Annotated in this window: 50 protein-coding genes and 1 pseudogene (2 of these 51 only partly in view); 31 read left to right on the top strand and 20 right to left on the bottom strand. The window is 72.5% G+C overall.

The features are described from left to right. Both ACZ5Y0_RS13085 and ACZ5Y0_RS13090 read left to right on the top strand, forming a co-directional pair. On the top strand, nt 1-1021 hold the 3' portion of the coding sequence (locus ACZ5Y0_RS13085) for a sensor histidine kinase (protein ID WP_469128717.1). It extends 221 nt beyond the left edge of the window; 1021 of the gene's 1242 nt are visible here — the last part of the coding sequence; its start codon lies beyond the left edge, outside the window; it ends in the stop codon at nt 1019-1021. Beyond that, on the top strand, nt 1006-1653 hold the full coding sequence (locus ACZ5Y0_RS13090) for a LuxR C-terminal-related transcriptional regulator (protein WP_469128718.1): 648 nt from the start codon (nt 1006-1008) through the stop codon (nt 1651-1653). Before ACZ5Y0_RS13085 ends, ACZ5Y0_RS13090 begins: the two co-directional genes overlap by 16 nt. Here the strand turns inward: ACZ5Y0_RS13090 and ACZ5Y0_RS13095 are convergent. Further along, a complete protein-coding gene (locus ACZ5Y0_RS13095; RefSeq protein ID WP_469128719.1) occupies nt 1646-4039 on the bottom strand; it encodes an FtsX-like permease family protein in 2394 nt (797 codons plus the stop codon). The genes ACZ5Y0_RS13090 and ACZ5Y0_RS13095 overlap by 8 nt on opposite strands. After that, nucleotides 4033-4836: an ABC transporter ATP-binding protein gene (locus ACZ5Y0_RS13100; RefSeq protein ID WP_469128720.1), complete on the bottom strand. Its 804-nt coding sequence runs from the start codon at nt 4834-4836 to the stop codon at nt 4033-4035. The genes ACZ5Y0_RS13095 and ACZ5Y0_RS13100 overlap by 7 nt, the downstream gene beginning before the upstream one ends. 166 nt (nt 4837-5002) lie before the next feature. Here ACZ5Y0_RS13100 and ACZ5Y0_RS13105 point away from each other — a divergent pair, with 166 nt between their 5' ends. After that, on the top strand, nt 5003-6451 hold the full coding sequence (locus tag ACZ5Y0_RS13105) for a sensor histidine kinase (RefSeq protein WP_469128721.1): 1449 nt from the start codon (nt 5003-5005) through the stop codon (nt 6449-6451). Continuing rightward, a complete protein-coding gene (locus ACZ5Y0_RS13110; RefSeq protein ID WP_469128883.1) occupies nt 6448-7083 on the top strand; it encodes a response regulator in 636 nt (211 codons plus the stop codon). The genes ACZ5Y0_RS13105 and ACZ5Y0_RS13110 overlap by 4 nt, the downstream gene beginning before the upstream one ends. Before the next feature lie 35 nt (nt 7084-7118). Here the strand turns inward: ACZ5Y0_RS13110 and ACZ5Y0_RS13115 are convergent, their stop codons facing one another. Continuing rightward, on the bottom strand, nt 7119-7601 hold the full coding sequence (locus ACZ5Y0_RS13115; RefSeq protein ID WP_469128722.1) for a GNAT family N-acetyltransferase: 483 nt from the start codon (nt 7599-7601) through the stop codon (nt 7119-7121). A gap of 59 nt (nt 7602-7660) precedes the next feature. On the opposite strand from ACZ5Y0_RS13115, the gene ACZ5Y0_RS13120 reads away from it, so the two are divergent. Further along, complete coding sequence (locus ACZ5Y0_RS13120) at nt 7661-8485, top strand: exodeoxyribonuclease III (protein WP_469128723.1); 825 nt, start codon at nt 7661-7663, stop codon at nt 8483-8485. Between the two features lie 22 nt (nt 8486-8507). On the opposite strand, the gene ACZ5Y0_RS13125 is transcribed toward ACZ5Y0_RS13120, so the two are convergent. Then, complete coding sequence (locus tag ACZ5Y0_RS13125) at nt 8508-9158, bottom strand: MerR family transcriptional regulator (protein ID WP_469128724.1); 651 nt, start codon at nt 9156-9158, stop codon at nt 8508-8510. Nucleotides 9159-9330: 172 nt separating this feature from the next. Between ACZ5Y0_RS13125 and ACZ5Y0_RS13130 the strand changes: the two genes are divergently transcribed. From ACZ5Y0_RS13130 to ACZ5Y0_RS13145, 4 genes are all read left to right on the top strand, one after another. After that, the gene (locus ACZ5Y0_RS13130) at nt 9331-10854 is read left to right on the top strand and encodes a flavin-containing monooxygenase (RefSeq protein ID WP_469128725.1); all 1524 of its coding nucleotides are present in this window, start codon (nt 9331-9333) and stop codon (nt 10852-10854) included. After that, nucleotides 10851-11762, top strand: a complete 912-nt coding sequence (locus ACZ5Y0_RS13135; protein ID WP_469128726.1) for an alpha/beta fold hydrolase — start codon at nt 10851-10853, stop codon at nt 11760-11762. The genes ACZ5Y0_RS13130 and ACZ5Y0_RS13135 overlap by 4 nt, the downstream gene beginning before the upstream one ends. Continuing rightward, the gene (locus tag ACZ5Y0_RS13140; RefSeq protein WP_469128727.1) at nt 11759-12643 is read left to right on the top strand and encodes an SDR family oxidoreductase; all 885 of its coding nucleotides are present in this window, start codon (nt 11759-11761) and stop codon (nt 12641-12643) included. Before ACZ5Y0_RS13135 ends, ACZ5Y0_RS13140 begins: the two co-directional genes overlap by 4 nt. 89 nt (nt 12644-12732) lie before the next feature. Further along, a complete protein-coding gene (locus ACZ5Y0_RS13145; RefSeq protein WP_469128728.1) occupies nt 12733-12957 on the top strand; it encodes a hypothetical protein in 225 nt (74 codons plus the stop codon). Nucleotides 12958-13226: 269 nt separating this feature from the next. Here ACZ5Y0_RS13145 and ACZ5Y0_RS13150 read toward each other — a convergent pair whose 3' ends face one another. Then, the gene (locus tag ACZ5Y0_RS13150) at nt 13227-16571 is read right to left on the bottom strand and encodes a S41 family peptidase (RefSeq protein ID WP_469128729.1); all 3345 of its coding nucleotides are present in this window, start codon (nt 16569-16571) and stop codon (nt 13227-13229) included. A 154-nt stretch (nt 16572-16725) separates the two neighbouring features. Here ACZ5Y0_RS13150 and ACZ5Y0_RS13155 point away from each other — a divergent pair, with 154 nt between their 5' ends. The 4 genes from ACZ5Y0_RS13155 (at nt 16726) to ACZ5Y0_RS13170 (ending at nt 21259) form a co-directional block, all read left to right on the top strand. Continuing rightward, nucleotides 16726-17328 (top strand): TetR/AcrR family transcriptional regulator, encoded by a 603-nt coding sequence (locus tag ACZ5Y0_RS13155; protein ID WP_469128730.1) that lies wholly within the window; start codon nt 16726-16728, stop codon nt 17326-17328. 149 nt (nt 17329-17477) lie between these two features. Continuing rightward, nucleotides 17478-19733 carry an MMPL family transporter gene (locus tag ACZ5Y0_RS13160; RefSeq protein WP_469128731.1) on the top strand — a complete coding sequence of 752 codons (2256 nt, stop codon included), beginning with the start codon at nt 17478-17480 and terminating at the stop codon, nt 19731-19733. Nucleotides 19734-19865: 132 nt separating this feature from the next. Beyond that, complete coding sequence (locus tag ACZ5Y0_RS13165) at nt 19866-20417, top strand: YbaK/EbsC family protein (RefSeq protein WP_469128732.1); 552 nt, start codon at nt 19866-19868, stop codon at nt 20415-20417. Continuing rightward, nucleotides 20414-21259 (top strand): EamA family transporter, encoded by an 846-nt coding sequence (locus ACZ5Y0_RS13170; protein WP_469128733.1) that lies wholly within the window; start codon nt 20414-20416, stop codon nt 21257-21259. The genes ACZ5Y0_RS13165 and ACZ5Y0_RS13170 overlap by 4 nt, the downstream gene beginning before the upstream one ends. Nucleotides 21260-21479: 220 nt before the next feature. Here the strand turns inward: ACZ5Y0_RS13170 and ACZ5Y0_RS13175 are convergent, their stop codons facing one another. Next, a complete protein-coding gene (locus ACZ5Y0_RS13175) occupies nt 21480-21878 on the bottom strand; it encodes a VOC family protein (RefSeq protein WP_469128734.1) in 399 nt (132 codons plus the stop codon). 404 nt (nt 21879-22282) lie between these two features. Between ACZ5Y0_RS13175 and ACZ5Y0_RS13180 the strand changes: the two genes are divergently transcribed. After that, nucleotides 22283-22558, top strand: coding sequence for a DUF1876 domain-containing protein (locus ACZ5Y0_RS13180; protein ID WP_469128735.1), 276 nt, complete (start codon nt 22283-22285; stop codon nt 22556-22558). A gap of 42 nt (nt 22559-22600) precedes the next feature. Here the strand turns inward: ACZ5Y0_RS13180 and ACZ5Y0_RS13185 are convergent, their stop codons facing one another. From ACZ5Y0_RS13185 to ACZ5Y0_RS13200, 4 genes are all read right to left on the bottom strand, one after another. Then, nucleotides 22601-23767: a serine hydrolase domain-containing protein gene (locus tag ACZ5Y0_RS13185; protein WP_469128736.1), complete on the bottom strand. Its 1167-nt coding sequence runs from the start codon at nt 23765-23767 to the stop codon at nt 22601-22603. Between the two features lie 154 nt (nt 23768-23921). Beyond that, entirely contained in the window at nt 23922-24680 is a 759-nt protein-coding gene (locus ACZ5Y0_RS13190) for an energy-coupling factor ABC transporter ATP-binding protein (protein ID WP_469128737.1), read from the bottom strand. Further along, complete coding sequence (gene cbiQ / locus ACZ5Y0_RS13195) at nt 24668-25429, bottom strand: cobalt ECF transporter T component CbiQ (protein WP_469128738.1); 762 nt, start codon at nt 25427-25429, stop codon at nt 24668-24670. Before cbiQ ends, ACZ5Y0_RS13190 begins: the two co-directional genes overlap by 13 nt. A 1-nt stretch (nt 25430) precedes the next feature. Further along, nucleotides 25431-26495, bottom strand: coding sequence for an energy-coupling factor ABC transporter permease (locus ACZ5Y0_RS13200; RefSeq protein WP_469128739.1), 1065 nt, complete (start codon nt 26493-26495; stop codon nt 25431-25433). Nucleotides 26496-26702: 207 nt separating this feature from the next. Here ACZ5Y0_RS13200 and ACZ5Y0_RS13205 point away from each other — a divergent pair, with 207 nt between their 5' ends. Continuing rightward, nucleotides 26703-27059, top strand: coding sequence for an SsgA family sporulation/cell division regulator (locus tag ACZ5Y0_RS13205; protein WP_469128740.1), 357 nt, complete (start codon nt 26703-26705; stop codon nt 27057-27059). A gap of 186 nt (nt 27060-27245) precedes the next feature. Here the strand turns inward: ACZ5Y0_RS13205 and ACZ5Y0_RS13210 are convergent, their stop codons facing one another. The 3 genes from ACZ5Y0_RS13210 to ACZ5Y0_RS13220 form a co-directional block, all read right to left on the bottom strand. Continuing rightward, nucleotides 27246-28919, bottom strand: a complete 1674-nt coding sequence (locus ACZ5Y0_RS13210; protein WP_469128741.1) for a penicillin-binding transpeptidase domain-containing protein — start codon at nt 28917-28919, stop codon at nt 27246-27248. Nucleotides 28920-29132: 213 nt separating this feature from the next. Further along, entirely contained in the window at nt 29133-30767 is a 1635-nt protein-coding gene (locus tag ACZ5Y0_RS13215) for a penicillin-binding transpeptidase domain-containing protein (protein ID WP_469128742.1), read from the bottom strand. Between the two features lie 109 nt (nt 30768-30876). After that, the gene (locus ACZ5Y0_RS13220; protein WP_469128743.1) at nt 30877-32628 is read right to left on the bottom strand and encodes a dolichyl-phosphate-mannose--protein mannosyltransferase; all 1752 of its coding nucleotides are present in this window, start codon (nt 32626-32628) and stop codon (nt 30877-30879) included. A gap of 62 nt (nt 32629-32690) precedes the next feature. Here ACZ5Y0_RS13220 and rsmI point away from each other — a divergent pair, with 62 nt between their 5' ends. The 10 genes from rsmI (at nt 32691) to ACZ5Y0_RS13270 (ending at nt 46570) form a co-directional block, all read left to right on the top strand. Then, nucleotides 32691-33548, top strand: coding sequence for a 16S rRNA (cytidine(1402)-2'-O)-methyltransferase (gene rsmI / locus ACZ5Y0_RS13225; RefSeq protein ID WP_469128744.1), 858 nt, complete (start codon nt 32691-32693; stop codon nt 33546-33548). A gap of 323 nt (nt 33549-33871) precedes the next feature. Then, entirely contained in the window at nt 33872-34291 is a 420-nt protein-coding gene (locus ACZ5Y0_RS13230) for a hypothetical protein (RefSeq protein WP_469128884.1), read from the top strand. Between the two features lie 58 nt (nt 34292-34349). Further along, nucleotides 34350-35228, top strand: a complete 879-nt coding sequence (locus ACZ5Y0_RS13235; protein ID WP_469128745.1) for a TatD family hydrolase — start codon at nt 34350-34352, stop codon at nt 35226-35228. A gap of 161 nt (nt 35229-35389) precedes the next feature. Beyond that, nucleotides 35390-36823, top strand: coding sequence for a ubiquitin-like domain-containing protein (locus tag ACZ5Y0_RS13240; protein ID WP_469128746.1), 1434 nt, complete (start codon nt 35390-35392; stop codon nt 36821-36823). 494 nt (nt 36824-37317) lie between these two features. After that, complete coding sequence (rsmA, locus tag ACZ5Y0_RS13245) at nt 37318-38226, top strand: 16S rRNA (adenine(1518)-N(6)/adenine(1519)-N(6))-dimethyltransferase RsmA (RefSeq protein WP_469128747.1); 909 nt, start codon at nt 37318-37320, stop codon at nt 38224-38226. Next, nucleotides 38223-39125, top strand: coding sequence for a 4-(cytidine 5'-diphospho)-2-C-methyl-D-erythritol kinase (locus ACZ5Y0_RS13250; RefSeq protein WP_469128748.1), 903 nt, complete (start codon nt 38223-38225; stop codon nt 39123-39125). Before rsmA ends, ACZ5Y0_RS13250 begins: the two co-directional genes overlap by 4 nt. Nucleotides 39126-39317: 192 nt before the next feature. Beyond that, the gene (locus tag ACZ5Y0_RS13255) at nt 39318-41120 is read left to right on the top strand and encodes an ABC-F family ATP-binding cassette domain-containing protein (RefSeq protein ID WP_469128749.1); all 1803 of its coding nucleotides are present in this window, start codon (nt 39318-39320) and stop codon (nt 41118-41120) included. A gap of 301 nt (nt 41121-41421) precedes the next feature. Next, nucleotides 41422-43197, top strand: coding sequence for an outer membrane protein assembly factor BamB family protein (locus ACZ5Y0_RS13260; RefSeq protein WP_469128750.1), 1776 nt, complete (start codon nt 41422-41424; stop codon nt 43195-43197). A gap of 118 nt (nt 43198-43315) precedes the next feature. Then, on the top strand, nt 43316-45595 hold the full coding sequence (locus ACZ5Y0_RS13265; RefSeq protein WP_469128751.1) for an outer membrane protein assembly factor BamB family protein: 2280 nt from the start codon (nt 43316-43318) through the stop codon (nt 45593-45595). Nucleotides 45596-45862: 267 nt separating this feature from the next. Continuing rightward, nucleotides 45863-46570, top strand: a complete 708-nt coding sequence (locus ACZ5Y0_RS13270; RefSeq protein ID WP_469128752.1) for a helix-turn-helix transcriptional regulator — start codon at nt 45863-45865, stop codon at nt 46568-46570. Nucleotides 46571-46613: 43 nt separating this feature from the next. On the opposite strand, the pseudogene ACZ5Y0_RS13275 reads toward ACZ5Y0_RS13270, so the two are convergent. The 3 genes and pseudogenes from ACZ5Y0_RS13275 to ACZ5Y0_RS13285 form a co-directional block, all read right to left on the bottom strand. Beyond that, a pseudogene (locus ACZ5Y0_RS13275) lies at nt 46614-46883 on the bottom strand (sigma factor); the annotation flags it as partial. A 338-nt stretch (nt 46884-47221) separates the two neighbouring features. Then, a complete protein-coding gene (locus ACZ5Y0_RS13280; protein ID WP_469128753.1) occupies nt 47222-47413 on the bottom strand; it encodes a DUF397 domain-containing protein in 192 nt (63 codons plus the stop codon). A gap of 9 nt (nt 47414-47422) precedes the next feature. Then, nucleotides 47423-48274, bottom strand: coding sequence for a helix-turn-helix domain-containing protein (locus ACZ5Y0_RS13285; RefSeq protein ID WP_469128754.1), 852 nt, complete (start codon nt 48272-48274; stop codon nt 47423-47425). Nucleotides 48275-48469: 195 nt separating this feature from the next. On the opposite strand from ACZ5Y0_RS13285, the gene ACZ5Y0_RS13290 reads away from it, so the two are divergent. After that, complete coding sequence (locus ACZ5Y0_RS13290) at nt 48470-48883, top strand: ATP-binding protein (protein WP_469128755.1); 414 nt, start codon at nt 48470-48472, stop codon at nt 48881-48883. A gap of 125 nt (nt 48884-49008) precedes the next feature. Continuing rightward, on the top strand, nt 49009-49353 hold the full coding sequence (locus ACZ5Y0_RS13295) for a hypothetical protein (protein WP_469128756.1): 345 nt from the start codon (nt 49009-49011) through the stop codon (nt 49351-49353). Nucleotides 49354-49448: 95 nt separating this feature from the next. Here the strand turns inward: ACZ5Y0_RS13295 and ACZ5Y0_RS13300 are convergent, their stop codons facing one another. After that, on the bottom strand, nt 49449-49814 hold the full coding sequence (locus ACZ5Y0_RS13300) for a hypothetical protein (protein WP_469128757.1): 366 nt from the start codon (nt 49812-49814) through the stop codon (nt 49449-49451). 27 nt (nt 49815-49841) lie between these two features. Then, on the bottom strand, nt 49842-51521 hold the full coding sequence (locus ACZ5Y0_RS13305) for a sodium:solute symporter family protein (RefSeq protein WP_469128758.1): 1680 nt from the start codon (nt 51519-51521) through the stop codon (nt 49842-49844). A 171-nt stretch (nt 51522-51692) separates the two neighbouring features. On the opposite strand from ACZ5Y0_RS13305, the gene galT reads away from it, so the two are divergent. The 3 genes from galT to galK are packed head-to-tail and all read left to right on the top strand — an operon-like array spanning nt 51693 to nt 54877. After that, nucleotides 51693-52751, top strand: a complete 1059-nt coding sequence (gene galT, locus ACZ5Y0_RS13310) for a galactose-1-phosphate uridylyltransferase (RefSeq protein ID WP_469128759.1) — start codon at nt 51693-51695, stop codon at nt 52749-52751. Then, the gene (galE, locus tag ACZ5Y0_RS13315; protein WP_469128760.1) at nt 52751-53719 is read left to right on the top strand and encodes a UDP-glucose 4-epimerase GalE; all 969 of its coding nucleotides are present in this window, start codon (nt 52751-52753) and stop codon (nt 53717-53719) included. The genes galT and galE overlap by 1 nt, the downstream gene beginning before the upstream one ends. Beyond that, on the top strand, nt 53720-54877 hold the full coding sequence (gene galK / locus ACZ5Y0_RS13320; RefSeq protein ID WP_469128761.1) for a galactokinase: 1158 nt from the start codon (nt 53720-53722) through the stop codon (nt 54875-54877). A gap of 262 nt (nt 54878-55139) precedes the next feature. Here the strand turns inward: galK and ACZ5Y0_RS13325 are convergent, their stop codons facing one another. Next, nucleotides 55140-55595 carry a GNAT family N-acetyltransferase gene (locus tag ACZ5Y0_RS13325; protein WP_469128762.1) on the bottom strand — a complete coding sequence of 152 codons (456 nt, stop codon included), beginning with the start codon at nt 55593-55595 and terminating at the stop codon, nt 55140-55142. Between the two features lie 261 nt (nt 55596-55856). Between ACZ5Y0_RS13325 and ACZ5Y0_RS13330 the strand changes: the two genes are divergently transcribed. Then, on the top strand, nt 55857-56624 hold the full coding sequence (locus ACZ5Y0_RS13330; RefSeq protein ID WP_469128763.1) for a LuxR C-terminal-related transcriptional regulator: 768 nt from the start codon (nt 55857-55859) through the stop codon (nt 56622-56624). Here the strand turns inward: ACZ5Y0_RS13330 and tamR are convergent. After that, nucleotides 56583-57000: the 3' portion of a MarR family transcriptional regulator TamR gene (tamR, locus tag ACZ5Y0_RS13335; protein WP_469128764.1), read on the bottom strand. The gene runs 80 nt beyond the window's last position; the window shows 418 of its 498 coding nt (coding positions 81-498); its start codon lies off the right edge, out of view; the stop codon is at nt 56583-56585. The genes ACZ5Y0_RS13330 and tamR overlap by 42 nt on opposite strands.

Below are 57000 nucleotides of genomic sequence, written 5' to 3' on the forward strand. Positions count from 1 at the left end.
GCCGTACCTGCCGGAGCCGCCCCGCGAGGGCGGTGTCAAGAGCTGGTGGGCCCGCACCCAGTGGATCCTCACCGACCCGGCGACCTGGCGGGACCTCGCCTGGATGCTGGTCAACCCGGTCGTCGGAATCGCCCTGGTCCTGCTGCCGCTGGCCCTGGTCGCCTTCGGGCTCTTCGGTCTGCTGATGCCCATGCTGTGGGAGGACATCAGCGGCAACGGCGGCAACAACTGGTACTGGTTCGTCAAGGTCACCGACAGTCAGAGCGCCCTCTACGCACTCGGGTTGGGAATTCCGACCCTGCTGATCGGCCTTGTCTCCGCCCCCGCCCTGATGCGCGCCCACGCCCAGCTCGCCCGCACCCTCCTCGCCCCCACCGAGACCTCCCGCAAGGTCCTGCACCTCACCCGCACCCGCTCCGAGGTCGTCAGCAGCTCCGCCGCCGAACTGCGCCGCATCGAGCGTGACCTGCACGACGGCGCCCAGGCCCGCCTCGTCGCCCTCGGCATGAACCTCGGCGTCGCCGAGCAGCTCCTCGCCAAGGACCCGGAGGCGGTCCGCGCGATCCTCGCCGACACCCGCAAGGCCTCCGCCAGCGCCCTGACCGAGCTGCGTGACCTGATCCGCGGCATCCACCCGCCGGTCCTCGCCGACCGCGGCCTCGCCGACGCCGTCCGCGCCCTCGCCCTGGACAGCCCGCTCGACGTGTCCGTCACCGCCGACCTGCCCGGCCGCGCCGACGCCCCCGTCGAGTCCGCCCTCTACTTCGCCGTCTCCGAGACCCTCACCAACGCCGCCAAGCACGCCTCCCCCACCCACGTCGCCGTCGACCTCTGGTACGCCGACGGCCGGATCCGCGCCCAGATCAGCGACGACGGCCACGGCGGCGCCGACCCCTCGCGCGGTACCGGCCTGCGCGGCATCGAGCGCCGCCTCGCCGCCTTCGACGGGGTGCTCGCGGTCCACAGCCCGGTGGGCGGACCCACCACCCTCACCCTGGAGATCCCTTGCGCGTTGTCCTAGCCGAAGACCTGTTCCTCCTGCGGGACGGCCTGGTGAGGCTGCTGGAGGCGTACGACTTCGAGATCGTGGCCGCCGTCGACAACGGGCCCGGCCTGCTGAGGGCCCTCGTCGACGAGCGGCCCGACGTCGCGGTCGTCGACGTACGTCTCCCGCCCAGCTTCACCGACGAGGGCCTCCAGGCCGCCCTCCAGGCGCGCAGACAGGTCCCGGGCCTGCCGGTGCTGGTCCTCTCCCAGTACGTCGAACAGCTCTACGCGCGTGAGCTGCTCGCCGACGGCAGCGGAGGCATCGGCTACCTGCTCAAGGACCGCGTCTTCGACCCCGACCAGTTCGTGGAGTCCGTGCGCAGGGTCGCCGCCGGCGGCACCGCGATGGACCCCGACGTCGTCGCCAAGCTGTTCGCCAAGGACAGCAACGGCCCCACCGGCTCCCTCGCCCGCCTCACCCCGCGCGAGCGGGAGGTGCTGGCCCTGATGGCCGAGGGCCGCTCCAACGCCTCGATCGCCCAGGCCCTGGTCATCACCGAACGGTCCGTCATCAAACACACCTCGAACATCTTCGCCAAACTGGACCTGCCGGTCTCCGACGACGCCAACCGGCGGGTCCTGGCCGTTCTGGCGTTCCTCAAGTGACCTTCGCACGGGGCGACCCGCGCAGCGCCAGCCCCGTCGGCAGCACCGTCGCCGCCACCGCGATCAGCGCGCACGCCATCGTCGTCCACCCGAGCGCCGACCACGGCACGACCACCGTCACCGGCGCCGACAGCAGGCCCAGCGCGCCCGCCATGCCGGCCAGGTTGACGACCGTCACCGCCAGCCCCAGCGCCGCGCCCACCGCGACCACGGTCAGCGCCTCCGCGGCGGCCCAGCGCAGGACCTGCCCGCCGGTCGCCCCGGCCACCCGCAGGGCCGCCACGTCCCGGCCGCGCTCGGCGGCGCCCATGACGAGGGTGTTCGCGAGGGAGATGCCGGTGTAGAGGAGCGCGATGCCCAGGACGAGCAGCAGGCCGAGCCGGGTCGTGCGGCCGGCGGCGGGGTGACTCGCGCGCACCCACTCCTGTTCGGACCACACCCGCACCCCGTCGATCGCCGACAGCCCGGCCACGACCGCCGCCGGGTCGGCCCCGGCGCGCACCCGCACGTCCACCCGGTCGACGCCCGCCCCGCCCGCGTTCGCGGCGGTGACGTAGGCCCCGTTGTCGCCGGTTCCGGTCGCCAGCACGGCGGCGATCCGCAGCGTCCTCGGTGTGCCGTCCCCGAGCCACACCCGTACCCGCTGCCCCACCCGGTGCTCGGCCCACTCCTCGTTCACGACGATCGACCCGTCGTCCAGATCCGCCGCCCGCCCGGCCACCACCGGCAGCCGTACGGCCCCGGCGAGCGCCCGCGGGTCGACCGCCCGCGTCGGCGAACGCACCAGCGCCACCCCGTCCTCCAGGGTGTGCAGGACCGTGGCGGACGAGGGGAACACCGCCGCGCCGGGCACCCGCCGCAGCTCTTCCAGCGCGCCCTCACCGACGTCCGTCACCACGAAGTCCGCCGCCGTCTGCCGCCGTACCTCCGCCGCCCCGGCCGCGTCGAGGGTGGCCGTCGCGCCCAGCAGCGAGCCCGCGAGCGCCACCGTCACCAGCACGGGTGCCGCGACGGCCGCCGTACGGCGGACTCCGGCGACGGCGTGCGCCCGCACCAGCAGGCCGGTCGTGCCGGGCAGTCGGGGCACCAACGGCCCCACGAGCAGGGGCGACAGGAGTGCCACTGCCGTGATGAGGAGCATCGGACGGCTGACGTACGTCTTGCGGTGCAGCAGGTCGCCCGGATCGGCGGCCAGCGCGTACGCCAGGGTCGCCGCCGCCGCGAGCAGCAGGGCCGCCCCGCACACCAGCCGCCCCCACGGCGGCGTCCGCCCGTCCGCCGCCGCCTCCTCGCGCAGCGCCCGCGTCGGCGAGGTCCGCCCGGCCCGCCAGGAGGCCACGGCCGCTCCGGCCTGCGCCACGGACAGGCCCGTCCAGAAGGCGAGATGGTACGGCCACGTGTGCCCGCCGATCGCGTACCAGGCCGGTGCGAGACCGCCCTCGACGACCGCCTGGCCGAGCAGCGGCGCACCGTACGCCCCCAGGGCGCAGCCCGTCGCCGAGGCGAGGACGCCGACCAGCAGCGCCTCCAGCAGGACCGTCCCGCGCACCTGGCCCGGCGTGGCGCCGGCGAGGCGCAGCAGCCCGAACTCCCGGCGCCGCCGCTCGACCGCGAACGCGAAGGTGGAGGCCACGACGAATACCGACACGAACGCCGTCACCCCGCCCGCCGTCCCGAACAGCGCGTTGAGCGCGGTGAGCGCCTCACCGTCCCGCCCGGGGTCCGCCTCCGCCAGCCGCCGCGCGTCCCCGGTGAGCACCCGCGCCCCGGACCCCTCCACGACCGCCCGCACGGCAGCCGCCTCCGCCTCCACCACCACCTGCCGGCTCACCGGGGACAGCCGGGCAGACCGCGCCTCCGGATAGAACACGGTGTCCTCGAAGCCGAGCCCCCGCACCGTCCCCACCACCACATCCCCGGTGCTCAGCCGCTCACCCACACGCGCCCAGCCGCCCGTGACCACGACCTCCCCGTCCGCGCCCGGCGCCCGCCCGGCCGTCAGCTCGTACGGGGCGAACCGCGCCGTCGGCCACGGATGCCCGACCAGACCGCCCGGCCCGCCCGCCACCCGCACCGGGAAGGAACGGTCCTCCGTGACCGGCCCGAGCGCCCGCAACGCGGCGAGAACCCCGGCCGGCAGGGCCCGCGGCCGGTCCAACTCCGCCGTCCGCACTCCGTCCGGCGTCACCACCCGCAGCGCGTCCTGCCCCCTCACCACCACCGGTGCCGCCGCGAACCGTTCCGGCACCCGCACCGGCGCCTCCAGCGAGGCAGCCAGCGCCTGCCCCATCACCGCGACCAGGCCCACCCCCAGCGCGAGGGCGACGAAACTCCCGACCAACCCCGCCCACCGGATCCGCAGCGTCCGCAATGCCACACTCAGCATGCCGGGACCCCCTCGGCGTTCCGCACCGCTGCTTCCCGCATCGGCGACTCCCCAGCGCTCTCCAGCCCCGCCGTCCGGGCCGCGACCGTCTCCGCGTCGCCCCCGGCCAGTTCCCCGTGCACCCTCCCGTCGACCAGGAACACCACCCGGTCCGCGTACGACGCGGCCACCGGATCGTGGGTGACCATCACGACCGTCCGGCCCTCCTCGTCGACCATGCCGCGCAACAGCGCCAGCACCGCGCGGCCCGTCGTCGAGTCCAGCGCGCCGGTCGGCTCGTCGCCGAACAGCACCTCAGGCCGGGTGATCAGGGCGCGGGCCAGCGCCACCCGCTGCTGCTGACCCCCCGACAGCTCACCCGGCCGGTGCCCGCCCCGGTCCGCCAGCCCCACCCGCGCCAGCGCCTCCCGCACCCGTGCCCGCCCCGGACGCCGGCCGGCCAGCCGTAGCGGCAGCGCCACGTTCTGCTCGGCGGTCAGGGCGGGCAGCAGGTTGAACGCCTGGAACACGAACCCGATCCGCTCCCGCCGCAGCAGCGTCAGCCGCCGCTCGCTCAGCCCGCTCAGTTCGGTCCCGCCGATCCGCACGGACCCGGCGTCCGGCCGGTCCAGCCCGGCGGCGCACTGCAACAGTGTCGACTTGCCCGACCCCGACGGCCCCATCACCGCCGTGAAGGAGCCGCGAGGCAACGCGAGCGTGACCCCGTCGAGCGCGGTCACCCCGGTCCCGGCCGACCCGGCTCCGGTGGATCCGTACACCCGCCGTACGGCGGTCAGTTGGACGGCGTGTGCGGTCATCTCGGCTGTTGCTCCCACCCGTTGGACTCCAGTGGACCCAGACAACCGCGAGGAGACCGGCGCGGTCGCTGGGGCAGGGCCGAGACCTGAGGTAGGGCCAGGCCTACCCCGTGACCTCCCGCTGAACGGATGGCCCCGCCCCCGCCCCGCCCCTACGGTGATCCGCATGCATCCCCGAACCGTGTGGCAGGCCCTGTCCCGCCCGCGCTACCCGCTGTCGCCGTGGCCCTGGCGCGCCGCCGCCTACCTGCTGACCGGGGCGGTGACCGGCGCGGCCGTGCTGGTGGCGCTGGTCCTGCTCGCCGTGGTGGGCGGCGTCCTCGCGCTCGTCCTCGTCGGCCTGCCCCTCCTCGCGGCCCTCGCCTTCGCCGGGCTGCCCGTTGCCGCACTGGAGCGGCGCCGACTGCGGCTCGTCGACCCGGACGAGGCACCCGACCCGCACACCGAGCCGCCCGCGCCCGGCCTGGGCAGCTGGCTCACCACGCGCCTGCGGGAACCCGCCACCTGGCGTGAACTGGGCCACACCTTCCTCGTCGCCTGCCTGCTGTGGCCGGCCGAGGCCGTCCTGCTCACCGTGGCCCTGGTCGGCCCGCTGACGGTCGTCGCCACCCCGCTGCTGCTGGCGACGGCGGGCGACGGCCGCGAGACGAAGGTGCTCAAGACGTGGACGGTCACCGACTGGCCGACCGCCGTCGCCGCGGCCCTGCTCGGTGTCCTCCTCCTCGCCGCCGGCACCTACGTCCTCGGTGTCACCGCGGGTGCCCGAGCCGCCCTCGCCCGGCTGCTGGTCGCCCCGCGCGGCGGCGACCCCGAGGCCCGCGTCGTCGAACTCGCCCGCTCCCGGGCCCGCCTCGTCGACGCCTTCGAGACCGAACGCCGCCGCATCGAACGCGATCTGCACGACGGCGCCCAGCAACGCCTCGTCGCCCTCACCGTGACGCTCGGCCTGGCCCGCCTCGACGCTCCTCCCGGCGGCCCCCTCGCCGTCCAGCTCGCCAAGGCCCACGAGGAGGCGGGCGCCGCCCTCGCCGAACTGCGCGAGCTGATCCACGGCATCCACCCGAAGGTCCTCGCCGACTACGGCCTGGAGGCCGCCCTGGCCGACGCCGCCGACCGCTCGCCGATCCCCGTGGACGTGGAGTTCACCCTCCCGTACCGGCTGCCGCGGTCGGTCGAGTCCGCCGCCTACTTCGTGGTGTGCGAGGCGCTCGCCAACGTGGCCCGGCACAGCGGGGCGGCCCGTGCCCTGGTCCGCGGTGGACACCGCGCAGGACGGCTCGTCCTGGAGACCCGCGACGACGGTCGCGGCGGCGCCGACAGCACCCGAGGCACCGGCCTCACCGGTCTCGCCGACCGGGTGTCGGCCCTCGATGGGAAACTGTCCCTGACCAGCCCGCCGGGCGGACCGACCCTGCTGCGTGTGGAGATCCCTTGCGAGCCGACGGAAGCCGAGCCGACGGAAGCCGACCCGCCGCAAGCCGACCCGACGGAAGCCGACCCGCCGCAAGCCGACCCGCCGCAAGCCGAGCCGACGCAAGCCGACCCGTCGGAAGCCGAGCCGACGCAAGTCGAGCCGACGGGACACGCCGGCCCCTCGGAGACGGCCTGCGCATAGTCCTCGCCGAGGACAGCGTCCTCCTGCGCGACGGCCTGACCGTCCTCCTCACCCGCTTCGGCCACGAGGTGGTCGCCGCCGTGGGAGACGCGCAGGCCCTGCTCGGCGCGGTCGCCGAGCACACCCCCGACATCGTGGTCACCGACGTCCGGATGCCGCCCGCCTTCCAGGACGAGGGCCTGCACGCGGCGGTCCGCCTGCGCACCGATCGCCCCGGCCTGCCCGTCCTCGTCCTCAGCCAGTACGTCCAGCGCGCCTACGCCGCCGAACTCCTCGACTCCGGCGACGGCACCGGAGTCGGTTACCTCCTCAAGGACCGCGTCGGCCAGGTCGAGCAGTTCGTCGACGCGCTCACGGAGGTCGCCTCGGGCGGCACGGTCGTCGACCCCGAGGTCGTACGACAGTTGCTGCGCCGCCGCCGCGACCCGCTGGCCCGGCTCACCCCGCGCGAACGGGAGGTCCTGGCGCTGGTCGCGGAGGGCAGGTCCAACGGCGCGATCGCGAGGGCACTGGTCGTCTCCGAGGCGGCCGTCGGCAAGCACATCGGCAGCATCCTCGCCAAGCTGGACCTGCCGCCGGCGGACGACACCCACCGCAGGGTGCTGGCGGTCCTGGCCTACCTCAGGAGCTGAGCGGCCCGTGCCTGAGCAGCTGAGCGGCCCGTGCCTCAGGAGCCGAGCGGCTTGGCGTAGCAGCGGCTTTCGTCGTGGAAGCGGTAGTAGCCGAACTTGGTGCACGGCTCGTAGCCGCTGGAGGTGTACAGCGCGATGGCCTCCGGCTGTTCGGTGCCGGTCTCCAGCACCATGCGGAGCCGGCCGGCCGCGCGGGCGTCCTCCTCCAGGGCGGCGAGCATCCGCCGGGCCAGCCCTCGCCCCCGTGCCTCCTTGACCACGAACATCCGCTTCAGCTCGGCGTCCCCGTCCTGGTTGCCCTCGCCGTTCTCGTCCTGGCTGCGCCAACCGCCCGTGGCGACCGGCCGGTCCAGTTCGTCGTAGGCGATGAGATACACGCCGCGCGGCGGATCGAAGTCCGCGGGCTCCAGCACCGTGGCGTCACCGCCGTCGCCGTAGCGCTCGTGGTACTCGGCCTGGACCTCGTCGTTCAGCTTGACGGCGTCGGGATGGTCGAAGGGAACACGACGTATATTCATGCTGCTCAAGGTACATCCATGCATGATGAGGTGGCGGAGGAAAATCTGGACCTCGTCCAGTGTGCCGGTATCGTGCCCGGGTGCTGACCGTGACCTCCGTGAACGTGAATGGACTGCGGGCCGCCGCGAAGAAGGGCTTCGTGGAGTGGCTCGCCGACACCTCCGCCGATGCGCTGTGTCTCCAGGAGGTGCGCGCCGAAGCGGGGCAACTGCCGGAAACGGTCCGCGCCCCCGAGGGCTGGTACGTCACCCACGCCCCCGCCGCCGCCAAGGGCCGCGCCGGCGTCTCCCTCTACACCCGCCGCGAACCGGACGCCGTCCGCATCGGTTTCGGTTCCGCCGAGTTCGACACCAGCGGCCGCTACGTCGAGGCCGACCTGCCGGGTGTGACGCTCGCCTCCCTGTACCTCCCGTCCGGTGAGGTCGGCACCGACCGGCAGGACGAGAAGGTCCGCTTCATGGACGAGTTCCTGGCCTACCTCAAGACCCTCCGCGAACGCGCCGCCGCGGACGGCCGCGAGGTCCTGGTCTGCGGCGACTGGAACATCGCCCACCAGCAGGCCGACCTGAAGAACTGGCGCTCCAACACCAGGAGTTCCGGCTTCCTCCCCGAGGAGCGCGACTGGCTGACCCAGGTCCTCACCCCGGAGGCCGGCGGCTATGTCGACGTGGTCCGAGCCCTGCACCCGGACGTGGCGGGCCCGTACACGTGGTGGTCGTACCGGGGACGGGCCTTCGACAACGACTCGGGCTGGAGGATCGATCTGCATGTCTCGACCCCCGGTCTCGCGGCCAAGGCCGTGAAGGGCCTGGTGGAACGGGCGGCCACGCACGGCGAGCGTTGGTCGGACCACGCGCCGGTGACGGTCGTCTACGACCTCTGACGGCCCGTTCGGTGGGCGCCGCCTACGGCCGCTGGACCCGCCGCAACCGCCGGTCCAGCGCCAGGGAGAGTTCCGCCTCCACCACGCTCCGCGCCAGCGGGCGCAGACGGGGCAGGGCCTCCTCGCCCGCGTGACGGAGGATCACGGCGGTGAAGAGTTCGGCGAGGGCGTCGGCGTGGTCGCGGACGCGGGCGCCCGCGGTGAGGACCTCGGCGAGGGGGATGCCCTCGCGGACCAGGGCGGCGGAGACGTCCAGCAGACGGCGGCTGATGTGGACGATCTCGTCGCCGTCGGTGCCCAGGTAGCCGAGGTCCAGGGCGGCGGCGAGGTTGTCCGGCGTGACCTGCCCCTCGAAGCGGGCGGCGAGCTCCTCGGGGGTGAGGCGGACCGGCTCCTCCTCGGTGGGACCGCCGACGCCGAGCAGGTCGGCGACGTCGCGGCCGTGATCGAGGGCGTCGGCGAGTTCGGCGATGCCGGTCAGGGTGTGGCCGCGCTCCAGCAGTGCCGCGATCGTGCGCAGTCGGGCCAGGTGGTGGTCGTCGTACCAGGCGATACGGCCCTCGCGGCGGGGCGGCGCGAGCAGTTTGCGCTCGCGGTAGAAGCGCAGGGTGCGCACCGTGATGCCGGCCTCCCTGGCCAGCTCCTCCGTCCTGTACTCCCGCTTGTCCGTCACTCGGGAAGCCTATGTCGTACCGTCGGTAACTTTCCTTCTTCCGGCCCCTACCCATCAGTACGCCGCTGCTCTACGCTCCGATTGCGCCAGTGTTCACTGGCAGAGTCGCGGATCCGGTGGATGCGCGGCTTCGCAGGGTTGTCGCAGTGTCGCGAGGCAGGGAGGCGTCGGGATGGCCGAGCACGAGCATGTGCGGGTGGCGGTGATCGGGTCGGGATTCGGCGGACTGGGGGCCGCGGTGCGGCTGCGCCGGGAGGGGATCACCGACTTCGTCGTCCTGGAGCGGGCGAGCGGCCTCGGCGGCACCTGGCGGGACAACAGCTACCCCGGGTGCGCCTGTGACGTGCCGTCCCACCTGTACTCCTTCTCCTTCGCGCCCAACCCGGACTGGCCGCGCGCCTTCTCCGGTCAGGAACACATCCGCGCCTACCTGGAGCACGTCGCGGACGTGTTCCGGCTGCGCCCCCACATCCGCTTCGACGCCGAGGTCGAGCGGATGACCTGGGACCCGGAGCGGATGCGCTGGGACATCGAGACCGCCGGGGGAGGAACGCTCTCGGCCGACGTCGTCGTCTCCGCGACCGGGCCGCTGTCCGACCCCAAGATCCCCGAGATCCCCGGCCTGGACTCCTTCCCCGGCAAGGTCTTCCACTCCGCCCGCTGGGACCACGCCTACGACCTCACCGGCAAGCGCGTCGCCATGGTCGGCACGGGCGCCTCGGCCATCCAGATCGTGCCCGCGATCCAGCCGAAGGTCGGCCACCTCACCCTCTTCCAGCGCACCCCGCCATGGGTGATGCCCCGCATCGACCGGGCGATCAGCGGCGCCGAGCGCTGGCTGCACAAGCGGTTGCCGGTCACCGCGCGGGCCCGCCGCGGCCTCCTGTGGGGCATCCGCGAACTCCAGGTGCAGGCCTTCACCAAGCACCCGAACGAACTCGGCTTCGTCGAGCGGCTCGCCGGACGGAACATGGCCCGCGCCGTCAAGGACCCGGCGCTGCGCGCCAAGCTCACCCCGGACTACCGCATCGGCTGCAAGCGGATCCTGCTGTCCAGCGAGTACTACCCGGCGCTCACCCGCCCCAACGTGGACGTGGTGGCGAGCGGGCTGCGGGAGATCCGCGGGAACACCCTCGTCGCCGCCGACGGCAGCGAGGCCGAGGTCGACGCGATCGTCTTCGGCACCGGCTTCCGCGTCACGGACATGCCGATCGCCGAGCGGGTCGTCGGCGTCGACGGGCGGACCCTCGCCGAGAGCTGGAAGGGCGGGATGGAGGCCCTGCGCGGTGCCTCCGCGGCCGGGTTCCCCAACTGGATGACGATCATCGGCCCCAACACCGGCCTCGGGAACTCCTCCATGATCCTCATGATCGAGTCCCAGCTGAACTACCTGGCCGACTACCTCCGCCAGCTCGACGTCCTGGGAGGCCGGGCCGCCCTGGACGCCCGCCCGAGCGCCGTGCGCGCCTGGAACCGGCGCGTGCAGGACCGTATGACGCGCACGGTGTGGAACACCGGCGGCTGCACCAGCTGGTACCTGGACGCCAACGGACGCAACACCACCGTCTGGCCGGGCACCACGAGCGAGTTCCGCCGCGCCACCCGACGGGTGGACCTCGCGGAGTACGAGGTACTGCGCGCCCCGGCCGCCGGGGAGACGGCGGACCGCGCCCGGCGGCCGGAGGTGACCGCGTGACGACCACCGTCGCCCTCGGCCCGTACGCCCCTCCCACACCCGCCCGCGTCCTGACCGCCCGCTCCGCCGACGGCACGGAACTGCACGTCGAGGTGCACGGCCAGGACTCCGCCCCGGCGGTCGTCCTCGCGCACGGCTGGACCTGCTCGACCGCGTTCTGGGCGGCGCAGATCCGCGCCCTGTCCGCCGACCACCGGGTCGTCGCCTACGACCAGCGCGGCCACGGCCGTACCCCGGCGAGCCCGGCGTGCGGCGCCGACGTGCTCGCCGACGACCTGGAGGCCGTCCTCACCGCGACCCTCGCACCGGGCGAACGGGCCGTGATCGCCGGGCACTCCATGGGCGGCATGACCATCATGGCCTCCTCCACCCGGCCCGCGTTCCGTGACCACGCGGCGGCCGTCGTGCTGTGCAGCACGGGCAGTTCACGGCTGGTCGCCGAGTCCACCGTCGTGCCGATCCGGCCGGGCCGGCTGCGGGACTGGCTGACCGGACGCGTCCTCGGCTCGCGGGCACCCCTCGGCCCGGTCACGCCGCTCGCCCGCCGGGTCCTCAAGTACGCCACGATGGGCGCCGGTTCGTCCCCGCACATGGTGGAGGTCTGCGCGCGGATCGTGCACGCCTGCCCGCGCCGGGTCCGACACGCCTGGTCGAACGTCCTCGACCTGCTTGATCTCGACCACGCCGTACGGGAGTTGCGGGTTCCGACGGCGGTGATCGTGGGCTCGGCGGACCGGATGACGCCGCCCGTGCACGCCCGTCGGCTGGCCGAGGCGCTGCCGGTCTGCGTCGGCCTGACGGAGCTGCCGGGTCTCGGCCACATGACGCCGGTGGAGGCACCGGAGTTGGTCACCGGCACGATCCGGGACCTCGTCACCACCCACATAGCCATGAAGGAGGGCGCATGAGCAAGGTGAGCCTCGAAGGACAGGTCGCGGTCGTCACCGGGGCCGCACGGGGCGTCGGTGAACTGCTCGCGCGCAAGCTCTCCGCGCGCGGGGCGAGCGTCGCGCTGGTCGGCCTCGAACCGGACGCGCTGAAGCGGGTCGCGGAGCGGCTGCACGGTGACGCCGACCACTGGTACGCCGACGTCACCGACCATGCGGCGATGGCCCGCGTCGCCCAGGAGGTGAAGGAACGCTTCGGCAAGGTGGACATCGTGGTCGCCAACGCGGGCGTGGCCACCGGCGGCCCGTTCGCCGACTCCGACCCGGACGCCTGGCGCCGGGTCATCGAGGTCAACCTCATCGGCTCGGCCGTCACCGCCCGCGCCTTCCTGCCGGTGCTGACGGAGAGCCGCGGCTACCTCCTCCAGATCGCCTCCCTCGCGGCGATCACCCCCGCGCCGATGATGACGGCGTACTGCGCGTCCAAGTCGGGCGTGGAGGCGTACGCGCACAGCCTGCGCGCCGAGGTCGGCCACAAGGGCGTGCGGGTGGGCGTCGGTTACCTGTCCTGGACCGACACCGACATGGTGCGCGGCGCCGACCAGGAGGACGTGATGCGGGAGTTGCGGGAACGGCTGCCCTGGCCGTCCAACAAGACGTACCCGCTCGGCCCCGCCGTCGAGCGGATCGTCGCCGGGATAGAGCGCCGCTCCTCGCACGTGTACGGACAGTGGTGGCTGCGCGGGATGCAGGGGATCCGCGGATATCTGCCGGGGCTCATCGGGACGGTGGGGCAAAGGGAGATGAGGCGGTTCGAGCCCCGGCTGCGGGGCATGCGGACGGGTTTGGTCGGAGCGGGGGGCGCGGCCGACGAACAGGCACGCGCTACGCAGCGTAGTTGATCGAAATGCGCGGAATGTCCTGCCGTGTGAATCTGGTCGAGGCCCGACCAAGGGCCAATCCCCTCACCCTCATACGGGAGTGAACCCACATGGGTATGAAGGACAAGTTCCAGGACCAGGCCGAGCAGTGGCAGGACAAGGCCAAGCGGAAGATGGACGAGACCAAGGAGCAGACCAAGGAGCGCGGCCGGCAGCGTGGTGAGCGCGAGCAGGACCCGCAGCGCACGGTCCGGGACGAGCAGCACCCGCAGCGCACGGCCCGTGACGAGGAGGACCGCTACGACGCGGACTTCGACCCCGAGGCGATGCGGTAACGCGTGCCGCTGGGCTTGAGCGCAGAGGGGTGCCCTCCGTCAAGGGGGCACCCCGCGTGCGTGTGGGGTGCGCCGGTGGCGCCGGGTCATGTGGCCGCGGCACGCGGTTTCCCCGCCCCCGAGCCGCGCTCCCGCTCGCTCGGGGCGGGAAACCGGACGATCGGTCCCCGGCGACCCGCACGTGGCAACGCACGGCACCGGACACCGTGCCCGGGGGGCCGCGTCCGCCGGGCACCGAGATCGCCGCGGACGCCGTCCCCGACGGTCCCTCAACGCCCCCGGCGGGGCAGCCGCGGACGGGACCGGTCCGGGACGTCCGCGAGGCCCGGCGGCGACGCCGGCGGGTCCTTCTCCAGCAGGGCCAGCGCCAGCGACACCGCGTCGTCGAGCTGCGCGTGCCGCCCCTCCGCCCAGTCCAGCGGGGTCCGCAGCACCTCCAGGTCGGGGGCGACCCCGTGGTTCTCCACGGACCACCCGTACGCGTCGAACCACGCCGCGTTCATCGGTACGGTGATGACCGACCCGTCGCCGAGCCGGTGGCGTCCGGTCATGCCGACGACTCCGCCCCAGGTCCGCTGTCCCACCACCGGCCCGAGTCCCAGCAGCTTGAACGCCGCCGTGATCATGTCGCCGTCGGAGGAGGTCGCCTCGTCGGCGAGGGCGACCACGGGGCCGCGGGGCGCGTTGGACGCGTAGGACACGGGCTGGGCGTCGCGGGTGAGGTCCCAGCCGAGGATGGTGCGGGTCAGCTTCTCCACCACGAGTTCGCTGATGTGCCCGCCCGCGTTGCCGCGGACGTCGACGATCAGCGCGGGGCGGGACACCTCCATCCGCAGGTCGCGGTTGAACTGGGCCCAGCCGGAGCCGCCCATGTCGGGGATGTGCAGATAGCCGCACCGCCCGCCGCTCAACTCCCGCACCACCTGGCGCCGTTTGGCCACCCAGTCCTGGTAGCGCAGCGGCCGTTCGTCGAGGAGGGGGACGACGGCGACCCGCCGGGCCCGCCCGGACTCGTCCTCGGCGGGGGTGAACGTCAGCTCCACCGTCGTACCGCCCGCTCCCGCCAGCAGCGGGTAGGGGCCGGTGACCGAATCCACCGGGCGGCCGTCGACATGGGTGAGCACCGCGCCCTCGCGGATGCCGGTCCCGGCCAGCGGGGAGCGTGCCTTGGAGTCCGAGGAGTCGCCGGGCAGGATCCGCTTGACCGTCCAACGACCTCCCCTGCATACGAGGTTGGCGCCGAGTAGGCCTTGCCGGCGCTGGTAGTGGGGCGGGCCCTCGTTGCGGCGGGCGGCGGTGACGTAGGCATGGGAGGTGCCCAGTTCGCCGAGGACCTCCCGGAGCAGGTCGGCGAACTCGTCGGGGGAGGCGACCCGTTCGACCAGGGGCCGGTACTGGTCGAGGACCGCGTCCCAGTCGATGCCGCACATGCCCGGGTCCCAGAAGTAGGCGCGGATGAGGCGGCCCGCCTCCGCGTAGGCCTGCCGCCACTCGGCGCCCGGGTCGACTTCGTGCAGGATGCGGCGCAGGTCGAGCCAGACCGTGGAGTCGAGGTCGCCGGACTCGGTGGAGGGCACCGCGCGCAGCTCACCCTCGTCGACGACGACCAGCCGGCTGCCGTCGCCGCTGACCGCGAACCAGTCGAGGTGCTCGACCAGTTCGCTCTTCTTCGCCTTGCCGAGGTTGAAGTGCTCCAGCGTCGGCCGCCCACTGGTGTCGTCCGGGTTGGCGAAGGTCTCGCCGAGGGCCCCGGAGATCGGCCAGCGCAGCCAGACCAGGCCTCCGCCCGCGACCGGGAACAGCGCCGAGTACTTGGAGGCGGGCACCGGGAACGGTGTCACCCGGCTCGCCAGCCCCTCGACCTCGACGGTGACCGTGCCGTCGCCGCCCTCCTCTTCCGCCGGGTCGAGCCCGCCGGCGGCCGGCCGGCCCTCGGGGGTGAGGGCGAAGGGGGACGGGGTCGCCGAGTTCAGCGGCACCAGGTAGGGGCGGCAGCCGAGGGGGAAGGAGAGGTCGCCGGTGTGGACGTCGTACACCGGGTCGAAGCCGCGCCAGGAGAGGAAGGCGAGATAGCGGCCGTCGCGGGTGAAGACCGGGTTCTCGTCCTCGAAACGCCCGTTCGTGACGTCGACGATCAGTCCGTCACCCTTGCCGAGCCCGGAGATCCGGGCCATCTTGATCTGCCGCAGCGACCGCCCGATACCCGGATGGGACCAGGTCAGCCAGGCCCCGTCGGGGGAGAACGCGAGATCGCGCACGGGCCCGTTGACCGACCGGATCAACTCGACGACCACACCGCCGGAGCCGCCCGAGCCGCCCGAGCCGGCGGCTTCTGCGGCCTCTGCGGCTCCCCTGGCCCGGCCGGCCTCTGTGGCCTCCCCGACGGCCTCCGCCTCCGCCACCTCGTCGGACACCGTGACCAGCAGCAGGCGGCCGTCGTGCGAGGCGATCGCCAGCCGTTCGCCCGCGGGGTCGGACACCATCTCCAGCACCCGGCCCAGCCCGCCGGAGACCGGCCGGCGCGGCGCGCGGTCCCCGCTCGCCCGCGGCAGGTAGGCGATCTCGACGGCGTCCTCGCCCTCCGCGTCCGTCACGTAGGCGACCTGACCGCCCGAGCCGAGCATCTCCGGGAGCCGGACCCGTACGCCGGGGGTGTCGGTAATGGTCCGCGCGGGCCCGTCGCGGTGGGTGAGCCAGTACAGGCTGCCGCGCACGACGACCGCGCTCGCCCGCCCGGTCTCGTCGACCGAGATGCCGTCCACGTGCTGCGCGGCCGGGATCTGGTACGGCCGCCGCCCCGTCCGCGGCCCGCTCAGCCGTACGTCGATCCGGCGAGGCTCGGAGTCCGGGGACAGGTCGTCGACGATCCACAGGTCCCCGGCGCACTGGTACACCACGCGGGTGCCGTCGCTGGCGGCGTTGCGGGCGTAGAAGGCGTCGTGGTCGGTGTGCCGGCGCAGGTCGGAGCCGTCGTGGGCGCAGGAGTAGAGGTTGCCGACGCCCTCGTGGTCGGAGAGGAAGGCGACCCGGCCGCCGACCAGCATGGGTGCGGCGAGGTGGCCGTCCAGGTCGGCGAGCAGCCGCTGTCCGTGCAGCCAGAGCCGGCCCGTGGCCCCGCCCCGGTACCGCTTCCAGGCGGCCGGTTCGTGCGGTGGGGTGCCGGTGAGCAGCAGGGTGCGGCGTTCGCCTTCGAGGTCGGCGGTCTGGAGGTCGGTGACCGGTCCCCAGGGCAGTCTGCGGCCGGGGGAGCCGTCGGGGGAGACCTTGTAGGCCCAGGTGAAGTAGGAGAAAGGTTCGCCGTGGGAGGCCACGGCCAGGATGTCGCCGTCGGGGGTCCAGCCGCAGACCCGGGTGTCGGGGCTGCCCCAGTACGTCAGCCGCCGTCCGGGACCGCCGTCCACGGGGATCAGGTGGATCTCGGGCACGAGGCTGCGCCAGCTCGTGTAGGCGACCCGGCCGCCGTCGGGGGAGAAGCGGGGATGGCCGGCCTTGGTGCGGTCGGCGGTGAGCCGCCAGGCGCGGCCGGGTCCGTCGAGCGGGGCCAGCCAGAGGTCGTCCTCCGCCACGAAGCACAACTGGTCACCGCTGAGGTGGGGCAGGCGCAAGTAGGTCACGTCTCCATGCTTTTCCCGCGTACCGGGCAGGGCAACTTATGTGTTCTTGACGGACGTGAGCCAGCGCACGTACGAAACCGTTTCGTTTCGCAGTTCCTCGGGGTATGTTCATGGTGTACGGGACGAGCCGTGCCGGAGTCGGAAGGTGAGGGGCATGACTGAGGTCGCGACGACGCGTCGCAGTCGCATCACACCCGAGCGCGAGGCCGAGCTGTACGGGGCCGTGCTCGACCTGCTCCGCGAGGTCGGTTACGACGCCCTGACCATGGACGCCGTCGCCGCCCGCACCCGTTCCAGCAAGGCCACGCTCTACCGCCAGTGGGGCGGCAAGGCCGACCTGGTCGTGAAGGCCATCAGACACAGCAAACCGGACCACAGCGACGGGATCGACACGGGCACCCTCCGGGGCGACCTGCACGCACTGGTTCAGCTCGAGGACGACTGCACCATCGAGCAGAACTCGGCGCTCATGCGCGGTGTCGCCATGGCGATGCACAACAACGCCGACCTGCGCAGGGCGTTCCGGGCGCAGCTCGTCGAGCCGGAGATGTCCGGGTTCCACCAGGTGATCCGGCGGGCCATCGACCGGGGCGAGGTCCGGGCGGACTGTCCCGCGCTGGAGTTCATGCTGCACATGATGATCGGCGGCTTCGCCACCCGGGCGCTGCTCGACGACCAGCCGCCGACCCAGGCTTTCCTCACCTCGTACATCGACGCCGTGGTCCTCCCCGCCCTCGGCATCCCCACCACCTCCTGACCGTCCCCGCGGTCCGCCCTCCCTGACGTCACCGCTCTCGTCGTCGGGCCGATCACCCCTGCCTCCCCGCCGGGTTGATCACCCCTGCCCTTGGGGCCTGTGTCGCCACCTCAGCCCCTACACCACGACCTGACCGGGAGTACGCCCCCGTGGCCACGTTCCTCTACAGACTCGGCCGGCTCGCCTTCCGGCGACGGCATCTCGTCGCCCTGATATGGGTCGCCCTGCTGACGCTCGCGGGCGTCGGCGCGGCCTCCGCGCCCACACCGGGCACCACCTCCTTCTCCATCCCGGGGACCGAGGCGCAGAAGGCCTTCGACCTGCTGGAACAGCGGTTCCCCGGCGCCAGCGCGGACGGCGGTACCGGACGCATCGTCTTCAAGGCGCCCGACGGCGAGAAGATGACGGACGCCGACAACCGGGCGACCGTCGCCAAGACCGTCAGGGAACTGAGCGACGGATCCCAGGTCGTCTCCGTCACCGACCCGTTCACCACCGCCGCCGTCAGCGAGGACGGCACGGTCGCCTACACGTCGGTGAAGTACGACGCCCCCGGCATGGAACTGGCCGACTCGACCAGGGACGCCCTGGAGGCGGCCGGGGACGACGCACGGGCCGCCGGACTGACCGTCGACATCGGCGGTGACGCGCTCCAGGCCGGGGCCGAGCCGGGAGCGGCCGGTGAGGTCGTCGGCATCGCCATCGCCGCCGTCGTCCTCGTCATCACCCTGGGCTCGCTGGTCGCGGCCGGACTCCCGCTGCTGACCGCGATCATCGGCGTCGGCATCGGCGTGTCCACCATCACCGCCCTCGCCAAGGCGCTCGACCTCGGCGACACCACGTCCACCCTCGCGCTGATGATCGGCCTGGCGGTCGGCATCGACTACGCGCTGTTCATCGTCTCCCGCTACCGCGGCGAGCTCGCCGACGGCCGGGACCGCGAGGAGGCGGCCGGCCGCGCCACCGGCACCGCCGGATCGGCCGTGGTCTTCGCCGGCCTCACCGTCGTGATCGCCCTGGCGGGCCTGGCGGTCGTCAACGTCCCGATGCTCACCAAGATGGGCCTCGCCGCGGCCGGCACGGTCGTCGTCGCCGTCCTCATCGCCCTCACCATGATCCCGGCGCTGCTCGGCTACGCGGGCCGGAAGATCCGCCCGGCGGGCGAGAAGCGCAAGCCGCGCGGCGCCGGCAAGGCCGGACGGACCGAGCGCGCCGGGACGTCCAGGGCGGCGGCACCGGCCAAGCCCGGCCTCGGCACCCGCTGGGCGAGCTTCGTCATCCGCCGCCCGGCCGCCGTCCTGCTGCTCGGCGTGGTCGGCCTCGGGACGATCGCCGTCCCGGCCACCCAACTGGAGCTGGGCCTGCCCGACGACGGCTCGCAGCCGACGTCCACCACGCAGCGCCGGGCGTACGACCTGCTGTCGGAGGGCTTCGGCCCCGGCTTCAACGGCCCCCTGATGATCGTCGTCGACGCCCGGAACAGCGACGACCCGCAGGGCGCGGTCACCACCGTCACCGATGGGATCAAGGAACTCGAGAACGTCGTGACGGTCACCCCGGCCGCCTACAACAAGGCCGCCGACACCGCCACGATCACCGTGATCCCCGACTCCAAACCGTCCTCGGTCCAGACCGAGGACCTGGTGCACGCCATCCGCGGCGAGAGCGCCGACATCAAGGCCGACACCGGCGCGGAGGTCCTGGTCACCGGCACCACCGCGATGAACATCGACTTCTCGCAGAAGCTCAACGACGCGCTGATCCCGTACCTCGGCCTGGTGGTGGGCCTCGCCTTCCTCCTCCTCATCGTCGTCTTCCGCTCCATCCTGGTCCCGCTGAAGGCCGCCCTCGGCTTCCTGCTCAGCGTGCTCGCCGCGCTCGGCGCGGTCGTCGCGGTCTTCCAGTGGGGCTGGCTCGGCGGGCTGCTCGGCGTCGAGGAGCCCGGCCCGATCATGTCGATGATGCCGATCTTCATGGTCGGCGTGGTCTTCGGTCTCGCGATGGACTACGAGGTGTTCCTCGTGACCCGCATGCGAGAGGCCTACGTCCACGGCGAGACGCCGGCCCAGGCCGTGGTCACCGGGTTCCGGCACAGCTCGCGGGTGGTGGCCGCCGCCGCGATCATCATGATGGCCGTCTTCGGCGGCTTCATCACCTCCAGCGAACAGATGATCAAGATGATCGGCTTCGGACTGGCGATCGCCGTCTTCTTCGACGCGTTCGTGGTCCGCATGGCGATCGTCCCCGCGGTCCTGGCCCTGCTCGGGAAGAGGGCCTGGTGGCTCCCGAAGTGGCTGGACCGGGTTCTGCCCAACGTGGACGTCGAGGGCGAAGGCCTCAAGGCCCTCGACTCCCGGAACACGGACCCCGACGCGGACAAGGACCGGGAACTGGTCCGCGCGTGACGCCGCGCTGAGCGGGCGCGGTGGAGAGGAAGCCGGCGAGGGCCCCGTGGGGACGGGGCGCCCTCACCGGCTTTCCTCCGCTGGGGCCGATCCGCTCGCCTGCCCTCTACACGCACCGCTAGCGTGCCGTGCATGACGACGACAGCCGCCACTGACGCCGATGAGCCCGCGAACTCCGCCGGTTCCGTGACCACCGCGCCCTCCGGGGCACACCCCCGTTTCGCCGAGGCACTGGACGCCCTCGGCCTCGCCGGCCTGCACGCCGACATCCGCCGCTTCCCCGACGCGACCCGGACCGCCGCCGAGGCGGCCGCCGCGATCGGGTGCGAGCTGAGTCAGATCTGCAAGTCGCTGGTCTTCACGGCGGACGGCGTGCCGGTGCTGGTGCTGATGGACGGGGCCTCCCGCGTCGACGTGGAACTGGTCCGCAAGGAACTCGGGGCCGGGAAGGTGAAGCGGGCCGCCGCCGACGTCGTACGGGAGACGACCGGGTACGCGATCGGAGGCGTGCCGCCGTTCGGGCACCGTACCCGCACCCGGGTCCTCGCCGACCGGAGCCTGTTCGCGCACGACGTGGTGTGGGCGGCGGCCGGGACACCGCACACCGTGTTCCCCATGGCGCCCGAGGCGCTCGTCGGACACGCCGGCGCCACTGTCGTGGACGTGCGCGAGCGCACCAGGTGACCCCACTGGTCACCACGGCCGTCCTGCTCGCCGCGGTCACGCACGCCAGCTGGAACGCGATAGCCCACCGCATCACCGACAAGCTGACCGGCTTCGCCCTCATCTCGGGCGGCGGGCTGCTCATCGGCCTCGCGATGGCGCCGTTCACGGCGTTCCCCGCGGCGGCGGCATGGCCGTACCTGCTGGTCTCGGCCGCGATCCACATCGCCTACTACGCGCTGCTGATGCGGTCGTTCCGGCTCGGCGACTTCGGGCAGGCCTACCCGATCGCGCGCGGCTCGGCGCCCCTCGTCGTCACCGTCCTGGCCGCCGTGTTCGCGCACGAGGTGCCCGACGGCTGGGCCGCCGCCGGGATCGCCGTGTCCTGCGCGGGCCTCACCGGCGTCGCCGTGTGGGGCCTGCGCGGACGGCGCCCCGACTGGGCGGCGATCGGCGCGGCGCTGGCGACCGGCCTGACCATCGCCGCGTACACGGTCGTCGACGGCCTCGGCGTCCGCGCGTCCGGGTCCTCCCTCGGCTACATCGCCTGGCTGATGGCCGTCCAGGGCACGGTCCTGCCCCTGTACGCCGCCGCCCGCCGGCGCGGCGGAACCCTGGCGGTCCTGCGCCCCCACGCCGCCCTCGGCCTCCTCGGCGCGGCCCTCTCGGTCACCGCCTACGCCCTCGTCCTGTGGGCCCAGACCCGCGCCGAACTGGCCCCCATCTCCGCCCTGCGCGAGTCGTCGATCATCGTCGGAGCGGCGATCGGCGCCATCTTCTTCAAGGAACGCTTCGGCGCCCCGCGCATCGCCGCCGCGGCCCTTCTCGTGGTGGGCATCGGCCTGATGCTGCACACGGGGTGAGGACGACGGCGGCCGGGGCGCCCGAGGCACGTGGCCGGCGCCTCGCCCGGACACGGTCTCGGCGGCCGTCACCCGCGCGCGGCCGCCGGACCGCCGTCCCGGTGGCGGGACCGCCGCCCGGCTCACCGTCGGGCGGCGGTCGTACCCGGCTTGCGGGAACGGGGCACGCACCCCGGTTCCGGACCCGCTGGATCGTACGGCCGCAGAAGGCCCCCGTCTCCTACGGCCGTGCGTAGGGCCGCGTCATGATCTCCAGGTTGTGGCCGTCCGGGTCGGCGAAGTACGCGCCCCGGCCGCCGAACAGGCTGTTCGTACGGCCGGGTTCGCTGTGCCGGGGATCGGCGTAGTACGTGACGCCGACCGCCTCCAGGCGGGCGATCATCGTGTCGAACTGCTCCTCCGCCACGAGGAACGCGTAGTGCTGGGACTGGATCGGCTCGTCACGCATCTCGTAGAAGTCGAGGGTGACGCCGTTGCCGAGGTCGACCGGCAGGAACGGGCCGAACGGCGCGCCGACCGGGAGGCCCAGGATCGCGGCGAGGAACTCGGCCGAGAGCTGCCGGTCACGGGCGGGCACGGCGAGGTGGTTCAGCTGGGGGAGCGGTGTCTGAGCAGGCATGGTGAGTGAAGGTCTCCGGTCTCGGTGTCCAGGGTGGTGCCCTCTGCGGGGGGCGGGAAGGAAGGACGCGGAGACGGAGCGGCGGGCCTCTGGCCCGCCTCGCGCTCACGCCGAGACCGGGCGCCTCACTCGTGCGTGGCCCAAGGCCGACCCGGCAGTCACCTGAGGGACGGTAGTCGCCGCCACGCGCAGGCGCAATCATGATTCCGTCCGTCGGCCGTCGGTGGCCGGAAGCCCGTGGCCGGTGGCCCGTGGCCGGTGGCCGGAGACCACCTGAGGTGGCCGGGCTGTTCCTCCCGTGCGGCGCCGGGGCGAGAACCCGACATCACCGCGCTCCGGCCGAATGGGTGCGCCCGGACGCCTTGAGGAGCACCCTGGAAGCAGATGTTCCGGAGGTGATCGTCATGATGCACACCACAGTCGGATGGCATGTCGAGCTGGAGTTCGAGGAGGACGATCAACACACACGGGCCGTCGCGCTGGTCCGGTTGCCCGACGGGAGCGAGATCCGGGCGCACGGGCACGCCAGCCGGCACCGGGTCGACCCCAACCAACCACGGGTCGGCGAGGAGATCGCCGGCGCTCGTGCCCTGAACGAGATCGCCATGCAGTTGCTGACGAAGGCTCACATGGAGATCGACGACGCGTCGGGAAGGACCTCGCACCCGATCCACGTGTGAGCGAGTGAGCGAGTGAGCGAGTGGAGGAGAACCTCCGCCCGGTCAGCCGGCGGTCGTGGCCGTCCGTACGGCCCGCACCAGCGCCTGCGCCCGCGGATCCGCCGTCACGCTGGACCGGAAGCCGCTCGTGACGTAGCCGAAGGCGATGCCCGACTCAGGGTCGGCGAAGCCGAGGGGGCCGCCACGGCCGGGGTGGCCGAAGGAGGCGGGGGACAGCAGCGGTGAGGCGGCGCCGTGCAGCATGTAGCCGGCACCGAAGCGGGTGTTCACGACGAGCACCCGGTCCGCCCCGGCGGACCGCTCACCGCGTGCGATCCGCACGGTCTCCGGGGCGAAGAGGCGTCGGCCGCCGTCGGGCTCGCCGATCAGCGACGCGTAGAAGCGGGCCAGTCCGTCCGCCGTGGCGATGCCGTTGGAGGCGGGCAGGGCCGCCGCCCGGTACGCGGGATCGTTCTCGTCGGGCAGCGGGGTGATCGCGGCGAAGGCGCGGCGGGTGAGCGAGTCCGGGTCGGCGTAGGCGTCGGCGACCGCGCGCTTGGGGCGCGTGCGCAGCGCGCCCGCCTGCGCGGGCGCTTCGGTCTGCCCCACGCGTCCCACGCGCGCCCGCTCGCGCTCCGGCAGGCCGAGCCACAGTTCGGCCCCGGCCGGTCCGGCGATCTCCTCGGCGATCCAGGTGCCGATCGGCCGCCCGGTGACCCGACGCACCAGTTCGCCGGTCAGCCAGCTGTAGGTCTGCGCGTGGTAGCCGTGGTCCGTGCCGGGCTCCCACGCCGGCGCCTGTGCGGCGACCGCCGCGGCGCCGACCTCGGGGTCGGCGGCCTCGGCGGGCGTCAGCGGCCGGTCCAGCACGGGCACGCCGGCACGGTGCGCGAGCACGTCCCGCACGAGCGTCCGGTCCTTGCCGGCCGCCTTGTACTCCGGCCAGTACGTCCCCACCGGCGCGTCCAGGTCCAGCTCCCCGCGCTGCCACAGCATCAGCAGGACGGCGGCGGCGACACCCTTCGTCGCCGAGCGCACGATCTGCGCGGTGCCCCGTTCCCAGGGCGCCCCGCCGTCGACGTCCCGGCCGCCGCCCCACAGGTCGACGACCTTGTGCCCGTCCCGGTAGACGGCGACGGCCGCGCCCCGCTCCCCGAGCGAGTCGAAGTTGCGGGCGAACGCCTCCCTGACCGGCTCGAAGCCGGCGGTCACCGTGCCGTGCACATCCACGTCCGTACGTCCTCTCGGCTCACCTGCGACGGAGGGGTCAACGCCCCCGCGCAGCCGACGATTCCTGGGGCCGGCCGGCCCGGCGGGATCGTTACGTCGATGTTGTCGCGCCGCGTGGACGAGCACGGCGCGTGCTCCGACACGCTTGCCGGCGTCACGCGCCCGACGTCACCGAACGCGGGTCGAAACCGAACGGCAGCTCCAGCCGGTGCGCGCGCATCAGCGCGTCGTCCGCGAGCAGATCGGCCGTGCGCCCGTCCGCCGCGATCACGCCCTCGCTGAGGATCATGGACCGCGGGCACAGCTCCAGGGCGTACGGCAGGTCGTGGGTGACCATGAGGACGGTGACGTCGAGGGAGCGCAGGATGTCGGCCAGTTCGCGGCGCGAGGCGGGGTCGAGGTTGGAGGACGGCTCGTCCAGGACGAGGATCTCCGGCTCCATCGCCAGCACCGTCGCGACCGCGACCCGGCGGCGCTGCCCGAAGGACAGATGGTGCGGCGGACGCTCCTTGAACTCGGCCATGCCGACCTGGGCGAGCGCCCGGTCCACGCGCTCCTCCAGCTCCGCGCCCCCCAGCCCGGCCGCCGCGGGTCCGAACGCCACGTCCTCCCGCACGGTCGGCATGAACAGCTGGTCGTCGGGGTCCTGGAAGACGATGCCGACCCTGCGCCGGATCTCCGCCATGTGCCGCTTGCCGACGGGCAGCCCGGCGACCGTCACCGTCCCGGCGCCGCCGGTCAGGATGCCGTTGAGGTGCAGCACGAGGGTGGTCTTGCCGGCGCCGTTCGGCCCGAGCAGCGCCACCCGCTCGCCGCGCGCGATCGAGAAGTCCACGCCGAACAGGGCCTGGTGGCCGTCGGGGTAGGCGAAGGCGAGGCCCGAGACCTCGAGGGAAGCAGTCACAGGGCCCATCCCAGCACGCAGACGACGAGGGCGGCGAACGGCAGGGTCAGCGCGTACGACCACTGCGCGCGCGAGGCGGTCACCTCGTCGATCACCGGCATGGAACCGGCGTACCCCCGGCTGACCATGGCCAGGTGCACGCGCTCCCCGCGCTCGTAGGAACGGATGAACAGGGCGCCCGCGGACTTGGCGAGAACGCCCCAGTGCTTGACGCCGCTCGCCTCGAACCCGCGGGACTCCCGCGCGATCCTCATCCGCCGCATCTCGTCCGTGATGACGTCGCCGTAGCGGATCATGAAGGAGGCGATCTGCACGAGCAGCGGCGGCAGTCTGAGGCGCTGGAGGCCGAGGAGGAGTTCGCGCAGTTCGGTGGTGGAGGCCAGCAGGACGGAGGCGGCGACGCCGAGGGTGCCCTTGGCGAGTACGTTCCAGGCCCCCCACAGTCCGTTGACGCTGAGGGACAGCCCCAGGACGTCCACCCGCTCGCCCTCGGCCACGAACGGCATCAGCACGGCGAAGGCGACGAACGGCACCTCGATCAGCAGCCGCTTCAGCAGGAAACCGGCCGGGACGCGGGCGCGGGACGCGACGACGCCGAGCAGGACGGCGTACAGGCCGAACGCCCACGTCGCCTCCCGCGGCGTCGACACCACGACCACGACGAAGGCGAAGGTGGCGGCGAGCTTGGTGTGCGGCGGCAGGGCGTGCACGGGCGAGTGACCGTGCCGGTACAGCCGGTGCGCGTGCCCGGCGCCCATGTCAGAGGTCCACGGCCGTCGGGGACACGTCGGCGCCGCGGCGTCGGCGTACCGCCCAGAACACGGTGCTGCCCGCGACGACGGTCACGCCGACGCCGATGACGCCCGCTAGTCCGCCGGACAGCCGGGCGTCGCCGACGTCCTTGACGCCGTAGTCGGCGAGCGGGGAGTCCGAGGCGGAGTGCTCCTCGGCCTTCTTGTCGATGCCCTTGTCGGCGGCGACCTTCTCCAGGCCGTCCGGATTCGAGGAGGCGTAGAAGCTGACGAAGCCGGCGAGGACCAGGGAGGTGACCAGGCCGCTCGCCCACAGCGTGCGACGGGAGGTGCGCGCCGCGACGGGCGCCGACGCGGGAGCCGGAGCCTCCTCGGCGGCGGGCAGGTCCACGAGTTCGCCGTTCACCCGCAGCTGGAGCCGCTGCTGCAACCCGCGCGCCCCGTACACGAGATCCGGCCGTACGGCGATGACGGCGCCGACCGTCAGCGCGGTGATCGCGGCCTCGCCGACGCCGATCAGCACGTGCACGCCGACCATGGCGGTGGCCACCTTGCCGATCGCGACGTCGGTGGTGCCGCCGACCGCGTACATCAGCGTGAAGGCGAGAGCCGCCGCCGGCACGGACAGCAGCGCGGCGACGAAGGAGGCGGCGGTGACGGAACGGCGGGTGCGCGGCAGCACCTTCACCAGCCCGCGGAAGACGGCGTAGGCCACGACCGTCGTCACCACCGCCATGTCGGTGATGTTCACGCCGAGCGCGGTCAGGCCGCCGTCGGCGAAGAGGATGCCCTGCATCAGCAGGACCACGGACACGCACAGGACCCCGGTGAAGGGGCCCACGAGTATCGCGGCGAGCGCCCCGCCGAGAAGATGGCCGCTTGTTCCGGCCGCCACGGGGAAGTTGAGCATCTGTACGGCGAAGATGAATGCGGCCACCAGGCCGGCCAGCGGCGCCGTGCGTTCGTCGAGTTCGCGGCGCGCCCCGCGCAGGCTCACGGCGATGGCGCCCGCGGCGACGACTCCGGTCACGGCGGAGGTCGGGGCGTTGATGAATCCGTCGGGTACGTGCACCGTTCGATGATAGTGGCTTAATGCGAACGGGTTGCAAGAGAGAGTCCGTCTTCGTGCCGGCTCCACTCGGCCGCGGGTGATGAGGTCCGCGCATCGCACATGTGAGATACGCCCGCTCAGGAGGGCGGGGACCGGAAAACGTGCGACATTGGAGGGGGAGTGGACGTAGAGCTTCCGTACAGGCCACGCAGCGTGAGAGGGCGGTCGATGTCTGTAGTCGAGCAGTACGCGCGAGCCCACATCGTCACGGACGCGGATCTGGTCGAGGAGGAACGCAACGCCGTCCCCGTCGTTCTTCGCTACGACCCCGACGACGACCCGCGCACCGTCCGGGTCGGGCTCCCCGGCACCCATGAGTGGACCATCGCCCGCACCCTCCTCGAACAGGGCCTGCGCGCCCCGGCCGGCAGCGGGGAGGTCCGCGTCTGGCCCTGCGGACGGGTCCAGGCCATCGTGGAGTTCCACTCCTCGCAGGGCGTCTCGGTCGTGCAGTTCGAGTCCAAGACCCTCCTGCGCTTCCTGCGCCGCACCTACACGGCCACGGCGCAGCCCGTGAGCCACTGAGCGGACGAGGCGGCGGCGCGGTGCCGGGGCCGGCGAGCCCGGCCCCGCCCGTGACCCACTGAGCGGACGACGCGGCGCGGTGCCGGCCCGAGCCCGGCCCGAGCCGGACGAGAGGCCGTGGGGCGTGTCGCTGAAAGCGGCCTCGTCCGCACGCCGGGCAGACGGGACCGGCCTTGGGGACCGGCGCTAGCTCCCGGCCCTCAGCAGCGCCGCCACGATCGGGCCCGCCGACTCGCTGCCGTGGCCGCCCTGCTGGACCACACCCGCCGCCGCGAGGTCACCGCGGTAGGCGGTGAACCAGCCGTTGGGCTGCTTCTGCCCGTCGACCTCCGCGGAGCCCGTCTTGGCGCCGTAGTCCGGGCCGAGCCCGGCCATCGGCTCGGCGGCCGTGCCGTGAGCGGCCGTGTAGTTCATCAGCTCCCGCAGCTGCGACAGCGTGTCCGAGGACATGGTGCGCGCGGCCTTCGCCAGGCTGCGGCCGTCCACCGACGGGGCGACCAGGTACGGCTGGTGGAAGCTGCCCGACTTCACCGTGGCCGCGACCGACGCCATGTTCAACGGGTTCATCCGCACCCCGCCCTGGCCGATCAGCTCCGCCGCCTTCTGCGCCGCCGACTGCACCGGTACCGCGCCGTCGAAGGTCGGCACGCCGATCGCCCAGTTGTTCATCGACAGGCCGAAGACCTGCTGGGCCTGCTTGGTCAGGCTGTCGTCGTCGAGCTTGCCCGCCTGGCTGATGAAGGCCGTGTTGCAGGAGCGCGCGAAGCTCGCCTTGAAAGTGCCGCCCTTGATCTCGAACTTGTCGTCGTTCTGGAACTTCCAGCCGCCGTACGTGAAGTACTTCGGACACGGATGCGCCTTGTCCGCCGACGCCAGGTCCTTCTCGATGAGCAGCGAGGAGGTGATGACCTTCATGGTGGAGCCGGGCGCCAGCGAGCCCTGGAAAGCCGTGTTGAAGTTGGGGTTGCCGTTGGCGACCGCGAGGATCTCGCCCGTCGAGGCGCGGGTCACCACGACCGACGCCCGCGCGGCGCTCGCGACCTGCTTCTCGGCGGCGGCCTGGAGCGACGGGCTCAGCGTCGTCCGCACCGTGCCCGGCGTGCCCTCGCTCAGCTCCAGCAACGTCTTGTCGGAGGACTTCTTCGCCTTCGACGCCTTGCCGCGCACCACCCGCAGCTCGACCCCCGCCCTGCCGCCGGCCTTCTTGCCGTACTTCTCGCGCAGCCCGTCCAGGACGGTCCCCAGCGACGGGTACTTCTTCGCGGTCAGCTCACCGCCGTCGCGGTCGAGCGCCTTGACCGGCGGATCGCCGGCCTCGCCGGTCACCAGGGTGTCGCCGTCGGCCAGCTCGGGGTGCACCACGGACGCGTGCCAGTCGACGAGCGGCTTGCCGTCCTTCGCCCGCCGCACCACGGTCAGCGCGCTGTCGTACGCCACCGGCTTGCTGGTCCTGCCGAAGGTGACCTTGCCTTTCACGGCGAAGGGGACCTTGTCCCCGGCGTGCGGGCCGGCCGTGAGGGTGGCGCCGGTGATACGGGCGTCCTTGGTGTAGCCGGTGAGCAGGGCGGCGGCGGCCGCCGGGTCGTCGGTGGCCGCGGCGGCCTCGGCGACCTTGCCCTGCTGCCAGGCCGTCAGGAACGCCCGGGCGGCGGTGGTGACCTCGGTGGCCGACAGGGGGCCGGTCCTGACCGCCGGCTTCCTCGCCGCCCTGGCCGAACCGTCCTCGGCCGCCGCGCCCCCGCCGTACAGCGCGTAGCCGCCGAGGCCCGCGCCTCCGACGACGACGGCGACGGCGATCATGCCGCCGACCACGGCCGGCCGCTTGCTCCGTCGCTCGGCGACGCGCCTTCTCTTGCCCACTGCCCGCGATCCTCCGTGTTCTACGGGGGGCCGCCTCGCCCCACTGCCCCGCTGTGTGAGTCGCCCCGGCCGACCGTGCGAGTCGTCCTCACCGGCACCGGCGGCAGATCGCGATTCCGATTCCGATGCCGACACCGACGACGGCGCCCAGCCTAGAGTCCCCGCCGGTGGGGTGACGTCACCTGTGACGTCACCCACGCCCTACGAGTGTCTTCAGGCGCCCGACCGCAGTACGGCCGCGACGATCGGCCCGGCCGCGTCGATGCCGTGACCGCCGTCCTGGACCATGGCCGCGGCGGCGACATCGTTCCGGTAGCCGGTGAACCAGCTGTCGGACCGCGCGTTCCCGTCGACCTCCGCCGAGCCGGTCTTCGCGCCGATCCGGCCGCTCAGCCCCGACATCACGTCGGCGGCGGTGCCGCTGGTCGCGGTGCGGTTCATCATGGCGCGCAGCTGCTCCACCGTGCTCGCCGGCAGTCCGCGCGCCTGGGCGAGTTCCCGGCCGACGAGGCGCTTCGGCACGAGCACCGGCTGACGGAAGGCGCCCGTCATCGCGGTCGCCGTCACCGACGCCATGTTCAGCGGGTTCATCTGGACCTGGCCCTGGCCGATCATGTCGGCCGCGGTGTCCGGGCCGCCGGAGGCCGGGACGGAGCCGTCGAAGGAGGGGATGCCGGTCTGCCAGTCGAGGCCGATCCCGAAACGGTCCTCGGCCTCGTTGGTCAGCGAATCGACCTTCACCTCGTCCGCGTACTTCACGAAGGCCGTGTTGCAGGAGCGCGCGAAGCTCTCCGAGAGGGTCGCGTCCTCGTCCGGCGCCATGTTCTCGATGTTGCGGAACGTCTGGCTCTGCCAGGTCGCGTCGGCCGGACAGGGCGCCGGGCCGGTCGCGGTGGTGATGCCGTTGTCGATGAGGGTGGCCGCGCTGATGATCTTCATGGTGGAGCCGGGCGCCACCTCCCCCAGGAAGGCGGCGTTCCATCCGTCGTTGCGGTTGTTGGCGACGGCCAGCACCTCGCCGCTGCTCGGCTGCACGGCCACCACCGACGACTCGGGGTACCTCAGGACCGCTTTCTCGGCGGCCGCCTGCGCGCTCGCCCTGAGCGTGGTGGGCAACCGACCCGCCCTGCCCTTCGCCAGGGTCAGCAGCGGGGTGTCGGCGGAGCCGGGGGCGGCGTGGTGGATCGCCAGTTCGACACCGGCCGTACCGCCCGCCTTGTCGCCGTACCGGGCGCGCAGTTCGTCGAGGATCGGCCCCAGTGAGGGGTACTTCTCCTTCGTCAGGACCTTGCCGTCGCGGTCCACGGCCTCGATCGGCGGCGCCGTCGCCTCGCCCGTGACCAGTGTGTCGTCCATGCCCTCGAGTGCGGGGTGCACGACCGACGGCTGCCAGTCCACCAGCGCCTTGCCGGTGGTCACCCCGCGCACGACCGTCAGCCGGCTGCTGTAGGTGAGCGGCTCGGACCTGCCCTGGTAGGACACCGTGGCCTTCACCGTGAACGGCACGCTGGTCCCGGCCGGCGCACCCGGCGTGATCTTCACATCGGTGATGTGGGCGGCCTGGCCGTACGAGGTGAGCAGCGGCCGCGCCTTCCCGGCGTTGTCGGTGAGCGCCGCCGCGCTCGCCCCCTGCCCCTTCTCCCAGGCCGCGAAGAACGCGGCGCTGGTGTCCTTCACCTCGGCGGCGCTGGGGGGCCCGGTCCTCAGCGGCGAGGGCCCGCTCGCCCCCGGTGCGCCGCCGACGTCCCCGTTCAGCGCGTTGACGATGTTGAAGGTGCCGTACCCGGCCCCGCCCACCATGACGGCGAACACCGATCCGACGACGGCCGCCTTGGCCCCCTTGCGCATTGCCGCCCCTCCCCGTTGACCTTCAGGGCTTTCTGAACGCGTTCAGAAGCCTCCCCTCAGCTCACAGTATGCGGAGGAGCGGTCTGCGGGGCGGGAGTTGCTGCAATCGTTAGACCCAGGTGTCCAACCACATCCGTGACCGCCAGTCGTCGATCGGGATGGCGGTGCCGGTGTGCAACGGCCAGAAGTAGATGAAGTTCCACGCGATCAGCAGCACCAGCACACCCGCCCCCGTCGCGCCGACCACCCGCCGGGTGTCGCTCGACCCCGGCCGGCCGACCAGCGCCCCGATCATCATCGCCACCGCCAGACACAGGAACGGCAGGAACACGACGGCGTAGAAGAGGAAGATCGTGCGCTCCTGGTACAGGAACCACGGCAGATACCCGGCCGCGACGGCGCACACGATCGCGCCCGCCCGCCAGTCGCGGCGGAAGAACCAGCGCCACAGCACGAACAGCACCGCGAAGCAGGCCGCCCACCACAGCATCGGCGTGCCGATCGCCAGGACCTCCCGCGCGCACTTCTCGCCCGCGTCCACGGGACAGCCGTCCGCGCCGGGTGCCGGGGACTCGTAGAAGTACGACACCGGACGGCCGAGGACCAGCCAGCTCCACGGGTTCGACTCGTAGGTGTGCGGCGAGGTGAGGTGGGTGTGGAACTCGTACACCTCGTGCTCGTAGTGCCACAGGCTCCGCAGCCAGTCCGGGAACAGCCAGGTCCAGCTGCCGCCCTTGCCGTCGGTGGCCGCCCAGTTGCGGTAGTAGCCGCCCGAGCCGTTGTCCGGGGAAAGGATCCAGCCCGTCCACGACACCAGGTAGGTGACCAGGGCGACCGGCACCGTGGCGAGGAACGCCAGGCCCGTGTCCCGCCCGAGCACCACCCGGTACGGGTGCCGCGCACCGGCCACCCGGCGCGCGGCGACATCCCACAACACCGTCATCAGGCAGAACGCGACCATGATGTACAGGCCGTTCCACTTCGTGCCGATCGCCAGCCCCAGCATGACGCCCGCCGCCCAGCGCCACGGGCGCGGGCCCAGGCGCGTGGTCTCGGCGACGTGCGCGTCCGGGCGGTGCCGGCCGTCCGCGTCCGGCGGCAGCGCGGCGGCGAGCCTCGCGCGGGCCTTGTCCCGGTCGACGACCAGGCAACCGAACGTCGCCAGCACGAAGAACATCAGCACCCCGTCGAGCAGCGCGGTGCGGCTCATCACGAAGTGCAGCCCGTCCACCGCCATCAGCGCGCCCGCCAGGCAGCCGAGGAACGTGGAGCGGAAGATGCGGCGGCCGATCCGGCACAGCAGGAGGACGGACAGGGTCCCCAGCAGCGCCGTCATGAACCGCCAGCCGAACGGATCGAACCCGAAGGCCAGTTCGCCCAGTCCGATGACGAACTTGCCGACCGGCGGATGCACGACGTACGCCGCGTCCGTGGGGATCGTGACATGGCCGCCGCTGCCGAGGATGACGTCGTTGGCGTTCTTGTCCCAGTTGACCTCGAAGCCGCGGTGCACGAGCGCCCACGCGTCCTTGGCGTAGTACGTCTCGTCGAATATCACCTTCTTCGGGCTGCCCAGGTTCCAGAACCGCAGCACGCCCGCCACCAGCGTGACCAGCAGCGGACCCAGCCAGCCGGACCAGCGGGTGATCCGGCCCGCGAGCCCCGCCGGCACGCCGAGCGCCTGCCAGAGCCGCGGGCTCGGCTCGGCGAACGGCGGCACCAGCCGCTCACGGACGTCACCGCCCGGCTCCGCCGCGTAGCCGAACCGGCGCAGCCGCGACGGCCAGCCGGGCCGCCGGTCCTGCGGTGCCTGGTCCGGCCGGTAGTCCGTGGAGTCCGTGGAGGACGCGGTACTGGTCACCGCGCCATCGTAGGGAACAGGGCTGTGGGAGTCCCGGTCCGTCCCCCTGCGAGGATGGAAACGTGACAGTCGCACCCGGAACCCTGGTCCTTGCCGGCACTCCCATCGGGGACATCGCGGACGCCCCGCCCCGGCTCGCGGAGGAGTTGGCCGGCGCCGACGTCATCGCCGCCGAGGACACCCGTCGGCTGCGCCGGCTCACGCAGGCGCTGGGCGTGACGCCCAAGGGGCGTGTCGTCTCCTACTTCGAGGGCAACGAGTCCGCCCGTACCCCCGAGCTGGTCGACCACCTCCTCGGCGGCGCCCGTGTCCTCCTCGTCACCGACGCCGGGATGCCGTCCGTGTCCGACCCCGGCTACCGCCTGGTCGCCGCGGCCGTCGAGAAGGACATCCGGGTCACCGCCGTACCCGGTCCGTCCGCGGTCCTCACCGCGCTGGCGCTGTCCGGCCTGCCCGTCGACCGCTTCTGCTTCGAGGGCTTCCTGCCGCGCAAGGCGGGGGAGCGGCTGTCCCGGCTGCGGGAGGTCGCCGGGGAGCGCCGCACCCTCGTCTACTTCGAGGCCCCGCACCGGCTGGACGACACCCTGGCCGCGATGGCCGAGGTGTTCGGCGCCGACCGGCGGGCCGCCGTCTGCCGCGAACTGACCAAGACGTACGAGGAGGTCCGGCGCGGCCCGCTGGGCGAGCTGGCCGAGTGGGCGGCGCAGGGCGTGCGCGGCGAGATCACCGTCGTCGTCACCGGGGCGCCGGAGCGGGGCCCCGGCGAACTGGACGCGGCGGAACTGGTCCGCCGGGTGCGGGTGCGCGAGGAGGCCGGCGAGCGGCGCAAGGAGGCGATCGCGGCGGTGGCGACGGAGGCGGGTGTGCCCAAGCGGGAGGTCTTCGACGCGGTCGTCGCGGCGAAGAACGCCGCGGGGTGAGGAGCGTTCCCCACCGCCCGGTGAGAGGTATTCCCACCAGGCGGTAAAGAACTGTCGTCGACGGCAAAGCCCACAAGTCGCTCCGCGTCCCGCATCGGCAAGGAACGCCCAAATCGCGACCAACACTCGACAGGTCGGCTGCCTTCGCCCCGGCGGAGCGGTCCACTGGACGGCGGGGACGCACCCGTCCCCCCGTCCAGCGGACCAGAGGAGCTGGCATGAGCGAGATCAGCGACAGCGGGACCAGCGGCATCACGGCGATCGGCGGCGGGACCAGCGGCGTCACCGGGATCAGCGACAGCCGCATCCGCGACATCACCGGAATCAGCGACAGCGCCGGGCTCGCCGGGATCACCGGGCGGACCGGCCCGCGCGGCGCGGCGATCCCCGTCGTGCACGAGTCGTACTCCTTCGCCTGCATGCGCTGCGGGCACGCCTGGGAACAGTCGTACGAGATCGAGCACCACACGGATGCCGAGGGGCACGAGTTCGTCCAGTACGTGGCGGACGGACGGCTCGTGCCGTCCCCGCTGAGCCGCCCCTCCTGCCAGAACTGCGACGGGCACGTCGTACGCATCATGCGGGCCGGCCAGGTCTCCTCCGCGCTGAGCGCGGCCGGCCCCCGCCCCGCGCGTCCGGCCGGACCGGTGGACGCACCGGTCGCCGCGGCGGAACGGCCGTCGGACCGGCACCACTGGCACCTGTCCGATCTCCTGCACCCCTTCCAGCACCGCGCGGGCTGAGCCGACGGGGGCGACCGGCGGCCGACGGAGGCGCCTGCCCCTTCCGTAGGATCGGGGCATGCCTTCGAACGCCGACAAGAACGCGGCGCCGCCGCTCCCGGCCCCCCTGCGGGTACCGGTCGCCGACTCCCACACCCACCTCGACATGCAGTCCGGCACCGTCGAGGAGGGCCTCGCGAAGGCCGCGTCGGTCGGGGTGACGACGGTCGTCCAGGTCGGCTGCGACATCTCCGGCTCCCGCTGGGCGGCCGAGACGGCGGCTGCGTACGACAGCGTCCACGCGGCGGTCGCCCTGCACCCCAACGAGGCTCCCCGCATCGTCCACGGCGACCCCGACGGCTGGTCCCGGCAGGGGGCTCGCGAAGCCGGGGGCGCCGGGGCGCTCGACGAGGCGCTGGCCGAGATCGACCGCCTTGCCGCGCTCCCCCACGTGAAGGGCGTCGGCGAGACGGGACTGGACTACTTCCGCACCGGCCCCGAGGGCAAGGACGCGCAGGAGCGTTCCTTCCGCGCCCACATCGAGATCGCCAAGCGGCACGGCAAGGCCCTCGTCATCCACGACCGCGACGCACACGCGGACGTGCTGCGCGTGCTCAAGGAGGAGGGCGCCCCCGACCGCACCGTCTTCCACTGCTACTCCGGCGACGCCGAGATGGCGCAGACCTGCGCCCGCGCCGGATACTTCATGTCCTTCGCCGGCAACGTCACCTTCAAGAACGCCCAGCACCTGCGCGACGCCCTCGCCGTCGCCCCGCTGGAGCTGGTCCTCGTCGAGACCGACGCGCCCTTCCTCACCCCGGCGCCCTACCGCGGCCGGCCCAACGCCCCCTACCTCGTCCCGGTCACGGTCCGCGCCATGGCGGCGGTACGCGGGATCGACGAGGACACCCTGGCGGGCGCCCTGGCCGCCAACACGGCACGCGCCTTCGGCTACTGACCCGTACCGAACCGGTGCCTGGGCCCGCCCGTCGCAAGGTCGCCCCGCCCGAACACGACTCTGGGTAGCCGCGTCGCTTTGGAGAGTGACCGTCGCTCCGCTAGGTTCTGGGGGCCCGATCCGGACCCCTTCGGACCCCAGGACCCCTGGAGCGTGTCGGCGTGAGCAACGTGCACCACCTGCGGGACGCGCAGTGCGCACAGAACCCCGAGCCCCTCGCCTACGGCGCCGACGGCACGTACGTCGACGTCCACGACGCGGAGACCCTCGCGTACGGGGTGTACGCGGCCCCCTGGGAGCAGGGCACGCCGATCGGGACGTACGAGGACACGTACCGGCCCGCCTACGAGGCGCCGGACCCACGGGCATCGCAGGCATGGCGGGAGTGGCCCGAGCCCGCGCTGCCGCGCCAGGCGGACGGAAGGGCGTGCGTGGACGGCGTGGGGGTGGGCCGGGCCGCCCGCCGGCGCATGACGCGCGAGTCCGAGCGCTCGGGCTCTCCGATGCGCCGCCTGCTGCCCCTGCTGCCGCAGGCGCTGGTCGTCGCGTTCCTCGCGGGCGGGACCACCGCCTTCGTCGCCAAGGACAAGGCGATCGAGCTGACCGTCGACGGCAAGCCCCGCACCCTGCACACCTTCGCCGACGACGTGGGCGAACTGCTCGCGGAGGAGGGGGTGCGGGTCGGGGCCCACGACGTCGTGGCGCCCGCTCCCGGCACGGCCCTCGACAGCGGCGACGAGATCTCCGTGGGCTACGGCCGCCCCGTCCGGCTCACGCTCGACGGCCACCGGCGCGAGGTGTGGACGACGGCCCACACCGTGGAGGAGGCCCTCAGACAGTTCGGGGTGCGGGCGGAGGGCGCCTACCTCTCCGTCTCGCGCTCCCACCGCATCGGACGCGAAGGGCTGGCGCTGGACGTCCGCACCGAACGGGCCGTGACGATCATGGCCGACGGCCGGGCCCGCACCGTCCGCACCAACGCGGCGACCGTGCGCGAGGCCGTCGAGGAGGCCGGGATCACCCTGCGCGGCCAGGACACCACGTCCGTCCCGCCCGGCAGCTTCCCGCGCGACGGCCAGACGGTCACCGTCCTGCGGATCACCGACACGAGGGAGGTGCAGGAGGAGGCGATCCCCTTCCTGGTACGGCGCACCGAGGATCCCGGACTGTTCCGGGGCACGGAGCTCGTGGAGCGGACCGGCCGGACCGGGCTGCTGCGGGTCACGTACACCCTGCGCACCGTCAACGGCGTCCGCCAGAAGCCGAGACGCGTCAGGACCGAGATCGTGCGCGAGTCGCGCGCGCAGGTCGTCAAGGTCGGCACGAAGCCCCTGCCGGCCTCGGTCCGGGGCGCCGACCACCTCGACTGGCGGGCCCTGGCCGCCTGCGAGTCCGGCGGCCGCCCCGACGCCGTGGACCCCTCCGGCACCTACGGCGGCCTCTACCAGTTCGACACCCACACCTGGCACGGCCTCGGCGGCACCGGCCGTCCCCAGGACGCCCCAGCCTCCGAACAGACCTTCCGAGCCAAAAAGCTCTACACCCGCCGGGGTACCGCCCCTTGGCCCCACTGCGGCCGCCACCTCCAGAACTGAACCCGCCGCCCTCCAGCGGCATCCGCCCCGCCCCAGCCCGGGAACCGCCCGGCCCGGCCCCCACCCACTCCCGGCCTGCGCCCCGTCCCCCTGCGGCGACCCGCCACGGACGCCGCCGCGCCGGGGTACGGCCACGGGCTCCCCCGTGCCGGGGTACGGGCACGGGCCCCGCCCGCCCACCCGGCCGTCCGGTTGCCGTCTCGTGCTCGCCTGCCCTGTCCGTCGTCAGGCTGCGGCAAGCGTGCCGCCCCGGGGCGGCACCCAGTGGGCACAGCGCCACGCCGGCTCCGGGCTGCGCGACCACGCGGAGCACCGGCGCCGGGCTGCGCGATCCACCCCGAGCACCCGCGCCGGGTGCCCCACACCTGCGCCCGGTGCGGCCGCCCCACCCCGGCCCCGTGCACGCCGCGCATCCGCCCGCCCCCGACAGCCCCCGGGCAGCCTCCCGCCGGGGACCCGCACCCCCCGCCCCCGCACCCCCGTACCCTTGTCCCGTGACCAGCCCCACCCCCGAAGCCCTCCTGGGCCCCGCCGACATCCGCGAACTCGCGGCAGCCCTCGGCGTGCGGCCCACCAAGCAGCGCGGCCAGAACTTCGTGATCGACGCGAACACGGTCCGCCGTATCGTCCGCACCGCGCAGGTGCACCCCGACGACGTGGTCGTCGAGGTGGGACCGGGCCTCGGCTCCCTCACCCTCGCGCTGCTGGAGGTCGCCGACCGCGTCACGGCCGTGGAGATCGACGACGTCCTGGCGAGCGCCCTGCCCGCGACGATCGCCGCCCGTATGCCGCAGCGCGCCGACCGCTTCGCGCTGGTGCACTCCGACGCCATGCACGTGACCGAGCTGCCGGGCCCCGCCCCCACCGCCCTGGTGGCGAACCTGCCGTACAACGTCGCCGTGCCCGTGCTGCTGCACATGCTCGGCACCTTCCCGAGCATCGAGCGCACCCTCGTGATGGTGCAGTCCGAGGTCGCCGACCGCCTCGCCGCCGCCCCCGGCTCGAAGGTGTACGGCGTGCCGTCCGTGAAGGCCAACTGGTACGCCGAGGTCAAGCGCGCCGGCGCGATCGGCCGCAACGTCTTCTGGCCCGCGCCGAACGTCGACAGCGGCCTCGTCTCCCTCGTCCGCAGGGCCGAGCCGGTCAGGACGACCGCCTCCAGGCGCGAGGTCTTCGCCGTCGTCGACGCGGCCTTCGCCCAGCGGCGCAAGACGCTGCGGGCGGCGCTCGCCGGATGGGCGGGTTCCCCGGCGGCGGCCGAGGCCGCGCTGGTGGCCGCGGGCGTCTCTCCGCAGGCCCGCGGAGAGGCCCTGACCGTCGAGGAGTTCGCGCGCATCGCCGAGCACAGGCAGCACGGCCCCGAGCGGCAGGACTCCGAGCAGCAGGAGAAGGACTCCCAGTGAGCGTCACCGTCCGCGTGCCCGCCAAGGTCAACGTGCAGCTCGCCGTCGGCGCCGCCCGCCCCGACGGCTTCCACGACCTGGCGAACGTCTTCCTGGCGGTCGGCCTGTACGACGAGGTCACGGTCACCCCGGCCGACGAGCTGCGCGTGACCTGCGCGGGCCCGGACGCCGCCCAGGTCCCCCTGGACCGCACCAACCTGGCCGCGCGCGCGGCGATCGCACTCGCCGAGCGCTACGGCCGTCGCCCGGACGTGCATCTGCACATCGCCAAGGACATTCCCGTCGCGGGCGGCATGGCGGGCGGCAGCGCGGACGGCGCGGGCGCCCTCCTGGCCTGCGACGCGCTCTGGGACACCGGTGCCTCCCGCGCCGAACTCCTGGACATCTGCTCCGACTTGGGCAGCGACGTGCCGTTCAGCCTGGTCGGCGGCGCCGCCCTCGGCACCGGGCGGGGCGAGCGGCTGACCGCACTGGAGGTCGGCGGGACCTTCCACTGGGTGTTCGCGATGGCCGGGCGCGGCCTGTCGACCCCGGCCGTGTTCCGGGAGTTCGACCGCCTCGCCGAGGGCCGCGACATCCCCGAGCCCGTCGCCTCGCGCGAACTCCTCGAGGCCCTCGGCAAGGGAGACCCCGAGGCGCTCGCGGCCGCCGTCTCCAACGACCTCCAGCCCGCCGCCCTCTCGCTCTTCCCGGAACTCGCCGGCACCCTCGCCGCGGGGGAGGCGGCCGGCGCGCTCACCAGCCTCGTCTCGGGCTCGGGCCCCACCACCGCGTTCCTGGCACCCGACACCGCCGCCGCGGAGAGGATCGCGGAGGCGCTGCGGGCGTCCGGCACGTGCGGGAGCGTGCGGACGGCGTCCGGGCCGGCTCCGGGAGCCACGGTCGTCACCGCGTCCTGAGCGTCACCGCGTTCCATGCGTCACCCTGTCCTGAGCGTCACCGTGTCCGAGCGTCTTCGCGCGATCTCACCACCGGGAGTCGCGCGGGCCCGCGACGGAGTCCGCGCCGCGGGCCGCTGACCTGCGGGGGACCGGCGACCGACCGGCGCGCATTAGGCTGGGTGGCTGACCGATCCCCCTGGCAGGAGAAAAATGGCCGTCAACCTGGTCAATGTCGAGAACGTCAGCAAGGTGTACGGAACCCGTGCGTTGCTCGACGGCGTCTCGCTCGGCGTGTCCGAAGGGGACAGGATCGGTGTCGTCGGTCGCAACGGCGACGGCAAGACCACCCTGATCCGCATGCTCGCCAAGCTGGAGGAGGCGGACACCGGCCGGGTGACGCACTCCGGCGGACTGCGCATGGGCGTGCTCACGCAGCACGACTCCCTGGACCCCGCCGCCACCGTCCGCCACGAGGTCATCCGCGACCTCGCCGACCACGAGTGGGCCGGCAACGCCAAGATCCGCGACGTCCTGACGGGACTGTTCGGCGGGCTCGACCTGCCCGGCTTCCCGCAGGGTCTGGACACCGTCATCGGACCGCTCTCCGGCGGCGAGCGGCGCCGTATCGCGCTCGCCAAGCTGCTGATCGACGAGCAGGACCTGATCGTCCTCGACGAGCCGACCAACCACCTCGACGTCGAGGGCATCGCCTGGCTCGCCCGGCACCTGCGCGAGCGCCGCTCCGCGCTCGTCTGCGTCACCCACGACCGCTGGTTCCTCGACCAGGTCTGCACCCGCATGTGGGACGTGCAGCGCGGCGCCGTCCACGAGTACGAGGGCGGCTACTCCGACTACGTCTTCGCGCGCGCGGAGCGGGAGCGGATCGCCGCGACCGAGGAGGCCAAGCGACAGAACCTGGTCCGCAAGGAGCTGGCGTGGCTGCGGCGCGGGGCGCCCGCGCGGACGTCCAAGCCGCGTTTCCGGGTCGAGGCCGCCAACGAGCTGATCGCGGACGTGCCGCCGCCGCGGGACAACAGTGAGCTGATGAAGTTCGCGTCGTCGCGGCTCGGCAGGACCGTCTTCGACCTGGAGGACGTCACCGTCCAGGCGGGGCCCAAGGTGCTGCTGAAGCACGTCACCTGGCAGCTCGGCCCCGGCGACCGCATCGGCCTGGTCGGCGTCAACGGCGCCGGCAAGACGTCCCTGCTGCGTGCCATGGCCGAGGCGGCCCGCACCGAGGGCGAGGCCCAGCCGGCCGGCGGGAAGGTCGTCGTCGGCCGCACCGTCAAGCTGGCCTACCTCTCCCAGGAGGTCGCCGAACTCGACCCGGCCCTGCGGGTCCTGGAGGCCGTCCAGCAGGTGCGCGAGCGCGTCGACCTCGGCAAGGGCCGCGAGATGACCGCCGGGCAGCTGTGCGAGACGTTCGGCTTCGGCAAGGAGAAGCAGTGGACGCCGGTCGGCGACCTGTCCGGCGGTGAGCGCCGCCGCCTCCAGATTTTGCGGCTGCTGATGGACGAGCCCAATGTCCTCTTCCTCGACGAGCCCACCAACGACCTCGACATCGAGACCCTGTCCCAGCTGGAGGACCTCCTCGACGGCTGGCCGGGCTCGATGATCGTCATCTCCCACGACCGTTTCTTCGTCGAGCGGACCACCGACCGCGTCTTCGCCCTCCTCGGCGACTCCGCGCTGCGCATGCTGCCGCGCGGCATCGACGAGTACCTGGAGCGCCGCCTGCGCATGGAGGAGGCAGCGGCCGCCGCGGTGCCCGCCGCGCAGAAGGCGGCCCCGGCGGTGAGCGCCGCCGACCAGCGTGCCGCGAAGAAGGAACTCCAGAAGATCGAGCGCCAGTTGGACCGTGTCTCCGAGAAGGAGGCCAAGCTGCACGCCCGGATCGCCGACAACGCCACCGATTTCGCGAAGGTCGCCGAACTCGACGCCGAACTGCGCGGGTTGGCCGGGGAGCGCGAGGAACTCGAGATGCGTTGGCTGGAGCTGGCGGAGGACGCGTGAACCGAGGGGCCTGACCGAAACACGCGGTACGGGGGCCGGGGACTTCGCACGCGCGGCACACGCACCGTGGGCACGTTCCCGCGCCCGGTCACGGCGCGTGCGCCGCGTGAAGGGGGAGTGAAGGCGCGTAACAGCGGCATCACGGCCCGGTCAGCCCTTGGGAACAGGGGCGGACGCGGGCCCCTTCGCTGTCGGTGCCTGGTGATAGAAAGAGCCGTCTGAGAACTTTCTGAGCACGAGTCCGGGTCCGTCACGAGCCTCAGGGCGTGGCTAAAAATCAGTGAGCGAGGGGGACACGCTGATGACTCAGCCGCCCAACCAACAGCCGCCGCAGGGTGGTTTCGGAGCACCGCAGGATCAGCCGCCGCAGGGGGGTGGTTTCGGGGCGCCGCAGATGCCGGCCCAGCCGCCGCAGGCTCCGCAGCCCGGTTACGGCTACCCGCAGCAGCAGCAGCCGCCGCAGCCGGGGCCGTACGCCCAGCCGAGCGGCCCCTACGGCGCACCGGGCGCACCGGGACCGTACGGGCAGCCGCCGCAGCCGGGACCGTACGGCCAGCCGGTCGGTCCCTACGGGCAGCAGCCCGGTTACGGCTACCCGCCGCCCCAGTTCCCCGGTGCCCCCGGCACCCCGCAGCCCGGTTCCCGCAACCCCTTCAAGGGGAAGCCCGCGCTGGCCGTCGGGGCCGCGGTGGCGGCGCTCCTGGTGATCGGCGGGACGGTGTTCGCGGTCGCCGGCGATGACGACGGCGGCGGCGAGAAGAAGCCGATCGCCGGACCGAGCGACGACGGCAAGCCGTCGGCGAGCGACAGCCCCGTCAACCCCGGTGACGGCAGCGGCGACGGTGGCGAGGACCCCGAGGACTTCAACGCCGACCGCAAGACCGGCGAGGCCAAGGTGCTCTGGTACAAGGAGGCGCCCGACGCCCCCGCCTCCGGCGCCGAGGCCCCCGGCATGTGGGTCACCTCCAAGACCGCGGTGAAGGCCGCGTACAAGGAGGTCGTCGGATACGACGTCGGTGACGGCAAGCCCGCCTGGGACACCATCGCCCTGCCGCAGAAGGTCTGCGCGGTCACCCCGCAGAAGACGGCGACCGACAAGGTCGTCGTGGCGTACATGAACGGCACCAGCGACCGCGCCAAGTGCAACCAGCTCCAGCAGATCGACCTCAACACCGGCGCCAAGGGCTGGACGGGAACGGTCCCCGACGGCGCGCTGTTCGACAGCGCCATCACCATCGAACTGTCCGTCACGGGCAACACCCTGATGGTGGGCCGCTCGCAGTCGGGCACGGCGTACGACGTGAACAGCGGCAAGAAGCTGTGGGAGAAGAAGAAGTACGGCGAGGCCTGCTTCCCGACCGCGTTCGCGGGCGGTGCGAGGCTCATCTCCGTGGCCTCCTGCGACGCGACGGACGCCAACGAGCACGACGAGGTGCAGGAGCTGGACCCGGCGACCGGCAAGGTCAAGTGGACCCAGAAGTTCGACAAGGGCTGGACGGTAGCGCGCGCGTACTCCGTGGACCCGCTCGTCATCTACAGCACCAACAAGGACAAGAACGCCTGGAACATCTCGACGCTGAAGCCGAACGGCACGTTCCGTTCGCAGGTCGGCGTCGACGAGGACTTCGCCCCCGAGTGCGGCTGGGCGATCCTCCAGCGCAACCTCACCGGCTGCGAGGGCACCGCCGCCGACGCCAACACCCTCTACCTGCCGACCGAGGCGACCACCGGTGCCAACGAGATCGTCGCGATCGACCTCGCCACCGGCAAGGAGAAGTGGCGCGTGAAGTCCCCGGCGGACGAGTCGATGCTGCCGGTGACGGTGGAGGGCGGCAACCTCGTCGCCTACGTCGAGCCGTCGTACGACGCGGCCGGCCGGGTCGTGGCGATCCCGACCGCCGGTGCCACGCACACGCCGTCGACGCTGCTCCAGATGCCGGAGAGCACGATCGACCTCGAGGACAGCTTCTTCTCCCGCGACCTCGCCTGGGCGGACGGCCGCTTCTACATCTCCACCACCCGGCTGGCGGGCAACGACGACACGAAGGAGAAGCTGATGCTCGCCTACGGCAAGTGAGGCGAGTGACCCCGGCCGGGGCGCGCGGCGCCACCGCCGCCGCCCGGCCCTCCCGTGTCTCGCCGGTCCCGCCCTCCCGGTCCCGTTCTCCCCAGCGTTCTCCCGAGGTACCCACACCATGAGCCAACCGCCGCCTCCGCCGCCGAACCAGCCGCCCCGGGGCACCCCCGAGGACCAGCCCCCGCAGCGGGACACCTCCGGCGCACCGCAGGACACGCCGCCGCAGGACACGGCACCGCAGGACACCCCACCGCAGGACACGGCACCGCAGGACACCCCACCGCAGGACACGGCACCGCAGGACACCCCACCGCAGGACACGGCACCGCAGGACACCCCGCCCCGGGACACGCCGTCTCAGGGTGCCCCTCCGTCGCAGAGTGCCTCCGGCGCTCCCGAGGAGCCGAAGGACGCCCCGTCGCAGGCCGGTTCCGGCACGCCGGATCCCCAGACGCCGCCCCCCGCGGCGCCTCCGGCCCCGGCTCCCCATGTGCCGCCCCCCGCGGCGCCTCCGGCCTCGGCCGCGGGACCGCAGCTGAGCAAGACTCCGCAGGCCGGTTACGGCTACCCCGGCCAGCCCCCGCAGGCCCCCGCGGGTCCGCCGCAGCCCCCGCAGCAGGCGCCCGGTTACGGCTATCCGCAGGCGGCCCAGCCCGCCCAGCCGCCCCAGCCCCCGACCGGGCCGGGCTACGGCTACCCCGGTCACCCGGCCCAGCCCGGCCAGCCGAACCCGTACGCCCAGCAGGCCCCCCAGGGCCCCTACGCCCCGCAGACGCCGGCGCCGTACGCCCCGCAGCCGGGCTACGGCTACCCGGGGCAGCCCGGTCAGCCGATCACGCAGGGCTACCCGACTCCGCAGGGCTACCCGACTCCGCAGGGCTACCCGGCCTACCCCGGTCAGCCCACCGTGCCGATGCCGTCGCAGCCCACCGGCGGTGGCCGTAAGGGCAACGCCCAGGTCGCGATCATCGTCTCGGCCGTCGTGGCGATCGCACTGATCATCGGCGGTGGCGTCTGGTACGCGAACTCCGGTGGCGACGGCAAGAAGGACGACACCGCGAGCAGTGGCGGCACGACCGGCGGGGGCGGCGACGAGAAGGGCGGCACCGGCGGCACGACGTCGTCCGGCGGCACGGAGAAGGTGCCCGGCGACCCGGCCTCCAAGGTCCTCTTCCAGATCCCGTCGCCCGCGGTCGCCAAGGACGACAGTGTCGGCGTGAGCGGCTCCTGGCTGACCGAGAAGGCGTACGTGAAGTCGGGCGTCGCCGAGATCGTCGGCTACGACCCGGACAAGGGCACCAAGCTCTGGACGATCAAGCTGCCCGGCCCCGTGTGCACGGCCAGCCAAAAGACGACGGAGGACGGCAGGACCGCGGTGGTCTTCCAGCCGAAGATGCCCGCCAAGGACTCCTCGGCCGGTTGCAGCGAGGTCGCCGCGATCGACCTCAACGCGGGCAAGCAGCTGTGGCGCAAGACCGTCACGTCCGGCGACTACCCGATCACCTTCGACAACGTCACCGTCAGCGCGAACACCGTCGCGCTGGGCGCCACGGAGGGCGGTTCCGCCTTCGACATCACCACGGGCAAGCTGCTGTGGTCCCCGAAGCCGGCCGACACCTGCTACGACGCCGGCTACGGCGGCGGCGCGAAGCTGGTCGCGGTGCGCAAGTGCGGTTCCTACGACGCGCGCGAGCTGCACATCCAGACCATCGACCCGGCCTCCGGAAAGGTGCTCTCCGAGTACAAGATGGCGACCGGCATCGAGTACGCGAGCGTCGTGTCGACGGACCCGCTGGTCGTGGCCGCCGACGTCGGCGACAGCGCCCAGGACGGCAGCGGCATCTCGGACTTCTTCTCCATCGACAACAAGACCGGCAAGCTGCTGACCAGGATCTCCGCGCCGGGCGAGCAGTTCGCGGCCCGCTGCGACGGCATCACGGAGCTGGAGAAGTGCAGCGGCATCGCCGTCGGCCCGAACCGGCTGTACCTCCCGACGGAGCAGCACGACGGCACCGGTGAGTACAGCAGGACCAACGAGATCGTCGCCTTCGACCTGACCACCGGCAAGCAGACCGGCCAGCGGGCCGACGCCGGTGACGGCTACACGCTGGTCCCGCTGCGCACGGACGGCGCCAACGTCATCGCGTACAAGCGCCCGCCCTACGACGAGGGCGGACAGGTCGTCAGCATCGACGGCGGTACGTTCAAGCAGACCAAGCTGCTCCAGAACCCGTCGACGGAGTCGGTGCGGGACGCGGAGACCAGCATGCTTCCCGAGTACTCGGAGATCATCTACGCGCAGGGCCACCTGTACATGTCCGCCGTGTACGCGGACGACTCCAGCTCCAGCTCCGGTGACAAGGAGTACCTGGCGCTGGCGTTCGGCACCGGCGGCTGATCGTCGCGCCGCCGCCCGACGGCCCCGTCCCTGTTCAGGGGCGGGGCCGTTCACGTACCGCTCACCACCCTGGCACGCGAGGGATTTCGGCGATCCGGGGCACTTATCGCCGGTAGGGGGAGCGCAACGTCGAACAAGCGTGTAGCTTCCGGGGGCATGAAGGACGGGGTGCCGGGGGGCACCCTTTGTCTGTCCGCGCGTGTGCCGGTATCTGGCTTTGCCTGCTTGTCGGTGTGGGCATCCATGGGGGGACTGGGGGGTTGCTCGATGGGAGTGCGGCTGATGGTGGTCGACGACCACCGACTGCTCGCCGAGGCGTTGGCCTCGGCGCTGAAACTGCGCGGGCACCGGGTGCTCGCCGCGGCGGCGCCCGCCGCGGGCGCGGCGGAACTCGTGATCACCCGGGCACCCGAGGTGTGCCTGCTGGGCACCGCGACCCCGGCCGAACCGAACATGTTCGACCCGGTCGTCCGCATCAAGCGGGAGCGGCCCCAGGTGGCCGTTCTGGTCCTCGGCCCGGTACCGAGCCCCCGCGGCATCGCGGCGGCCTTCGCCGCGGGCGCCTCCGGGTACGTACGCCATGACGAGCGCATCGAGGGGGTGGAGCGCGCGATCATGAAGGCGAGGTCAGGGGAGGCGGCGGTGGCCCCCCAACTCCTGCAAGGAGCGTTCAGCGAACTGCTCAACCCCACCGCCCAACCCGACGACGAGGGCCAGCGCCTCCTCCAGCTCCTGACCCCCCGGGAGGTGGAGGTCCTGGTCCGCGTGGCCGACGGCGAGGACACCCGCCTGATCGCCGCCGGCATGGGCATCGCCCCCTCCACGGCCCGCACCCACGTCCAGCGGGTCCTGATGAAACTGGGAGTGGGGTCGAGGCTGGAGGCGGCGGCGCTGGCGGCGAGGACGGGGTTGCTGGACCGGGCGGGACCCCTGTCCTACGGATCGCGGGCGATGGAGGCGGGGCACGAGTCCTGACGTCCTGTCACCGTCTGGCGAGGGGAGCCGGTTCGTGGAGGCGGGTGAGTAGGGGTTCCGGTAGCCACTGACCGACGTACTCCTCACGGCTGCGCGACAACGTCCGCAGCCGGTTGAGGGCCTGCCGCGTGACGATCCGGACGAGATACGCCCGCGCCTCCCGTACCTGCGCGCGGTCGACGCCGGCCCATCGCAGCCAGGACTCCTGGAGTACGTCCTCGGCGTCGGCGGCCGCCCCGAGCATCTCGTGGGCGACCGTGAACAGCAGGCCGCGATGGCTGACGAAGGGTCCTCGGTCTCGCCTTGGGCAGATCCAGGTTCTGGTTCTGCGCCTGGAAGTAGCCGACGTCGAGGCACCAGCCGCACCCGACCTGTGCCGCGACGGCCATGTGCGCGAGCGACTTGAGAGGCGCGTCGGCAGCGTTCCACGCGCCCAGCCTGGCCGAGAACTCCAGGTTGGAGGTGGCCACGTCGGGGCTGTGCCACACGACCTCGACGGGCTCGGGCGCGGCCGAGCTGGTTGGCCGGGTTCTCGCTCGTCTCGTCGCCGAGCTGGGCCTTCGGAATGCGGAGCGTCACGGTGTCTTCCTCCGGGGTTGTGGTGTCTTCCTGTTCGGCACGAAGACACCGCCCGCCCCGCGAGCGTGACACCTAACGGACTTCGCCCGCGCGTATCCCCGCGAGGAGGTGAGCGAGGGTGGTGGGCGTGGTGGTGAGGGCGGTGGCGGGGCTCTCGCTCTCGCGGAGGTGGATCGCCTTGGAGGAGGACGCCAGCTCAAGGCAGTCGTTGCCCTCGCCGCCGCCGGAGAAGGACGACTTCTGCCACTTGAGGCGGGTGGACATGGCTGCTCCTCACAGTTCTCTGATGAGCCCGTTGATGAGGTCGCGGGACTGATCGGCGTTCAGCGACGCTCGCCTCACCCTACGGAACAGCTCCCGGAAGTGCGCCAGTTGGGCCTCGGAGTCGATGAAAGCGGTGCCGTGCGGAGCATCACGTACGACGGTGTCCAGCCGCGGTAGCGCTCCGCCTACGTGCACCATGGCGCTGCCGGCGCCCGCGAAGTCGTCCAGACAGAACGGTACGACGCGCACCGTGACGTGCTCCGCCTCGGACATCTCCAGGATGCGGGTCAGTTGTGCGCGGAAAGCCGCCCGGCCGGCCACCCTGATGCGCAGCGCCGCCTCGTGGATCACCGTCTCGTAGGGGATGGGGTCTGGGCCCTCGATGACGACTTTCCGTCTCATCCGGTGATTGACCCGGTGCTCCACCTCGCGCTCCGGGAATTGTGGGTTCATGTAGGAGAAGAGCGCGCGTGCGTAGGCCTCCGTCTGGAGGAGTCCTGGCACATGTATGACTGCCGTGTCGTAGCGGAACGTCGCATGGTGATCCAACTCGGAGAGGTCCAGATAGGCGGCCGGAAGGACGCTTCGGTACTCCTCCCACCAGCCGCGCGTCCGGTCCGTGGCCATCGCGACCAGGGCGTCGATCAACTCCGTGTCCGAGCAGGCGTAGTTGGCCGCAAGGCGGCGCACCCGATCTTCGCTGACGCCCGCGACGCCCGACTCGATCTGACTCATCTGGACCGAACTCACGCCCAGTAGGGCCGCAGCCTCGGTGGCTTTCAGCCCGGCAGCGTCTCGAAGCTTGCGCAGCTCGGCACCCAGGCGCGTCTGGCGTGCGGTGGGGTGCCGTCGCGTTGCCATCTGTGGCTCCTCAACTTGCGTGGCGTCATGACCCGTTCGGGCGTCAGATTACGCGAACGGCTTGCAGGTCATAATTTTCAGACCTACCGTCGGTGATGCGTTGAACACTCTGCGGAAGCGCACCGCATCGTCCTGCCATGACGGTCGCGGCAATGCCACCGCGTCCTCACCCACCCCACCGCCTGGAGCTGACGCATGCCTGAACGCACTTCCGACTCCTGGGAGTACTCCCTCTCCCTCCCCGACGACCTCAGAGCCGTCCCGATCTCGCGCCGCACCCTTCGTCTGATCCTGACCATGTACGGCCTGATCCACCTCGTGGACACCGCGGAGCTGATCGCCTCGGAACTGGTCTCCAACGCCGTACTGCACACCAAGGGACCAGCGGCCCTGCGCGTCAGCTGGTCGGACGGTGTTCTGCGGATCGGCGCGTGGGACGCGAACCCGGAACCCCCCGACCCGCCGCACGACGTGACGGAGCTGACGGGCGCCGAGAACGGACGCGGAACCGCCCTGGTCCGGGCCTGCGCCGACGTATGGGGCTGGCACCCGCTGTCCCGCTTCGGGCACCGGGGCAAATACGTCTGGTGTGACTTGCCGGCGGCATAGCTCGTTGATCACATCGCACAGAAAGGAGAGCAGCATCGGAGGCCGAACAGGACCCGGTCCTCGCGGTGCTTTCGGCGATGACACACGGCCGGGGGCCACATGTCGCGGGCATCCTGGAATCGCTGGTGGCCGCCCTGAGAACGCTCGACGCGGACACCGCCGCGGTCTTCGTGCAGTTCGTCGACTCCTGCCCGGCCGATCCCCGGGCACAGCAGATGTGGAGGGACCTGATGACGGCGATGCAGTACTTCTGGCGGCACCCGTTGGCGGAGCAGGTGCGCGAGGAGGGGCGTCTTGAGACACACGCCGAGATGACCCTGAACATCCTTGAATGGCGGGGTGTCACTGTCTCCGACGCGGTTCGGCACCGGGTGGAGACATGCACCGACGAGGACCTGCTCAGGCTCTGGGCGCGACGTGCCATGGACGTGAGTGACGCGGAGCGGTTGTTCGATGCCGACGGCTCCTGACGCCTCTGCCGACACGCATGCGGGTGAGCCACCTTCACCCGTGCCCAGTATGCGTACGGGGCCGAACCCCGGCCCCGTACGCGCACGGACCCCGCTCAGTCCCTCGGCTCCAGCGCCTCCGGCGGCAGCTGCGCCGGCGGGACCGCCGGGCGGAGCTTCAGCCAGACCAGGAAGAAGATGCCCAGGGCCAGCATGCCCAGGCCCGTCCACAGGTTGATGTTGATGCCCTGGGCCTTGGTGATCTCCGCGTCGCCGTCGGTCAGGCCCGCGATGGTGACGATGACGCCGTAGACGACGAAGAGGCCGCCGATGATGCGGCGCAGGTCGAAGATGCGGGCGGCGGTCGCCGACTTCTCCTCCAGCTCGGAGACCTCCCGCTGCACGTCGGCCTCGGAGTAGCCGGCCTTGCGCAGCCGCTCGGCCGCTTCCGCCCGCTCGGACGGTTCGAATTGCTCGGACATGGTCTTTCCATCCTCCCGCGGTCGGGCCTAGAACGAGAACGGGATGTAACAGGCGGCGGCGAGGATGACCGCGCCCCAGCCCAGCAGCGCGGGTCGCCGGTACCAGGCGTCGTCGCCTTCGGCGGCCGGTTCGGCCTTGCCGGGCGAGACGGTGCCGTAGACCAGGCCCTGGAGTTCCTCGGCCGGCTTGGGGGCGGTGAACAGGGACACCGCCACCATCACCACCGCGCCGGCGACGAAGCCCGCGATCGCGGAGACGAAGTTGGCGCCCTGGTCGGTGGGGATGCCGATGATGTCCTGCTTGTAGAGGACGAAGTAGTTGACCATCGCGGCCGTGGTGCCCGCGAGCAGGCCCCAGAAGCCGGACTTCATCGACGCCCGCTTCCAGAACATGCCGACGATGAAGACGACGAACATCGGCACGTTGAAGAAGGAGAACAGCGTCTGGAGGTAGCTCATGATGTTGGAGAACGACGAGGCGAGGAACGCCGTCCCGATCGACGCGATCACGCCGATCGCCGTGATCAGGCGGCCGAAGCGGACGTAGTAGGCGTCCTCGCGGCCCCTCACCACGTACTTCGCCCAGATGTCGCTGGTGAACACCGTGTTGAAGGACGACACGTTCGCCGCCATGCCCGCCATGAACGCGGCCAGCAGACCGGTCACCGCGATGCCCAGCACGCCGTTGGGCAGCAGCTGTTCCATCAGGTACGGGATCGCGTCGTTGTACTGGAGGTCGGAGTCCGCCGTGCCGATCTTCGGGACCAGGACCGCCGCCACCAGACCCGGGATCATCACCAGGAAGACGATGAAGATCTTCGGGAACGCGGCGATGAGCGGGGTGCGCTGGGCCGCCGAGAGGTTCTTCGCGGACAGGGCGCGCTGCACCTCGGCGAAGTTCGTCGTCCAGTAGCCGAAGGAGAGCACGAAGCCGAGGCCCAGGACGATGGTCAGCCAGTTCGCGCCCAGCGGGTTGTCACTGCCGATGCCGGTGCCGCCCCAGGCGCTGACGAAGTTGTCGCCCTTGGCCGCCGTCAGCGAGTCCGTCAGACCGCCCCAGCCGCCGACCTTCTTCAGGCCCAGCACCGTCAGCGGGATCAGGGCCGCCAGGATCACGAAGAACTGGAGCACCTCGTTGTAGATCGCCGACGACAGACCGCCCAGCGTGATGTACGCCAGGACGAAGAAGCCCGCGACCACGATCGCCAGCCACTGCGGCCAGCCCAGCAGCGCCTCGACGACGATCGCGAGGGCGTACAGGTTCACGCCCGAGATCAGGATGGCGGCGAAGGCGAACAGGGCCGAGCTGAGCAGGTGCGCGCCCTTGTCGAAGCGCAGCAGCAGGAACTCGGGGACCGAGCGGACCTTGGAGCCGTAGTAGAAGGGCATCATCACCAGGCCGAGGAAGACCATGGCCGGGATGGCGCCGATCCAGTACCAGTGGACGGTGTACGCGCCGTACTGCGCGCTGTTGGCGGCCATGCCGAGGATCTCCGTGGCCGCCAGGTTCGCCGAGACGAAGGCGAGGCCGGTGATCCAGGCGGGCAGGGAGCGACCCGAGAGGAAGAAGTCGAGGCTGGTTTTCACCGAGCGGCGCGCGGCGAAGCCGATGCCGAGGACGACCACGAAGTAGATCGCCATGATCGTGTAGTCGAGCCAGTTGGTCGGAAGGCGTAGCTCGGCCGCGAGATACGTGGGGGTTCGCATGCACTGCTCACTTTGCTTGGTGGTCTTTGTTTGGTTGTGGTGGTGACTCTCGTGGGAGATTGTGGTTTGATGTGTTTAGTTCTGTTGGAACCTTGCTCCGCTTGATGGAAGCGGGCCTCGCTCGACGTGAAGCCTGATCCGCTTCGCTCGGTGTACGGATGGAGAGCCGCGGTGAAGAAGACCTCGACCCGCCTGGCCGACGGTCGTGAGCTCATCTACTACGACCTGCGGGACGACACGGTGCGCGACGCGGTGGACCGGCGTCCGCTGGAGCCCACGGTCACCACCTCGGAGGTACGTCAGGACCCGCTCCTCGGGGATGCGGTCGCGATCGCCTCGCACCGGCAGGGGCGCACCTATCATCCGCCGGCCGACGAGTGCCCCCTGTGCCCCTCGCAGGGCGACCGGCTGAGCGAGATCCCGGACTCGTCGTACGACGCCGTCGTCTTCGAGAACCGTTTCCCCTCGCTGGCCGGCGACTCCGGGCGCTGCGAGGTGGTCTGCTTCACCTCCGACCACAACGCCTCCTTCGCCGACCTCACCGAGGAGCAGGCGCGACTGGTCCTGGACGCGTGGACGGACCGGACGTCCGAGCTGTCGCATCTGCCCTCCGTGGAACAGGTGTTCTGCTTCGAGAACCGCGGTGCCGAGATCGGTGTGACGCTGGGTCACCCGCACGGGCAGATCTACGCCTACCCCTTCACCACGCCTCGCACCGCCCTGATGCTGCGCCAGGTGGCCGCCCACAAGGAGGCCACCGGCGGGGAGAACCTCTTCGACGCCGTCCTGGAGCGTGAACTCGCCGGCGAGCGGGTCGTCCTGGAGGGTGAACACTGGGTCGCCTTCGTGCCGTACGCCGCGCACTGGCCGTACGAGGTGCACCTCTATCCCAGGCGCCGGGTGCCCGACCTGCTCGGCCTCGACGAGGACGCGCGCACAGAGTTCCCCCAGGTCTACCTGGAACTCTTGAGGCGCTTCGACCGGATCTTCGGGGAGAACCAGCCCCTCACGCCGTACATCTCGGGCTGGCACCAGGCGCCGTTCGGCGCGCTGGAGGAGTTCGAGGGCGTCAACCGCGACGACTTCGCGCTGCACCTCGAGCTTTTCACCATCCGCCGTACGTCCGGCAAGCTGAAGTTCCTCGCGGGTTCCGAATCCGGCATGAACGTGTTCATCAACGACGTGCCGCCGGAGCACGCGGCGATGCGACTGCGAGAGGTAGCGAGTTGATGAGCGGCAAGTACTTGGTCACGGGCGGCGCGGGATACGTCGGCAGCGTGGTCGCCCAGCACCTGCTGGAGGCGGGACACGAGGTCGTCGTCCTCGACAACCTGTCCACCGGCTTCCGCGAGGGCGTCCCCGCGGGCGCCACGTTCGTCGAGGGCGACATCCGCGAGGCCGGGAAGTGGCTCGACGCCTCCTTCGACGCCGTCCTCCACTTCGCCGCGTTCTCCCAGGTCGGCGAGTCCGTCGTGAAGCCCGAGAAGTACTGGGAGAACAACGTCGGCGGCACCATGGCCCTGCTCGGCGCCATGCGCGAGGCGGGCGTGCGCAAGCTCGTCTTCTCCTCCACCGCCGCCACCTACGGCGAGCCGGTCAGCACCCCCATCACCGAGACCGACCCGACCGCGCCCACCTCCCCGTACGGCGCGTCCAAGCTCGCCGTCGACCACATGATCACCGGCGAGGCCACCGCCCACGGGCTCGGCGCGGTGTCGCTGCGCTACTTCAACGTCGCCGGCGCCTACGGCGCGCAGGGCGAGCGGCACGACCCCGAGTCGCACCTCATCCCGCTCGTCCTCCAGGTCGCGCAGGGCCGCCGCGAGGCGATCTCCGTCTTCGGCGACGACTACCCGACCCCGGACGGCACCTGCATCCGCGACTACATCCACGTCGCCGACCTGGCCGAGGCCCACCTCCTCGCCGTCGAGGCCGCCGCCCCGGGCGAGCACCTCATCTGCAACCTGGGCAACGGCAACGGCTTCTCCGTCCGCGAGGTCATCGAGACCGTCCGCAAGGTCACCGGGCACCCGATCCCCGAGGTCATGGCCCCGCGCCGGGGCGGTGACCCCGCGGTCCTGGTCGCCTCGGCGGCCACCGCCCGCGAGCGGCTCGGCTGGAACCCCTCCCGCGCGGACCTCGCGGGTATCGTCGCCGACGCGTGGGAGTTCACGCAGAAGATCGCAAAGGAGCGGTAAGTGGGGGTAGAACAGCAGGTCAGGGCCGACTTCGTCGAGCTGTACGGGGCCGAGCCCGAGGGTGTCTGGGCGGCGCCCGGCCGCGTCAACCTCATCGGTGAGCACACCGACTACAACGACGGCTTCGTGATGCCCTTCGCACTGCCGCACACCGCGACCGCCGCGGTATCCCGCCGCACCGACGGCGTCCTGCGCCTGCACTCGGCGGACATCGACAACGGCGTCGCCGAGCTGCGGCTGGACGACCTCGCCCCCGAGTCGGACCGCGCCTGGACGGCGTACCCGGCCGGCGTCGTGTGGGCCCTCCGGGAGGCCGGGCACCGGGTCACCGGCGCCGACATCCACCTCACCTCGACGGTCCCGTCCGGCGCGGGCCTGTCGTCGTCGGCGGCCCTGGAGGTCGTCGTCGCCCTGGCCCTCAACGACCTGTTCGAGCTGGGCCTGCCGCGCTGGCAACTCGCCCGCCTGTGCCAGCGCGCCGAGAACGTCTACGTCGGCGCCCCCACCGGGATCATGGACCAGACCGCGTCCGCGTGCTGCGAGGCCGGCCACGCCCTGTTCCTCGACACCCGCGACCTCTCGCAGAAGCAGATCCCCTTCGACCTCGCCGCCGAGGGCATGCGCCTGCTCGTCGTCGACACCCAGGTCAAGCACGCCCACAGCGGCGGCGAGTACGGCAAGCGCCGCGCCGGCTGCGAGAAGGGCGCCGCCCTGCTGGGCGTCGACGCCCTGCGCGACATCCCCTACGCCGAGCTGGACGCGGCGCTGGACCGGCTCGGCGACGAGGAAGAGGTCCGCCGGCTCGTCCGGCACGTCGTGACCGAGGACCGGCGGGTGGAAACCGTGGTGTCCCTGCTGGAGTCCGGCGAGACCCGTGCGATCGGTCCGGTGCTGGTCGAGGGCCACGCCTCACTGCGCGACGACTTCCGCATCTCCTGCCCCGAGCTGGACCTGGTGGTCGACACCGCCCTCGCGAGTGGCGCCCTCGGCGCCCGTATGACCGGCGGCGGCTTCGGCGGTTCGGCGATCGTCCTCGCAGAGGCGGCCGACGTCGACACCATCGCCAAGGCGGTCGAAGAGGCCTTCGCGGCAGCGGGCTTCATGGCCCCGCGGGTCTTCGAGGCGGTACCCGCCGCGGGGGCACAGCGCCTCGGCTGAACCGTCGGGAAGCGGCGTCGGCCCCGTACTCCGTGCAGGGCCGACGCCTCATGGGCAGCGGGCCCACGGGCGGGACGACGCGGGGCCGCGCCGGGGCGGGAACCGCGCCCGTACGCGCCGGGGACACGCGGCTCGGGCGGGGGCCGCGCCCGGCGGGCGCCCGCGGCGGCGCGTGACCGGCGCGGATCTCAGCCCAGTCGCTTCGTCAGCGTGGCCCGCGCGCCTTGGCCCCGTCGCCTCGTCAGCGGGGTCGGCGCAGACCTCAGCCCAGCCGCTTCGTCAGCGTGTACTCCGTGATGCCCGGCGGGTAGTCCTCGATCACGCACACCACCTCGTAGCCCCGTCCGCGGTAGAAGCGCGGGGCCTGGAAGTCCCAGGTCTCCACGCGGGAGCGCCGACAGCCGCGTTCGTCGTGGGCCAGGCGTTCCGCCTCCGTGAGCAGGCGGGTGCCGAGGCCGGTGCCGCGGTGGCGTTCGTCGACCCAGAGGTAGGTGACGTGCAGCCAGGTCGTCCAGGTGTGGCCGACCAGGCCGCCGGCCAGCTCGCCGGTGTCGTCCGACGCCCATACGTGCAGCGGCGCCTCGCGTTCGGCGGGGGTGCCGCGCAGCGCGCGCAGGACGGGAGAGGCCGCCGTGTTGGTGTCGCGCAGCCGGGAGCGGAGCAGATCACGGCGGGATCGGTCGACTTCTACCTCGAGACGAAACATGCGGCACACCATAAACGCGCGGGACGGCCAGTTCTGCGATTCGCCTTCCGCTCCCCGCGCGCAGCCCTACTCTGTTCGACAGTACCGGTGGGGGCCGGTGCTGATCAGGGGGCGAGACAGTCGGGTACGGCGCCCGCGGTGGGGGTAGCACTCTCTGCACGGCGGCGGCCGTGCGGTCGGACACCTCCTCCGGGCGTCGTGCCCGCTCCGGTCGTCGTGCTCCGGGCCTGGGGTGTCCCCTGCTCCGTGCAGGAGCCTGGGGAAGGGGGTTTCGTGGTTCGTATCCGTGTTCTGGTCGTCGACGACCACCGTATCTTCGCCGAGTCGCTCGCCGCCGCCCTGGCGGCCGAGCCCGATGTCGACGTCTCCGCGGCCGGCAGCGGCCCGGCCGCCCTGCGCAGCCTGGAGCGTGCCGCCGCCGAGGGGCGCCGGTACGACGTCCTGCTCGTCGACGCCGATCTGGGCGGGCCCCTGCCCGGGGTGCGGCCGGCCGGCCCCGTGCGGGAGGTGGGGGAGGACGGGCTCGTGGACGGGCTCTCCCTGGTCGCCGCCGTCCGCGGCAATCAGCCGTACGTCAGGATCGTCGTCCTCGCCGAGAAGGACGACCCGCGCCGCGCGGCCCTCGCCCTCCAGGCCGGGGCGTCCGGCTGGGTGGCGAAGGACTGCTCCCTGTCGCGGCTGCTCACCGTCGTCCGCGGGGTGCTGCGGGAGGAGACGCATCTGCCGCCCGCCCTGCTCACCGGCGTGCTCAAGGAGCTGACCGCCGCGCGCAAGCACCGCACCGAGGGCGAGCGGCTCGTGGAGTCCCTCACGCCGAGGGAGCGCGAGGTGCTGCGCTGCATGGTCGCCGGACTGGGGCGCAAGGCGGTCGCCGACCGGCTGTTCCTGTCCCCGCACACCGTCCGCACCCATATGCAGAACGTCCTCGGCAAACTGGGCGTGCACTCCACGCTCGCCGCCGTCGCGCTCGCCCGGCGGGCGGGGGTCGGACCGGTTGACCTAACCGGGGATGTTGTCGAACGGGGCGGTCAGCTGGCGTAGCAGCGCGGCCAGCTCGCCGCGCTGGGCGTGGGACAGCTCCGCGAGGATCGCCCGCTCCTGTTCGAGCAGACCGGCCAGGGCCTGGTCGGCGCGATCCTTGCCGCCGTCCGTGAGCCGTACCAGCACACCGCGCCGGTCGCTCGGATCGGGCAGCCGCTCCACCAGGCCCTTCTTCGCCAGCCGGTCGATACGGTTCGTCATCGTGCCCGACGTCACCAGGGTCTGCGTCAACAACTGCCCCGGCGACAGCTGGTAGGGCGGCCCGGCGCGCCTGAGCGCGGTCAGCACGTCGAACTCCCAGGGCTCCAGCTGGTGCTCGGAGAACGCCAGGCGGCGCGCGCGGTCCAGGTGCCGGGCCAGCCTGCTGACCCGGCTG

It is taken from the genome of Streptomyces sp. NPDC033216 (assembly GCF_055577115.1).

Excerpts from the sequence above, each read along its gene's own strand:
- ACZ5Y0_RS13100 (WP_469128720.1), bottom strand. The coding sequence starts at position 4,836 with ATGACCGCACACGCCGTCCAACTGACCGCCGTACGGCGGGTGTACGGA.
- ACZ5Y0_RS13180 (WP_469128735.1), top strand. The coding sequence starts at position 22,283 with ATGATGCACACCACAGTCGGATGGCATGTCGAGCTGGAGTTCGAGGAG.
- ACZ5Y0_RS13255 (WP_469128749.1), top strand. The coding sequence starts at position 39,318 with ATGGCCGTCAACCTGGTCAATGTCGAGAACGTCAGCAAGGTGTACGGA.
- ACZ5Y0_RS13305 (WP_469128758.1), bottom strand. The coding sequence starts at position 51,521 with ATGCGAACCCCCACGTATCTCGCGGCCGAGCTACGCCTTCCGACCAAC.
- ACZ5Y0_RS13115 (WP_469128722.1), bottom strand. The coding sequence starts at position 7,601 with ATGAATATACGTCGTGTTCCCTTCGACCATCCCGACGCCGTCAAGCTG.
- ACZ5Y0_RS13285 (WP_469128754.1), bottom strand. The coding sequence starts at position 48,274 with ATGGCAACGCGACGGCACCCCACCGCACGCCAGACGCGCCTGGGTGCC.
- ACZ5Y0_RS13325 (WP_469128762.1), bottom strand. The coding sequence starts at position 55,595 with ATGGTGTGCCGCATGTTTCGTCTCGAGGTAGAAGTCGACCGATCCCGC.
- ACZ5Y0_RS13205 (WP_469128740.1), top strand. The coding sequence starts at position 26,703 with ATGTCTGTAGTCGAGCAGTACGCGCGAGCCCACATCGTCACGGACGCG.
- ACZ5Y0_RS13105 (WP_469128721.1), top strand. The coding sequence starts at position 5,003 with ATGCATCCCCGAACCGTGTGGCAGGCCCTGTCCCGCCCGCGCTACCCG.
- ACZ5Y0_RS13300 (WP_469128757.1), bottom strand. The coding sequence starts at position 49,814 with ATGTCCGAGCAATTCGAACCGTCCGAGCGGGCGGAAGCGGCCGAGCGG.
- ACZ5Y0_RS13290 (WP_469128755.1), top strand. The coding sequence starts at position 48,470 with ATGCCTGAACGCACTTCCGACTCCTGGGAGTACTCCCTCTCCCTCCCC.
- ACZ5Y0_RS13175 (WP_469128734.1), bottom strand. The coding sequence starts at position 21,878 with ATGCCTGCTCAGACACCGCTCCCCCAGCTGAACCACCTCGCCGTGCCC.
- ACZ5Y0_RS13235 (WP_469128745.1), top strand. The coding sequence starts at position 34,350 with ATGCCTTCGAACGCCGACAAGAACGCGGCGCCGCCGCTCCCGGCCCCC.
- ACZ5Y0_RS13270 (WP_469128752.1), top strand. The coding sequence starts at position 45,863 with ATGGGAGTGCGGCTGATGGTGGTCGACGACCACCGACTGCTCGCCGAG.
- ACZ5Y0_RS13190 (WP_469128737.1), bottom strand. The coding sequence starts at position 24,680 with ATGGGCCCTGTGACTGCTTCCCTCGAGGTCTCGGGCCTCGCCTTCGCC.
- ACZ5Y0_RS13260 (WP_469128750.1), top strand. The coding sequence starts at position 41,422 with ATGACTCAGCCGCCCAACCAACAGCCGCCGCAGGGTGGTTTCGGAGCA.
- ACZ5Y0_RS13130 (WP_469128725.1), top strand. The coding sequence starts at position 9,331 with ATGGCCGAGCACGAGCATGTGCGGGTGGCGGTGATCGGGTCGGGATTC.
- galE (WP_469128760.1), top strand. The coding sequence starts at position 52,751 with ATGAGCGGCAAGTACTTGGTCACGGGCGGCGCGGGATACGTCGGCAGC.
- ACZ5Y0_RS13095 (WP_469128719.1), bottom strand. The coding sequence starts at position 4,039 with ATGCTGAGTGTGGCATTGCGGACGCTGCGGATCCGGTGGGCGGGGTTG.
- cbiQ (WP_469128738.1), bottom strand. The coding sequence starts at position 25,429 with ATGGGCGCCGGGCACGCGCACCGGCTGTACCGGCACGGTCACTCGCCC.
- ACZ5Y0_RS13265 (WP_469128751.1), top strand. The coding sequence starts at position 43,316 with ATGAGCCAACCGCCGCCTCCGCCGCCGAACCAGCCGCCCCGGGGCACC.
- ACZ5Y0_RS13280 (WP_469128753.1), bottom strand. The coding sequence starts at position 47,413 with ATGTCCACCCGCCTCAAGTGGCAGAAGTCGTCCTTCTCCGGCGGCGGC.
- ACZ5Y0_RS13155 (WP_469128730.1), top strand. The coding sequence starts at position 16,726 with ATGACTGAGGTCGCGACGACGCGTCGCAGTCGCATCACACCCGAGCGC.
- ACZ5Y0_RS13140 (WP_469128727.1), top strand. The coding sequence starts at position 11,759 with ATGAGCAAGGTGAGCCTCGAAGGACAGGTCGCGGTCGTCACCGGGGCC.
- ACZ5Y0_RS13215 (WP_469128742.1), bottom strand. The coding sequence starts at position 30,767 with ATGCGCAAGGGGGCCAAGGCGGCCGTCGTCGGATCGGTGTTCGCCGTC.
- ACZ5Y0_RS13165 (WP_469128732.1), top strand. The coding sequence starts at position 19,866 with ATGACGACGACAGCCGCCACTGACGCCGATGAGCCCGCGAACTCCGCC.
- ACZ5Y0_RS13145 (WP_469128728.1), top strand. The coding sequence starts at position 12,733 with ATGGGTATGAAGGACAAGTTCCAGGACCAGGCCGAGCAGTGGCAGGAC.